The sequence below is a fragment of the Micromonospora sp. NPDC003944 genome, from assembly GCF_053605225.1.
The window spans coordinates 57290-114960 of the sequence record NZ_JBSGIV010000004.1 but is presented as its reverse complement, the minus strand read 5'-3'; the positions used below and the strand labels follow the sequence as shown (position 1 = coordinate 114960).

Genomic DNA, 57671 nt, shown 5'->3' with positions numbered 1-57671 from the left:
TGTGGATCTCGTCGATGAACAGGATGATGTCGCCGCGGGTGCGGATCTCCTTGAGCACCTTCTTGAGGCGCTCCTCGAAGTCACCGCGGTAGCGGGAGCCGGCGACGAGCGCGCCCAGGTCGAGCGTGTAGAGCTGCTTGTCCTTGAGGGTCTCGGGCACCTCGCCCTTGATGATCTTCTGGGACAGGCCCTCCACCACGGCGGTCTTACCGACGCCGGGCTCACCGATCAGGACGGGGTTGTTCTTGGTACGGCGGGAGAGCACCTGCATGACCCGCTCGATTTCCTTCTCGCGCCCGATGACCGGGTCGAGCTTGCCCTCGCGGGCGGCCTGAGTCAGGTTACGGCCGAACTGGTCCAGCACCAGGCTGGTCGACGGCGCGGCCTCACCCGCCGCGGCACCCGCGGCGGCGGGCTCCTTGCCCTGGTAGCCGGAGAGCAGCTGGATCACCTGCTGGCGGACCCGGTTGAGGTCGGCGCCGAGCTTGACCAGCACCTGGGCAGCGACGCCCTCGCCCTCACGGATCAGCCCGAGCAGGATGTGCTCCGTGCCGATGTAGTTGTGGCCGAGCTGCAGCGCCTCGCGCAGCGACAGCTCCAGCACCTTCTTGGCCCGCGGCGTGAACGGGATGTGCCCGCTCGGCGCCTGCTGACCCTGGCCGATGATCTCCTCGACCTGCTGGCGGACGCCCTCAAGGGAGATGCCGAGGCTCTCCAGGGCCTTTGCCGCGACGCCTTCACCTTCGTGGATCAGGCCCAGCAGGATGTGTTCCGTACCGATGTAGTTGTGGTTGAGCATCCGGGCCTCTTCTTGGGCCAGGACGACAACCCGTCGCGCTCGGTCGGTGAACCGCTCGAACATGCCCTCGTGCTCCTCACGTGCCGTGCGCCTTGATGGTCAAGATCTTGGCGGGGCCGGTGCACGAACGTCCGGGACGGGCGTCCGTGCCTCCTTACTCTATCGTCGCCGACCGACTCAGCTGAGGTCGTGTGTCTCTGCTCTGGGTCGGTTCCACGTCGTTTTGCACAACCGTCCGCGCTCAGGAGGTGTTCCGGTAGCCCTGTCGCTACGCGCAGAGCGAAATCCGACCGGCTCGACGGAAGCCCGATCCGGGGTCCGGAAGCGTTCCGGGAGCCTCCGGAGGGGCGTACCGGCGGTCGCGACGAACGCCGCGCCGGGCCCTGGGGGGAGGTTGTCCACAGGTTGTGGATAGCTGGTCCACTGGTTGTGGACAACGCCGGTCGTCCCGGAATCCTTCCCGGCCGGAAACGGACATTACGCCTCACCCGGGAGCGGTGACGACGGCACCTACCGCGGAACGGCGACGAAGCCCGTCAGCGGATGCGGCGACGCCGGCCCGGAGGGGTTCTCCGGCCCGGCGTCGGTGTCGCCTGCGGTGGCGGCTGGCCACCGAGCTGCTGAGGGATCAGCGCTTCGCGTGGAACTCGTCCACGATCTCCTGGGGGATACGACCGCGGTCCGAGATGTCCTTGCCGGCCTTCTTGGCCCACTCCCGGATCGCCTTGTTCTGTTCCCGATCGGCGGTCGCGCCACCCCGACCGCGGGCAGCCCGCCCACCGATCACCACGCCGCCCCGGCCGACCTTGGTGCCGGCGCCCACGTACGAGGCAAATGCATCACGCAATTTCGCGGCGTTGGCGCTCGACAGGTCGATCTCGTACTGAACGCCGTCGAGGGCGAACTTGACGGTCTCGTCCGCGTCCCCGCCGTCCAGGTCATCGACCAGCTTGTGAATGATTTGCTTGGCCACGTCCCACATTCCTTTCGAGCAGGGTGCTCCTGCTAACGAGAGCACAATAACCCCCGCGCCGCTCGCCGCGTCAATAGGATCCCGTTACGGCTCGGCGTGAGCCCGGGTGGGACTACTCCTGGCGGACCAACGGGAAGAGGATCGTTTCCCGAATTCCGAGGCCGGTCAGGGCCATCAAGAGGCGGTCGATTCCCATTCCCATACCGCCGGCCGGTGGCATTCCATACTCCATCGCCCGAAGAAAGTCCTCGTCGAGACGCATCGCCTCGTCGTCGCCGCGAGCCGCGAGCTGCGCCTGGGCCACCAGCCGCTCCCGCTGCACGATCGGGTCGACCAGCTCGGAGTACCCGGTGCCCAGCTCGAACCCGAGCACGTAGAGGTCCCACTTCTCGGCCAGACCCGGCTCGCTGCGGTGGGCCCGGGTGAGCGGGCTGGTCTCCTCCGGGTAGTCCCGCACGAAGGTGGGTGCCTCAAGGCCGGGAACGACAAGTTCCTCGAACAGTTCCTCGGCCAGCTTGCCCGGCCCCCACTTCGGGTCGACCGCCAATCCCACCTTGTCCGCGTACTCCACCAGACGGGTCCGGTCGGTGCGGACCGTGACCTCCTCGCCGAGCGCTTCGGAAAGCACGCCGAAGAGTGTCACCGACCGCCACTCACCACCCAGGTCGAACTCCCGCCCGTCGGCGTGGGTCACCACCATCGAACCGCCCACCGCGATCGCCGCCTGTTGCACGAGATTACGGGTCAGCTCGCCGATCGTGTCGTAGTCCCCGTACGCCTGGTACGTCTCCAGCATCGCGAACTCCGGCGAGTGCGAAGAGTCGACACCCTCATTACGGAAGTTGCGGTTGATCTCGAAGACGCGGTCGACGCCACCGACCACAGCGCGCTTGAGAAACAGTTCCGGCGCGATTCGCAGATACAGATCGGTGTTCAACGCATTGCTGTGGGTCACGAACGGTCGGGCTGTCGCACCGCCGTGCAGCAGTTGCAACATCGGCGTTTCCACCTCGATGAAGCCCTGCCCGTGCAGTGAATCGCGCAGACTGCGTACCGCGGCGGCCCGGGTGCGTACCATCTCCCGTGCCTGCGGTCGGACGATCAGGTCGACATAACGCTGCCGGACCCGCGCCTCCTCGGAGAGGGGCTTGTGGGCGACCGGCAGTGGACGCAGCGCCTTGGCGGTCATCTCCCACTGCTGGGCCAGCACCGACAGCTCACCCCGGCGGCTGGTGATCACCTCGCCGGTGACGCCGACGTGGTCGCCGAGGTCGACGAGTCGCTTCCACGCCTCCAGCCGCTCCGGCCCGACCCGGTCCAGGGATAGCATCGCCTGCAACTCGGTGCCGTCGCCGTCGCGCAGGGTCGCGAAGCAGAGCTTGCCCGTGTTGCGTACGAAGATCACCCGGCCGGTGACCGCGACCTGGTCGCCGGTCGCGGTGTCGGTCGGCAGGTCGGCGTAGCGCGCCCGGACCTGCGCCAGGGTGGTGGTGCGGGGGAAGCCGACCGGGTAGGGCTCGACACCCTCGGCGAGCATCCGGTCCCGCTTCTCCCGGCGGACCTTCATCTGCTCGGGAAGGTCGTCGGCGGGGTCCACTGGCACGGGGTTCTGCTCGGTCACGGCACGCTTCCTCGTCACGGAGATTCAGGGGGTCAGGGCCGAGCGTACTCAAGCGCGCCGGAGGCCGTTACGGGATAACCTGCCCGCCATGGTCGATCACACTCACGCCCTGTCGTTCGGTGCCGCCGCGAGCGAATATGACCGGTTGCGACCACGTTATCCGGAAGGTGCGGTCCGTTGGGCCCTCGACGGGCTGAGCGCAGCCCGGGTGGTCGACCTCGCGGCGGGCACCGGCATCCTGACCCGCGCCGTGCTGGCCCTGGGCCACGAGGTCGTACCCGTCGAACCCGATCCGGAGATGCGGGCCCAGCTCGCCGCGAGCACCCCGGGCACGACGGCGCTCGCGGGCAGCGCCGAGGCCGTGCCGCTGCCCGACTCGGCCACGGACGCGGTGCTTGCGGGGACGGCGTACCACTGGTTCGACCGGGAGCTGGCGCACGCCGAGGTCGCCCGGGTGCTCCGTCCCGGCGGCATCTTCGCCCCCATCTGGAACATCCGGGACGACAGCGTCGACTGGGTCGCCGAGTTGGGTCGTATCGCCCACTTCGGGGACAAGTCGGCGCGTCATGTCATCAGCGAGTACACCGACTTCGGCCCGGCGTTCGACGCCATCGAGCAGCGCGAGTTCGCGCACCGCACCACGCTGGCGCCGGATGAGCTACTCGGCATGGTCCGCACCCGCTCGTACTGGCTCACCGCCAGCAGCGAGGACCAACGGCGGGTCGAGCGGGAACTTGACGAACTCCTGAACAGCCACCCCGCCCTGGCCGGGCGGGACACCATCGAGCTGCCGTACCGCACGCTGGTGCTGCGCGCCCGGCGGCGCTGAGGCCCCGGGCGGCGGCCGGCGCTCGACGGCGGCCGGGTCAGAGGTTGCGCTCGTAGACCATCCGCAGGCCGATCAGCGTGATCATCGGCTCGTGGTGGGTGATGCTGCGACACTCGTTGATCACCAGGGAGGCGAGGCCGCCGGTGGCGATGACCGCGCGCACCTCGCCCAGCTCCTCGGTCATCCGCTCGACGATCCGGTCCACCTGCCCGGCGAAGCCGAAGTACAGGCCGGCCTGGAGGCACTCCACGGTGTTCTTGCCGATCACCGATCGGGGCTTGGTGGCCTCGACCTTGCGCAGCTGGGCGGCCCGGGCGGCCAGCGCGTCGAAGGAGATCTCGATGCCCGGGGCGAACGCACCGCCGAGGAACTCACCGCGCTCGCTGATCACGTCGAAGTTGGTGGTGGTGCCGAAGTCCACCACGATCGACGGCCCGCCGTAGAGGGTGTACGCGGCGAGGGTGTTCACCACCCGGTCGGAACCCACCTCCTTCGGGTTGTCGATCGCCAACTGCACCCCGGTCCGCACTCCCGGCTCGACCACGACGCTCGGCAGGTCGGCGTAGTACCGACTGAGCATGGTGCGCAGCGACCGCAGCGCGGCCGGCACCGTCGAGCAGGCGGCCACACCGGTGATCTCGACGTTGTCCCCGGCGAGCAGACCCCGGAACATCAGGCCCAGCTCGTCCGCCGTCGAACGGGCGTCGGTCTTGATCCGCCAGGAGTGCGCGAGCTTGTCGCCGTCGAAGGTCGCCAGCACGGTGTTGGTGTTTCCGATGTCGATGCAGAGCAGCACGCACGCAGCCTAGACAACTACTCCGTGCGCAGGTCCAGCGCGATGTCCAGGATCGGCGACGAGTGCGTCAACGCGCCCACCGAGAGGAAGTCCACGCCGGTGGCCGCGTACCGGCCGGCCACCTCCAGGGTCAGCCCGCCGGTCGCCTCCAGCTCCGCCCGGTCGCCCACCGCCGCCACCGCCTCGGCCAGCACCTCGGGCGTCATGTTGTCGCAGAGCAGGAAGTCCGCCCCGGCCTCCACCGCCTCCACCGCCTCGTCGACGGTGGTTACCTCGACCTGCACCGGCACCTCCGGGAACGCCTCCCGGACCCGCCGGTAGGCAGCCGTGATGCCGCCGGCCGCCAGCTTGTGGTTGTCCTTGATCATGGCCACGTCGTAGAGGCCCATCCGCTTGTTGGTGCCACCGCCGGCGCGCACCGCGTACTTCTCCAGCGCCCGCAGGCCCGGTGTCGTCTTGCGGGTGTCCAGCACCATCGCCTTCGTGCCGGCGAGGGCGTCCGCCCAGGCCCGGGTGTGGGTGGCCACCCCGGACATCCGGCAGAGCAGGTTGAGGGCCGTCCGCTCGGCAGTCAGCAGCAGCCGGGTCGGGCCGGTCACCGTGGCCAGCACGTCGCCGCGCGCCACCCGCTCGCCGTCGCGGGCCAGGACCGACACCTCGACGGTACGACCGAAGCCCGTCACCTCCCCCACCAGCTCGAACACGGCTGCGGCCACGGCCATCCCGGCCACCACCCCGTCCGCACGGGCCACCAGATCGGCGGTGTCGGTCTGCTCGGCCGGAATGGTTGCCACGCTTGTGACGTCGAGAAAGTCCGGGCCCAGGTCCTCGACCAACGCGCCCTCGATCACCCGCCGTACGTGCGCCGGATCCAGCCCGGCCGCCCGCAACACCGTCTCCGTCGACTCCGTCATGATTGCTCCTCCCACTGGTGCGTCACCCGGCCCTGCGCCCCGACCGCCCCGACCAGATGGCCCAACCACCGCTCGTCGGCCGTCGGGAAGTCCTCCCGCCAGTGGCAACCCCGGGTCTCACCGCGGGCGTACGCGGCGGCGACAAGCGTCGACGCCACGGTGAGCAGGTTCGTCGCCTCCCAGTCGGCGGTCCGCGGCCGACCCCGGGCGACGCCCAGCTCGGTAAGCGTCCCGGCCGTGTCGGCGAGCGTCGCCGCGGATCGGAGCACCCCGGCCCCCCGGGTCATCGCCCGTTGCAGGGTCGGCGTCACCTCCGCCGGCAACACCCAGCCCGCACCCCCACGCCAGGCTCCGGTGTCCGCCGGCTGGACCTGCTCGGGCAGGCCGGCAGCGATGTCCTCGGCGATCCGACGGGAGAAGACCAGACCCTCCAGCAGCGAGTTGCTGGCCAGCCGGTTCGCGCCGTGCACGCCCGTGCAGGCCACCTCGCCGCAGGCGTACAGGCCCGGAATGGAGGTGCGGCCCCGCAGGTCGGTCCGGACCCCGCCGGAGGCGTAGTGGGCGGCCGGTGCCACCGGGATCAGGTCGGTCGCCGGGTCCACGCCGATCGCCAGGCAGGACGCCACGATCGTGGGGAACCGACCGGCCAGGAAGTCGCCGCCCAGGTGCCGCGCGTCGAGGAAGACGTGGTCCGCGCCGGTGGCCAGCAGCACCCGGTGGATGCCCTTGGCCACCACGTCCCGGGGCGCCAGCTCAGCCAGCTCGTGCTGGCCCACCATGAACCTCTTGCCGTCCGCGTCCACCAGGTACGCGCCCTCACCCCGCAGCGCCTCCGAGACCAGCGGCTGCTGCGCGTGCCCGGCCCCCGGCACCCCTGCGCCGCTCGGAGTGATCAGGGCGGTCGGGTGGAACTGGACGAACTCCACGTCGGTCACCGCCGCGCCGGCGCGCATCGCCAACGCCACCCCGTCCCCGGTGGAGACCGCCGGGTTGGTGGTGGCCGAGAAGATCTGCCCCATGCCGCCGGTGGCGAGCACCACCGCACGGGCCAGCAACGCGCCGACGCCGTCCTCGCTGCCCTCACCCAACACGTGCAGGGTGATTCCGCAGGCCCTGCCGAGCCCGTCCGGGCCGTCGCCCGGCGCGCGCAGCAGGTCCAGCACGAGGGCGTGCTCGACCAGCCGGATCCACGGGTCGCGCTGCACAGCGGCGTGCAGTGCCCTCTGCACCTCCGCGCCGGTGGCGTCCCCGCCGGCGTGCACGATCCGGTCCGCCCGGTGACCGCCCTCGCGGGTCAGCATCAGCGAACCGTCCGGGTGTCGATCGAACTCGGCACCGATCCGGATCAGCTCACGGAGCCGGGTCGGGCCCTCCTCGACAAGCACCCGGACCGCCGCCGGGTCGCACAGCCCGACCCCGGCGACCTCGGTGTCCCGGGCATGCGCGGCCGGGGCGTCGGCCGGGTCGAGCACGGCGGCGATGCCACCCTGCGCCCACCGGGTCGAGCCGTCATCGATATTGACCTTGGTGACCACCGTGACGTGCAGACCCGCCTCACGCAGGTGCAGCGCCGCGGTCAACCCGGCCACGCCGGAACCCACCACGATCACGTCGGTGGTCTCCACCCAGCCGGGCGCGGGCGCGGCCAGCAGCGCGGGCAGGGCAGGCAGGTCGACGGTCGGAAGGTCCATCCCCCCAGTCAACCCGAACGATCCTCGCCCGGGGCGGCGGGGGCGGGACGAGTGTTTTGGGCGACCCCGTCCGGCGCCCGCCGAACCGCGTCGACAGTCAACCGGTGGTCACTTCGTCCGAACCGGCAGACCAGCCGGACCCGCGCCCTTCAGGGAGGCGGCCACAGTGCGGTCGCTGAGCCACAGGTAGCACCGGACCCCCCGATCGCCCACCTTCCAGCGCCCCGCTCCCGGCGGACGGACCACCACACCGCTGCGGAAGCGCAGTCTGGCGTCGTCCGGCACGCCCGCGTACCGGGCGAGGACGCTGCGACAACCCGTGTAGAGCGGCACCCAGTCCGCCTCCCGGGTCGGGTACGCCATCGCCGGTGCACGCCACACCCCGACGAACTCGGCGTCGTGCTGCTTGCCGCACTCCACCGGGGTCAGTGTCTGCACACCCCGACCGGCGCCACCCCGGGCCTGCTGGCAGCCGAGACGCAGCCCGGTGGTCCCCTTCAACGCGTCCCGCAGGCTGCCCGACCGGACCACCACTGTCGCCGCCGCCTCGACCGTGGTCAGCTCGGTGAGGTCGCACCTGAACCACCGGGAACCCGCAGCCCAGCCCGGCCCGTTCGGCAACGCCACGGACAGCCGCAGCCGACCCGACCGCCAGTCGTCACCGACGTAGCCGGTCGCCCGGGTGTCGCACTCGGCGAACGCTCCCTGCAACTCGGCCGAACCACCCGCCGGAGCTGTCGTCCGCTCGACCGGGAACGCGCCCACGTGCACGGTCTCCAGTCGGTGCGGGCCGGCGCAGTCCACCGGCTCGTAGCTCGCCAGGCTGACCAGATCGGTGAAGTCGGCGGCGTGGCACACCCCGGCCGCCGGGGTGAACGCCGACGGCGCCGGCAACGCCGCCCAGTCGTCGGTCAGATCGCCGTCCAGGCCCCCGGAACCGGCACAGCCCACCAGCAGCACTGCCGTCACGGCAGTGGCGAACAGGGTCGTCATGGCACGGCGCATCGCGGCCTCCCCCAGCCACCGACCGGCTTCCGCCAGCGTGCCCAGGGTAACCGGAAATGACCTTCCGGTAACAGACCGGAATCACGGTACGCGGGATCAGACTCCGGACACGGCCAGCGGGCTGGGTACCGGGTCCCCGGCCGTGCCGGGCGCCGCCGCGGCCGGGTCGGCACCCAACTCGATCACCCGGTTGTCGGCGTCGACGTGCACGACCCGCGGCCGGTAGGACCGGGCCTCGGCGTCGTCCATCTGCCCGTACGAGATCAGGATGACCAGGTCACCCGGGTGCACCAGGTGCGCGGCGGCACCGTTGATGCCGATCACGCCGCTGCCCCGCTCGCCCGGGATCACGTACGTCTCCAGCCGGGCGCCGTTGGTGATGTCCACGATCGCCACCTGCTCGCCGGGGAGCAGGTCGGCGGCGTCGAGCAGATCCTCGTCCACGGTCACCGAACCGACGTAGTGCAGGTCGGCCTGGGTCACCGTGGCTCGGTGGATCTTCGACTTGAGCATGGTCCGCAACATCGGAAGGGCCTTTCGTGGTGGAGGGTGGTGCGGCCGGGTCAGGGGCGCGGAGCGAGCTGGATCGCCGCATTGTCGATCAGACGGGTGGCGCCCACCCAGGCGGCGATCACCAGCCGGGCCGGCCCGGACACCGGCCCCGGCTCCAACTCGGGATCGGTGAGCACCAGATAGTCGAGGCGGGCACCCGGCGTACCCGCGCCGAACGCGGCGTGCGCGGCGGTCAGCACCGCCCCCGCGTCCAGGCCGTCGTCGGCGGCCCTCGCGCCGGCCCGCAGCGCGGCGGACAGACTCAACGCGGCGGCCCGCTCCGGCCCGCTCAGGTAGCGGTTACGGCTGGAGAGAGCCAGCCCGTCCGGCTCCCGGACGGTCGGTACGCCGACCACCTCGACCGGCACGTCCAGGTCGCGGGCCATCCGCCGGACCAGGGTGAGCTGCTGGTAGTCCTTCTCACCGAAGAACGCCAGGTCCGGCTGGGTGAGCTGGAGCAGCTTCAGCACCACGGTGAGTACGCCGTGGAAGAAGCCGGGGCGACTCGCCCCCTCCAACTCCCCGCCCAGTGGACCCGGGTCGAGGCGTACGCGAGGCTGCCCGTCCGGGTACATGTCCGCCACCGACGGGGCGAAGACCAGATCGGCGCCCGCCCGCCGGCACACCTCCAGGTCGGCGTCGAGCGTGCGCGGGTAGCGGTCGAAGTCCTCGTTCGGCCCGAACTGCAACGGGTTCACGAAGACCGTCACCAGCACGTGGTCGGCCTGCTCCCGGGCGGCGCGCAGCAGCGTCTCGTGCCCGGGGTGCAGGGCGCCCATGGTCATCACCACCCCGACCGTGCCCTTCAGCCCGGCGCGGGCCTCAGCCAACTCGGCGCGCGTGTGCACCACCTGGGTCATAGCCTTGCCTCGGTTCGCGACTGCGGGGCTCGCAAGATCGGCTCACTCCTCGCGCTCACGCCGCCACCTCCCGACTGCTGTCGGCAAGCACTCCGAGCAGCGACTGTGCGTCCACCGGCCGGAGCCGGCCGGTGGCGATCGCACGGTCGGCGGTACGACGGGCCAGCGCCAGGTACGCGGGCACGGACTCCGGTGCGGTGGCCGCCAACCGGGCCAGGTGCCGCTGCACCGTACCCGCGTCGCCCCGGGAGACCGGCCCGGTCAGGGCGTCGTCGCCGAGCCGCAGCGCGTTCTCCAGGGCGGCCCGCAGCAGGGGGGCGAGCACCTTCTCCGGTCGGGACACCCCGGCGTCACGCAACCTGTCGGTCGCCTCGTTGACCAGGGTCACCAGATGGTTCGCGCCGTGGGCCAGCGCGGCGTGGTAGAGCGGACGATCCGACTCGGCCACCCACTCCGGCACGCCACCCAGGTCGGCGACGAGCCGGGCGGCAAGCGGGCGCAACTCCGCCGGGGCGGTCACCCCGTACGAGATGCCGTCCAGCCGGGTCAGGTCGTCAGGCGTACCGGTGAAGGTCATCGCGGGGTGCAGAGCGAGCGGTCGCGCGCCGACGGCGGCGGCCGGACCCAGCACGGCCAGGCCGTGCGCTCCCGAGGTGTGCGCGACGATCTGACCCGGGTGCAGCGCACCCCGCTCCGCGAGGTCTGCCACCACACCGGCCAGGGTGTCGTCGGGCACCGCGATCAGCAGCAGGTCAGCGGCAGCCTTGGCCACCGCGGCGACCGGGCGGCGGGGCACCTCGGGCAGCAGCAGGGCGAGGCGGGCGCGGCTGGCTCCGGAGCCGCCGGAGACGGCCGCCACCCGGTGCCCGGCGGCGGCGAGCGCGGCGCCCAACACGGCGCCGACCCGACCGGCGCCAACGACACCGACGGTGAGCAGACGGGAGGTGGCGCGGGCGCCGGGAACGGCGCGATCCCACGGTGCGGCAGGCCCGGGTGGGGCGGCCGGACGCGGGCGCAACGGTGCGCTCATGACGACGATCCAGTCCTCGAGAAGGGGTACCGGTCGATCGCAAGTATGCGCCCGGCCCACCGAACCCGGACAAGCATGTGTGAAAACCTTCACCACCGGCCGAAGCCCCCGCGCCCCTCCCTTGATCAAGTGATGAAAAGTAGGCGCGGGAGTCGTTTCTCACCTACTTTTCATCACCTGATCACCGCGCGACGCGCACCGTGGACTCGGAGTTGACAAGTGTCGATCACCTGGCGGGACGCGATGAGCCGGGCCCTCTACGGGCCGGGCGGCTTCTTCGTCAGCGGCAGCGGCCCGGCCGAGCACTTCCGTACCAGCGTGCACGCCTCCCCGGCCTTCGCCACCGCACTGCTGCGGCTGCTCACGCAGATCGACGCGGCCCTCGGTCACCCGCCACGCCTGGACGTGGTCGACGTGGGGGCCGGGCGGGGTGAGCTGCTGCGGGCTCTCGCCGGGCTTGCGGTGGGGGTTCCTGTCCGTCCGTCGCTCGCCGAACGCGTGCGCTTCACAGCGGTCGAGTACGCACCCCGCCCGGAGAACGTGCCTGAAGAGATCAACTGGGTGTCCGAGATCCCAGACGAGATCACCGGACTGTTGATCGCCACCGAGTGGCTCGACAACATCCCCCTCGACGTGGCAGTGCACACCGAAGATCGCTGGCGCTACGTACTTGTCGACCCCACCAGCGGCGCGGAGACGATCGGCGAACCGGTCAGCCCCGAAGATCTTGACTGGCTCACCAGGTGGTGGCCCCACAGCTCGACAGGCACGAATCAGCGAGCGGAGATCGGCAGACCACGGGACGAGGCCTGGGCCGACGCGATACGACACGTCAGTCGAGGGCTGGCGGTGGCGGTCGACTACGGGCACCTGCGGGACGAACGGCCCGTCGACGGGACGTTGACCGGGTACCGGGGTGGGCGGCAGGTGCCTCCGGTGCCCGACGGGTCGAGTGATGTCACCGCGCACGTGGCCATGGACTCGGTCGCCTCCGCTGGTGCGGCTGTGGCGCGGTGCGCGTACTCCCTGGTCTTGCAGCGGGAGGCGCTGCGGGCGCTCGGGGCCGACGGCGGGCGACCACCGCTCAGCCTGGCCGGTACCGACCCGGTCGGCTACGTGCGGGCGCTGGCCGCCGCGTCGGCGGTGGCCGAGCTGACCGACGTGGGCGGGCTCGGCGGGCACCTGTGGTTGCGGCAGCCGGTAGGCATCTCGCTCGGGTCGGCCGTGGCACGATGACGGGCATGACCACCGACGCCGGGGCCCTCCGCGAACTGACCGTCGGCACCGGCGCCGGCCTGGTCGCCGGCACCCGTGACCAGCAGCTCGGCACCGACATGGTGCTGAACATCGGCCCGCAGCACCCCTCCACGCATGGTGTGCTGCGGTTGAAACTGGTGCTCGACGGCGAACGGGTGGTCTCCTGCGAACCGATCGTCGGTTACATGCACCGGGGGGCGGAGAAGCTCTTCGAGGTACGGGACTACCGGCAGATCATCGTGCTGGCGAACCGGCACGACTGGCTCTCGGCGTTCTCCAACGAGCTGGGCGTGGTGCTCGCCGTGGAACGCCTGATGGGCATGGAGGTGCCCGAGCGGGCCACCTGGCTGCGGATGGCGCTCGCGGAGCTGAACCGGGTGCTCAACCACCTGATGTTCCTCGGCTCGTACCCGTTGGAGATCGGGGCGATCACGCCGATCTTCTATGCCTTCCGGGAGCGGGAGACCATCCAGGCGGTGATGGAGGAGGTCTCCGGCGGCCGGATCCACTACATGTTCAACCGGGTGGGTGGCCTCAAGGAGGAGGTGCCGTACGGGTGGACCGGGCGGGCCCGGGCGGCGATCGGCGAGGTACGACGGCGGCTGCCCGACCTGGACCACCTGATCCGGCGCAACGAGATCTTCCTGGCCCGGACCGTGGGTGTGGGGGTGCTGTCCGCCGCTGACGCCGCCGCGTTCGGGGCGTCCGGGCCGGTGGCCCGCGCCTCCGGGCTCGACCTGGACCTGCGCCGCGACGACCCCTACCTGGCCTACGACGAGCTGGACGTGCCGGTGGTCACCAAGACCGCTGGCGACTGCCACGCCCGTTTCGAGGTGCTGCTCGACCAGGTGTACGCGTCACTGGACCTCGCCGAGCAGTGCCTGGACCGGGTGGACCGGCTGACCGGACCGATCAACACCCGGCTGCCGAAGGTGCTCAAGGCACCGGAGGGGCACACGTACGCCTGGACGGAGAACCCGCTCGGCATCAACGGCTACTACCTGGTGTCCCGGGGCGAGAAGACGCCGTGGCGGTTGAAGCTGCGCACCGCCTCGTACGCGAACGTGCAGGCGTTGGCCACCCTGCTCCCCGGCTGCCTGGTCCCGGACCTGATCGCGATCCTCGGCTCGATGTTCTTCGTGGTCGGCGACATCGACAAGTGACCTGGGCCGCCTGACCGGTCACCGCCAGCGGTCGGCGGGTGGAGCGCCGCCGGCACGCGGCACGTCGTCCTGGGGCGGGTAGCCGTAACTCTCGTCGACCCGCCGTCGGCCGACCCGCTCCGGCGCGGGTTCCGCCTGGTGGCCGCGCTGGCGCGGTGGACGCCACTCGTCCGGCACCGGCACACCACCCACCGGCAGCGCCGGCCTACCCTGCTCGGCCCGCCGGCCACCATCACGGTCGTGGCGCGGCTCCTCGTATCGGCCGGCGTCGTCGTAGCGGCCGGCGTCGTCGTAGCGGCCGGCGTCCTCGTATCGGCCGGCGTCCTCGTATCGGCCGGCGTCGTCGTATCGGCCGGCGTCGTCATAGCGGCCCGCGTCCTCGTATCGGCCGGCGTCGTCATAGCGGCCGGCGTCCTCGTGGCGGCGTGGCTCCTCGTGACGGACCGCGGCCCAGCGGTCGGCCACCCGGTACTCGGTGCCGGTGGCGTCGGCGTGCACCTCGGCCCGGCGTTCGCCCACCCGCATCTCACGGCCGTTCTCGTCGTCGCGGACGGCGGCCCACCGGTCACCGGCCCGCAGCTGCGACCAGTACTCGCCGGTGTCGTCGGCCCGCAGCGGCGGTCCGGGCTGCGGCGCTGCGGCGCTCGCCCGGTCGCGCTGCTCCGACCAGGCCCGATCATCCGGACCGTCCCAGGAGCCCGCCACCGGCCGCTCCGGTGTGCGGTGCGAACGGGCCGCCGGGGCGGATGCGTCAGGTTGGGCGTACGCGTCACGCCGATCGGTCCACTCCGGCTCGTCGCGGCGGCCCGCCCAGCCCGGCTCGTCGCCGTACCCGGCCCTGGAGCCGTCCTCCGGGGCGCTTCTCGCTCGTCCGGCCGGACGGGGTCGTTCGTCCGCGTCGCCGCCCCGGGTCCACTCCTGCGCGGGCGGGGTCCACTGACCGGCGTACCCGCCGCCGTAGCGCCCAGCCGACTCGGCCGCGCCGCCGTCCACCACCGTGTGCCGGGTGGTGACGTGCACGGTCTCGGTGTGCCGGACCACCCCTGGCCGGTGCGTCGGCTCGGGTCGGTCGTGCTCCCGAGGGCGGGGTGAGCCGTACGCGGTGGCGGCCTGCCGCTCGCCGCCGTACACCCCGGCTGGACGCTCGCCGCCGTACACCCCGGCACCTGCTGGCGGCGCGGGGGCCTCCCGTGCGTACGCCGGCTCGTCGTCGTCCGCGTGCTCGGAGCGCCCCCACCGGGGCGCGTCGTCGGGGCTGGACGGCCGGGCGCGGCCGGCCGGCGCGTCGCCCGGGACCGGAACCCGGCTTCGGGCCGCCGGGGTGTCGTCCACCTGCGGCTCGACTGCCGAGACCCGCGCCCGCCCGGTGCCTGCCGGCTCGGCTGCGGGTGCGGCACCGGCGAGGGCGGCACCTGTGGCGTCGAGGCGACGGCGCAGGGCGGCGATCGCCTCCTGGGCCCGTTGCGCCTGGTCGAGTGCCTGATTACCGCGCTGTGCGGCGGCCCCGATCTCGCCGCGCAACTCCCGGCGAAGACCGTCGATCTCGTTCAACAGCTCGTCGGCCCGCGCCGAGTCGCCCTCGCCGTCGGGCCGCAGCGCGATGGAGAGGCCGATCAGCACCACCGAGACGATGGCGAGCACCGCGGCGAAGCGCAGCGGACCGTTGCCGTCGGCCACCAACAGGATCAGCGCCGCCACCGGCGCGAGAGCGACGCCCGCCCAGAAGAGCATGGTCAGCAGTGCGGGTTGACGCCGGGCGTCAGAGGTGGCCGGGGCTGGCATGGATGTGCAGCCTACCCACGTAATCCGTCGGAGGGAACGGGGTCCCCGGGACGCGCGGACGCCCCCGCCCGGTCGAGGGCGGGGGCGTCGAGAGCGCGTGCGGTAGGGGTTCAGCTGGTGGCGAAGGCACCGTCCGAGGAGAAGATCAGGCCCACACTGATCGAGCCGTCGCGCAGCCCGCTCTTGGTCAGCGGCCCGCCCTGGTCCAGCGAGGAGAACTTGCCGACCGACAGCCCGTACGTCTTCTCCAGGCCCGGCTTGCAGAACGGACGCTGCTCGCACTCCGGCGGGCCACCAAGCACGGTCGCGCTACCGGAGCACTTCGCCGCCAGCTCGGAGAGGGTCCGCACGCCGTACTTGTCGGCGAAGGCCTGGGTCACCGCGAAGGCGTTCTGGTCCTGGGCGGCGGCCGGGGTGCCGAAGGTGATGCCCACCTTGTCGCCCTCGGCCTTGAGCGCGGTGACCGTCGTGTTGATGTCCGGCGACGAGATCGGCGGAGGAGTGCCGCCCTTGGCCTTGGTGTTGAGGAACTCGGCCATGGTCGCCGCGTACTCGGGGACGACCTGGATCTCGCCCTTCTCCAGCGCGGGCTCGTAGAGCTCCCGGTTGCCGATCTGCTGCACCTTGACCTGGTAGCCGGCGGAGCTGAGCACGATCCGGTACAACTCGCCGAGGATCTGGCTCTCGGCGAAGTTACCGGCGCCCACAGTGATGTCGCCGCCCGGCCCCTTGGCGATGCCCGCGGTGAGGTTGTTCGCGGACGCGAACTCCTCGGCCGCCACCTTCGGGGTCTTGCGGTCCTCGTTGACGGCCTTGTTGAGCTGGATCAGTTTCGGGGTGTCGAGCGCGGCGGAGACCTTGTCGAGTGCCGCGATCAGCTGCGGGTTGGCCGCCTTGCTGTTGACCGCGGGAATGACGTTGTCGGAGTTCTGGAGCTTCTTGTCGTCCTGCAGAGCGATGAGCTGCTGGCCGGCGACCGGGGCGCACCCGGCGCCGGAGGCGCTGGTCGCGGGTGCGTCGGTGCCGGACGAGCCGGCGTCCCCGCAGCCGGTGAGGAGTGCTGCCCCGGCGACGGCGCTTACCGCCCCGATCGCCAGACGTGTACGTGCGCGCATGTGCCCGCCTTCCGTGTCCCGGCGCGACCCGTCCCGGGCCGGCCGCGTGTCCGACGGGCGATCCTGACTGTCGGCCGCCCGCGAATATCCACCCAACATGCTCCGCAGCCGACCGACAACCTGGGATGGACTTCGTCACCTCATCGTCACCGACCGGACGGGCGGGGGTCGGCGGCTCGACGCAGGCTCACCCGGACGGGTCAGGCGCTCCCGGTGGCATCTGCGGCCCGGGGCCGCCCCGAGCGTTGCCGGCCGCGCCGCAGTGGTTTGGGGGTGACCAGCCGTTCGACACCGCCGAGGACCACCTCGGCGAGCAGGGCCAGCCCGGCCACCAGCACACCGCCGGCGACGATCTGCCCCCCGCCGGCCGCGATACCGATGCCGAAGCCGGTCCGGATGATCTGGCCGAGGCCGCCGCCGTTGACGAAGGACGCCAGCGCCGCGGTCGCGATCACCTGCACCGCCGCGGTGCGGAAACCGGCCGCCAGATAGGGCACCGCGAGTGGCAGCTCCACCCGGCGTAGCAGCTGCCCGCCGGACAGACCCATCCCCCGGGCCGCGTCGCGGGCCTCCGGGTCCACCTGCCGCACCCCGGTGTACGCGTTCGCCAGCAGCGGCGGCACCGCGAAGACGGCAAGTGCCACCACGACCGGGGTCTTACCGAAGCCGCTGGCGAAGACCACCGGCAGGATTGTCAACAGCGCCAGGGTGGGGATGGCAAGCGTGGCGTTGGAGACCAGCACCACGAGGCCGCCGCCTCGACCGAGGTGCCCCAGCCAGAGCCCGAGCGGCCAGGCCACCAGGCAACCGAGCGCCACCGCGAGGGCCGAGATCGTCAGGTGCTCGCCGAGCCGGTCCAGCATGCCGCCCGGGTTGGTCCAGTTCAGCGGGTCGTTGATCCAGGTGATCGCCTGACCGATCGGGTTCGCCGCGACGGTCACCGTGCCCTCCGGGTGGACCAGGGGGTCACCAGTCGGGCGACCAGGATGAGCAGCAGGTCGAGCACGACCGCGAGTGCCACGCAGAGCAGGGCGGCGGTCATGATCTCGGCCTTGTAGAGGTTGTTCTGGAAGCCCGCGAAGATCAACTGCCCGAGCCCGCCGTGCCCGACCAGCACCCCGACCGTGACCAACGCCACAGTCGAGACGGTCGCCAGCCGTACGCCGGTCACGATGCCCGGCAGCGCCAGCGGCAGGTCGATCCGGAACAGCCGGCGCCACCTGCCGTAACCCATGCCCTCGGCGGCCTCGCGAACCTCCGGAGGCACCTGGTTGAGGCCGGCCACCACGTTGCGCACGATCAGCAGCAGCGCGTAGAGGACCAGCCCGACGAGCACCGTGGTCGTCCCGGTGCCCAGGTAGGGGGCGATGAACGCGAAGAGCGCCAACGACGGAATGGTGTAGACCACCCCGCTGACGGCGAGAATCGGGCCGGCGAGCGGACGGACCCAGTACGCCAGCACGGACAACGGCAGGGCGATCAGCACCGCGATCAACACCGCTCGCCCGGTGAGGGAGGCGTGTTCACGCACCGCGGCGAGGATCGTGTCAGAGTTGTCCCGCACGTACTGCCAGGAGAACCAGGGGTTACCCGGGTCGGCCCGGTAGCTCAGGCGGAAGGACATACGTGGACGTTACCCCGGAGGCTGCCGACGTGGCCCAATCCCCTCGCGCGGCGTCGATCTCCCTGACCGGCATCCAGAAGCGCTACCCGAACGGCACCGAGGCCGTCCGGGACCTCAGCCTGGACGTCCGGGCCGGCGAGCTGGTGGTGCTGATCGGCCCGTCCGGCTGCGGCAAGTCGACAGTGCTGCGGATGATCAACCGTCTGATCGAACCGACCGCCGGTCGCATCACGCTCGGCGACGAGGACGTCACCGACGTCGACCCGGTGCGACTGCGCCGCCGCATCGGGTACGTCATCCAGAACGTCGGTCTCTTTCCACACCAGACGGTACGGGCCAACGTGGCCACCGTGCCGGGCCTGCTGCGCTGGCCCAAGGGCCAGACCCGAGCCCGGGTCGACGAGCTGCTCGATCTGGTCGGGCTGGACCCGGCCGAGTTCGGCGGTCGCTACCCGCACGAGCTGTCGGGTGGCCAGCGGCAGCGGGTCGGGGTGGCCCGCGCGCTCGCCGCCGACCCGGTGGTGCTGTTGATGGACGAGCCGTTCTCGGCTGTCGACCCGATCGTCCGGGCCCGCCTCCAGGAGGAGTTCCTCCGCCTCCAGGCCGAGGTGCGCAAGACGATCGTGCTGGTCACCCACGACCTCGACGAGGCGGTCCGGCTCGGCGACCGGATCGCGGTGCTCTCCGAGGGTGGGCACCTGGAGCAGTACGACACACCGGCCGCGCTGCTCGGCGCACCCGCCACCCCCTTCGTACGCGAGTTCGTCGGCGCCGACCGGGGCATCCGCCGGCTGGCGGTCACCCCACTGGACCGCGAGGCGCTGGAGCCGGTGCCCGAGGACGCCACGGCGGACCTGCCCACGGTCGCGGTGGACGGCACCGCGTACGACGCGCTGGCGGTCCTGCTCACCTCGGGCCGGGACCGGCTCCTCGTGACCGATGCCGGCCGGCCGGTGGGCGCGCTCAGCCGACAGCGTCTCCTCGACCTGGGCCGCCCGACCAGCTGACCCCACCCCGGGGCCAGGCTCGACCGGCTCGGGTCAGGCTCGACCGCCCAGGCTGGCGATGCCGATGATCCAGCCGGTGAGGAAGCCGTAACCGGCACCGGCGCTGGCGTCCTGGAGGGCGCCCAGCAGCGACGGTGCCGGGCCGAGCAGCGCCGCCAGCACGGCGGCGAGGCCGCCGGCAAGCACGTACGCGGCCCAGCCCGAGAAGAACTGGCTGACCGGGCCGGGCACCCGCGCGACCTGGGCGGCGGGCAACAGGTAGAGCAGGGCCACCGCGAGGACCACAAGCAGCACGGCCCGCAGGTCGGCGGCGAACAACCCGCCAGCCTGCCCGTCCGCGTCGAGCCGCCAGGCCGGCCACGCCAGCAGGCGCGCGTAGAAGGCGCCGGCCGACCCCGGGTCGGTCAGGGTGGCGGCCCAGCCGGTGTACGCCGGACTGCCACCGATGCCGACAAGCAGCAGGACGGCGAGAGCGCCGGTGCCGGCGGCCGTGCCGTAGCGGCTGACCGGGCCGGAGCGGTGCAGGAACGACGTGATCCGCCCAGGCCCCGAGCCGGTGGCGCGGGTGGACCTGGGCTGCCCCGAGCGGCTCAGTGCTTCATCAGGTAGTCGATGAAGGCGGCCCGCAGCAGCGGCGCCGACTCCTCGTAGCCGTGGCCGGTCAGCTCCCGCCACAGCGCGTTGGCCTCGTCGATCGTCGGGCCGATCGAGTTAGGGGCGCCGTCCAGCACGGTGGCCTCGTCCGCGTTCGGCAGGTGCCGCAGCACCGACCAGTAGAACCCCACGTCCCGCCGCTCCCGGGCCAGGGCGAACGCCCGCTCCCGCAGCTCCTCGGTGGACAGCGCGTCGAGCTCCTGGAACGAGGTTCCGCCGGGGGTGGCGGCAGGTGTGTCGGTCATGTCGCCGAGCCTAACGGTCGAGATCAGCTCCGGCTCGGCGGACGCGACGGGCTCACCGCTCGTCGGTGTCCCACCGCCGTGGGCCGTCCTCCCACCGGGGGTCCCGCCACGGGTCGACGGGTTGCGGCGCGGCCTGGGTCGGCACGGTGGGAGGCCAGTTGTCGACCGGCTGTGGCTGCGGCATGGTCCAGCCCGAGCTGATCGTGCCGTCGCTTACCGGTTCGAGCCGCTCGGGGCCTCCCGGTCGGGGCCGCCCGAGCGTCTCGACAAGCCGGGTCGCCAGCAGCCCGACGCCGAGTGCGGCACCGCCGACCACCCAGTTGCTCAGCGTCCACCCGCGCTCCGGCGCGTACGCCTGGAAGACGGTGACCAGGCCGACCGCCAGCACCATGCCGAACACGCCACCCCGGCGGCCGTACGCGCTGGTGCCGGCGAGCAGCGCCACGCCGATCGCCAGCACCGTCCAGTCCAGCCCCGTGGTGGGCGCCACCGGCCCGGGGTCGTTCGCGGCGAGCAGCACACCGGCGAGAGCGGCCAGCACCGTGGAGACGACGAGCGCGACGGCCGTCACCACGGCGGCCACCGCGCCTCGCCGACGGGCCGGATCGGCGATCGGTCGGTACCGGCCGACGAGCCGGCGGATCGCCCGGATCGCGCCGAACAACCCGCCGAGGACGGCCACCGCGGCGAAGCCGGCGAAGAGGTACCCGGCGCTGCTGGACGGGTCGTAGTCGCCCTGCACCAGCACGGGGGCCGACCGGCGTTCGATGTACACCACGACCGCGGCGGCGCCGGCCAGGCTGGCGGCCCAGCCCGGCACGTGCAGCACCACCACGACCAGCGCCAGCACGAGCCCGCCCACCGCGGCGACCGCCACGGCCGGGCCGATCGACGCCGGCAGGCCCCGGTCACCCTGCTCCGCGTAGTGCAGGGCCGCCGCCACCGCGACCGGGCCGACGGCCAGGTTCGGTGCGGCCGTACGCAGGCTCAGCCCGGCGGCCAGGGCGAGCAGCCCCAGCCCGACCGCGTCGATCAGCAGCGTGCGCAGGTTGCCGTCGCGCACGGCGGCCGGGTCCTCCTGCCAGAGCAACCAGCTCACGGCCGCCAACCCGGCCAGCAGCAGCAGCTCCCACCCCAGGTGTACGCCGATCCGGTCCCGGCCGGGCTCACCGTGGGTGGGGTCGTCGAAGACGTTCTCAAGTACGGCGGCCGGCACCCCCGACGAGGGTTCGGGCGACCGATCCCGGCCCGCTTCTTCGTACCCCATGACGCCGCCTCCCCAGTGGCCGGCCGTCCCCAGTCCGGCGCGCGGACGGACCCTGGGCGGCCCTTGCTCCCCGATCGCAGGCACCGTACCCGCGCCCGCAGCCGGGCGTAACCCCCTGATCAGCGCTGGCCGGGGCGGCTCTCCCGTGGGTCCTGCTCGCGCTCGTCGTCCGGGCGTTCCGGCACGCGGCAGGAACGTTCGAGCCAGAGGGCCGCGCCGACCAGGGCCAGCGAGGCGAGCAGGCCCCCACCGGCGGCCGGTCGGTCGTCGAGCGCGGCGCGGGTGGTCTCCACGAAGAGCCAGCCGGTGAGCCCCGCGTAGAAGCCCGCGAAGATCGCTGCGGCAAGTGCCGACGCCTTGGCCAGCACCACGAAGCGGGCGACCATCAGCGGATTGACCGGGTCCCGGCCCGGCTTGCGCTCGATCCGACCTCGAGTGTTGATCGCGGCGTACGCCTCCAGCACGGCGAGGCCGGCCAGCGTCACCACCGGCAGCCAGGGCAGCCGGGGAATGCCGCTGTAGTAGAGGCTGCTGATCAACAGCCAGGCAGTCGCCGCCGCAGCCAGGCCGGCCACGACCAGGGTCGAGATGCGGGTGGGCCCCATCCGGGACCGATCCGGGCCCGACCCGCGGGGTGGGGGCTTCGCCTGCGTCACGCCGGCCGGTTCCGCTCGGTCATGCCGTCGACTCTAACGCCAACTCCGGCCGGGGAAGCAGTTGCAACGCGTCCTCCGCCGCAGGGCCGGTGGTCAGCAGGTCGGTCAGCCAGCCGTGACCGGGCAGTCGACCGTACGGCTGGATGTCGATCCACGGACGCAGCACGAAGGCGCGCAGGTGCGCCCGGGGGTGCGGCAGGGTCAGCTCCTCCTCGTCGCTGAGCACCGGCTCGTCGTCGTCACCCCAAACCATGATCACGTCCACGTCGAGGGTGCGCGGCCCGAACCGCCGCCGCGGGTCACGGACCCGGCCGGCCGCGCGCTCCGCGTCGCGGGCCCGCTCCAGCCAGTCGCGTGGGGTCGCGCTCTCGTCCTGGGCGAGCACCACCGCATTGAGGTACGCGGGCTGCTCCGTGTCGCCCCACGGTGGAGTCTCGTACACCCCGGAGAGCACGAGCACCGCGTCGCCGAGCGTGGCGACTGCCGTACGCAGGTGCTCCAGGCGGTCACCCAGGTTGCTGCCGAGCGAGAGGAGGGCCCGGGTCACCTGGCACGCGTCCGGGTCATGGTGACGGCCACGTCGGTGAAGGTGTGCGGCACCGGCGCCTCCGGCTTGTGCACGGTGATCGTCGCGGCGTCGACCCGTTCGTCGGAGAGGCAGACCGCGAGGAGCCGGTCGGCCAGGGTCTCGATCAGGTTGACGGGCTCGCCGGTCACCACCGCCACCAGGCTCTCGGCCAGCTCGCCGTAGTGCACGGTGGCGGTGACGTCATCGGTGGCGGCGGCCGGGCCGAGGTCGAGTTCGAGGACGGCGTCGACCACGAAGTCCTGCCCCTGTGCCCGTTCGAAGTCGTACACCCCGTGTCGGCCGCGCGCCCGCAGCCCGGTCAGCTGGATCCGGTCCGTCGTCATCGTCGTACCTCATGCTCGTGATCGTGGTGCGCACGCCGCTTGTCGCGCGCCGGTGCGGCCAGGCGGGGGCTGCCGGTCGCGGCCCAGACGGCGAGTGCGTCGGCGGTGGCCCGCACGTCGTGCACGCGTACGCCCCAGGCGCCCGCGGCGACGGCGAGCACGCTTGTGGCCACGGTGGCCGCCTCCCGCTGGGCGGTCGGTCGCGGCACGCCGTCCGGGCCGGCGAGCAACCCGCCGAGGTACGACTTACGGCTGGCGCCGAAGAGCAGCGGGTAGCCGAGGTCCAGCAGCTCCGGCAGGCGGGCGCTGAGTTCCCAGTTGTGCGCGGCCGTCTTGGCGAAACCGAGGCCGGGGTCGACGACGAGGCGGTCGGCGGCGACCCCGGCGGCCAGCGCCGCGTCGATCCGTTGGGCCAGCTCGGCCCGGACGTCGACCACCACGTCGGTGTATGTGGCCAACTCGCGCATCGCTCGGGAGTGCCCCCGCCAGTGCATCAGCACCCAGGGGCAGTGCGCGTCGCGGACCACGCGGGCCATGTCCGGATCGGCCAGGCCACCGGAGACGTCGTTGACCACCGCCGCGCCGGCGGCCAGGGCCGCCTCCGCGACACGTGCGCGACTGGTGTCGACGCTTACCGCCACGCCGGCCGCGGTCAGCTCGCGGATGACCGGCAACACCCGCTCGGCCTCGGTCGCGGCGTCGATCCGGTCTGCTCCCGGACGGGTCGACTCGCCACCGATGTCGACCAGATGCGCGCCGGCGTCACGCAGACGGACGCCGTGTCCGACGGCAGCGTCCAGGTCGGCGTACCGTCCGCCGTCGGAGAAGGAGTCCGGTGTGACGTTGAGGACGCCCATCACCACCGGGCCCGAGGCCCGCACCAGATCGGTCACGGCTAGACGGTACCGGTCGCGGCGGCGCTGCCGGGCGACCCGGGTCGGCTCCGCGCCACCACCCCTGACGTGCCAGTTAGAACAGGTGTACGATCGGTCATTCGGGCAGCACCGGGCAGGCCCTTCGCGGCTTGTCGCAATCCGGGGCGGCCCGTACGCTTTGGAATTGGCCAGCATCGAGATGGCGAAGCATGGAGGGAGGGCCGAAGCGGGGGAAAACCGCCCAAACCTCGCCACGCTCTGTGGTGAGTAACGAACACAGGGTCAAGAACGCTGCGCCCTGTGGAGCACTTTTCCCGCCAGGTTCGCCTATTGCACCGCCGCGGCATCGCCGGCCGCGTTATGGGGAGGTTCCAGTGATCGCCTTCGAGCTCATGGAGACGGCGTCGTCCGGCGTCGCCCACGCGCTCTCCACCCTGGCGTCGGCTCCGCTCGCCGAGCCGGCACCGAAGGGGATCGACACCAACGGTGTCGTCACCTTCTTCGCCAGCAAGATCGCGCCGATCCTGCTCGCCGTCCTCGGCGTCATCTTCATCGGCCGTGCCAGCCGAGGCGAGATCTCCAAGGTGCTGACCAGCTCCGCGATCGCCATCGTCGGCCTCGCTTTCATCGCCGGGGCGGCAACACTCTTCTTCGTCGGCGATTACCTGATCGACCTGATCTTCGAATAGGCGCGTTCACCAGATGCGGCTGCGCACCGACGACGACATCTACCGGGCCCGCCTGGTCTACCTCGGGCCGCCCGGCTACACCCTTCCGGTCCACCTGCCCTACGCCCAGTACGGGCTCTTCATGCTGCTGGTCCCCCTCTACATGTTCATCCACTGGCTGTTCACGTTGACGGTCGAGCTCTTCCCAGCCTGGGAGATCGCGCTCGCCATCGTGACCACGTCGTTCATCTTCCGGCACGTCGACCCCGATCGGCCGGCGCGGGTGGTCATCCGCACCGCGCTGACCGACTGGCGACGCACCCGGGAGCCGGCCGTCGAGCAGCGCGATCCGCGCCTGGTCGGCAGCCGGATCAGGATTCGGGAGGAGCTGGCATGACCGGACGTATGTCGAACGGTTCGGCGCAGGGCGCGGGCACGGTTCAACCGACGGTCGTCGAGGCGCTCGCATGAGCCGCTCCTCCACGCCGGGTTCCCCGGCCGGCCGCCCGGGCGTGCCGGCCGGTCACCGAGCGCACTCGTTCGACTACACCGAGGACGAGGACGAGGTCGCCCTCGACCCCGCCCTGGTGACGTCGCCCGGCCACGGCGCCGTCGGCGTGTTCCAGGCGCCTCGACCGGTTTCCCGGCGGACGCCACCTGCCGAGCCCACCGCCGTGTCGGCCGGCGAGAACGCCGACATCGACTCCCCCTTCCTGGACCTCTTCGGTGGCGGTGGTCGCCCCGGCACCGCACGAGCCGTCACCGCCGGCCCGAGCACCCGCGAGCAGCCGGGCATCCCGCATCAGCCGCAGGCCGCCAGCCCGGCACCGGCCCGACCGACCCCCGAGCTGGAGCCCCCGTGGACACCCGCCGACCAGCCAGGCGGCAGTGGCCGACCCGTCGAGCCACGACACGGCGGCGGCCACCCGGCCAGCGAGTCCCGGGTGCCGCACCAGGCCGGCGATCGACGGCCCCTGCTGCGTCCGTCCGATGAGCCCGACCCGTCCGCGACCGCCGGCCCCACCCGCCGGCCCGCCAGCACCGCGCCGGGTGGCCGCCCCTCAGCGACGCCCGCGGCCCGACCGGCGCCGCAAACACAGCCCCAGCCCACGGCCACCGCCAGCCGGTCCACGGCTCCGCCGGAGCAGCCGGCGATGATCACATCTACGGATCGGCCAGCTCTCGAGCGCACGGCGCGGCGGGCCACCGACCCGGAGCGACCCCGGAGCACCGGCAACGCGGCCACCGGCAAGGAGGTCGCCGCACCCCGGCAACGCACGACGAGTCGACCGGACCGGCCGATCAAGCCGACCCGGGTTCGGGCCCCGAAGATCAAGTTCGGCGATCGGGATCCGTCGGTCGAGTTGGCCATCACCGAGATCGCCGGCCACCTGACCTTCACACCGAACACCGTCACGGCCTGGTATTGGCTGCCCGAGGTCCGCTGGGCGTTCCGGCCGGACGCCGAGCGCGAGGCGCTGCTGTCGGCAATCTCCGAGCAGTACGCCGGACTGGCCGGCTTCCGACTGCACCTGCGCCGCACCACCCGGCCGTTCCCCGCCGACGAGTGGGCGCGCACCATCGACACCCACACCTCCGCGCCGCTGCCCGACGTGCCCGGCACCACCGGCTGGGCCGATCACCTGGTCGCCGCCCAACGACACCTGATGGCGGTCAACCACGCCGAGGGGCAGACGTACCTGGGTGTCACCTTCGCCCGCCGTTCCCTCGGCGACTCGCTCACCGAACGGCTGCTGCGCACCTTCGGTCGGGGCACCGCCGACGGCGAACGCCGCAAGCTGGGCCGTACCGTCGAACAGTTCGACGAGGTGCTCGGCGCGTTCGGCATGCGCGGGCGGCGGGTCACCGCCCAGGAGCTTGAGTGGCTGCTCTATCGCTCGGTGGCGCTGTGCATGTCGCCGCCGAGCACCCTCTCCCCCGTCACCGACGGGCGCTGGGAACGCGGCGACCTGCTCGCCATGACCGAGCAGGTCGAGCGCTACCGCACTCCGTACGGCTCGACGGTCAAGCTGGTCAACCGGATGACCGGTGAGGAGCGGCACGTGGCCGTGCTCGCCGTCGGTCGGATGGAGCCACTGGAGATCCCGGAGCGACACGAACCCTGGCTGCACTTCCACGAGCGGCTGCCCTGGCCGATGGAGATCTCCACCCGCGTCGACATCCTCGGCTCGAACGACTCCTTCCGCAATCTCGAACACCGGCTGCGGATGATCCGGTCGCAACAGCTCGACTACGCCGAACACGGCATCGACGCGCCTCCCGAGCTGGAACGACTGGCCAAGCGCGCGCTGGTGATCGGTGACGAGATGACCACCGGTCTGCCGGTCGACTCGGCCCGCGCGCACGGCTGGCACCGGATCGCGGTCGGCGGCCGGACCAGGGAGGAGTGTCTGGAGCGGGCCCGCCGGCTCATCCAGCTCTACTCCCGGGAGCTGCGCATCTCGCTACAGCACCCGAAGAACCAGGACTGGCTGGCCCGCGAGTTCATCCCCGGTGAGCCGATCGCCAACACCGGCTACGTCCGTCGCATGCCGGTGCCGTTGCTCGCCGCCGCGCTCCCCCAGGCCGCATCGAACGTGGGCGACCGGCGGGGCGACCTGATCGGCCGGACCGCCGGCACCTGCCGCCGCCCGGTCTTCCTCGACCTGCACTTCCCCATGGAGGTCCGGGAACGCTCCGGGCTCGCGGTCTTCGTCGCCGAACCGGGCGGTGGCAAGTCGACCCTGCTCGGCGCCCTGGGCTACCTGGCCGCCCGCCGAGGTGTCCAGGTGACCCTGCTCGACCCGTCCGGCCCGCTGGCCCGCCTCTGCGCGATGCCCGAGCTGCGGCCGTACTCCCGGGTGTTGAACCTGACCGGCTCTGAGCACGGCACCCTGGCGCCCTACTCGCTCATCCCCACGCCGCTGCGCTCCGAGTTCGGCAGCGGGGCCGCCGGCGACCGGGAGTTCGAGATCGCGGTCTCCAACGCCCGGGCCGAGCGGCGGATGCTGGTCCAGGACATCTGCATGATGCTCGTTCCACCGCAGGTGGCCAGGGAGGCGTCCACCGCCACCCTCTTCCGGCACGCCGTACGCCAGGTCCCCGCCGAGGAGACCTCAACCCTGGACGACGTGGTCAGCTGCCTCGGGCGGCTCGACGACGACGCCGGCAAGGAACTGGCCAACCTGCTGCTGGACACCGCCGAGATGCCACTGGCCATGCTCTTCTTCGGCAGACCGCCGGAAGGGCTGCTCGGTGCCGACGCGGCACTCACCGTGATCACCATGGCCGGGCTGCGGTTGCCCGACCTCAAGATCGAACGCGAGTACTGGTCCGCCGAAGAGGCACTGGCCCTGCCGATGCTGCACACCGCGCACCGGCTCGCCGTCCGGCGCTGCTACGGCGGCTCGATGTCGTCCCGCAAGCTCGTCGGCCTCGACGAGGCGCACTTCATGGAAGGCTGGCGCTCCGGGCGCTCCTTCCTGGTACGACTCGCCCGCGACTCCCGCAAGTGGAACCTCGCCGCGCTCGTCGCATCCCAGAACCCCCGCGACATCCTCGGTCTCGACGTACAGAACCTCGTCTCCACCGTCTTCGTCGGCCGCATCGCCGAGGACACCGAGATCGCCTCCGAAGCACTCCGGCTGCTGCGGGTGCCGGTCAACGACGGGTACGAGGCCACGCTCGCCTCGCTCTCCGCCGCCGACACCAACTCAGCCTCCCGCCTCGGCTTCCGCGAGTTCGTCATGCGCGACGTCGATGGCCGGGTGCAGAAGGTCCGAGTCGACGTCTCGTACGTCGAAGGGCTGCTGGACCACCTCGACACGACGCCCGCCGCGATCGCCGCGGCAGCCGGAGTCCTGCCGAGCATCCCCCTGCCGGATCTGGAGGCGTGACATGGCTAGGGCCTGGGCAAGGACCGTCTCGTTCCTGCTCGCCCTTGGCGTACTGGCCGGGGCCACCCTCACCTGGCCGCTGATCGGTGCAGAGGCCGCAGCCGCCGCACCGCCAGCCGCCCAGGCCCGCGCCGACCTCTGCACGACCGCCGAATGGCAAGCCGACTTCCGCGCCTGCGTAGCAAAGCTGAAGCAGGTCAGTAGAGCGGAAATAGATTGCCGAAAGCCACCTGTACCGTCGGCCCCAGATTCTGGCCTGGCTGGTTGGTTCGCATCTCGTCCGGATTCGTCGAAGCTGCCGGGGCCAAAAGGCATCTACAGCGACTACGGCTACGGCGGTTACGGTTACAACACCTATGACGTCGACGGCGGGTGCGCCTCCACCATCCTCCATCCGGACTACAAGTTCACGACCACGGTCGCCAACGGCGAGCTGATGATCGCCACGGCTGTCGTAGGCGCCTCGAACGCCCTGCGGGAGCGAGCCTGGGATCCCCGCTCTATGTGGGATTGGGCCGACCCACTGGTGGAGAAGGCCACCAAGGCGGTTTACCAGAAGGTCTTCAGCGTCTTCGGGATAGTGACGCTCTGCGTGGTGGGCCTCTACCTGCTCTGGCGCTCCCGCCAGTCGGACATGAGCAATGCGATGACGACGGCAGGGTGGGCACTACTGGTGATGGTGGCAGTCACCGCGTTGGCAGCCTGGCCGGTCAAGTCGGCGAACATCGCCGACGGCACCCTGATCACGTCACTTGGTGTCGTGCACGACGCTATAGGTCCGGCTTCCAAGGACACCCCACCGGACCTGTGCGACGATCCGGATCCTAAGGCCTGCAAGGACAACCGGCCGCCGGCTGTCCGGGCCAGTGACACCGCCACAGAGGCGATGCTCTACCGCAACTGGTTACGTGGAGTGCTCGGCTCCGCGGATAGCGAGACCGCCCGCAAGTACGGCCCTGCCCTCTACGACGCTAAGTCGTTCTCCTGGGAGGAAGCCGAGAAGCTGCGGGCAAACCCGGCCACCCGGCCAGGAACGATTGAGGCCAAGCAGCAGCAGTGGATGACGGTTGCGGAGCAGATCAAGACCGAGGACCCGGAGGCGTACGAGTTCCTGACGGGCACCCGAGACATGGACCGTATCGGCTCTGGTTTCATCGCTGTTCTCGCGGCAGTGCTCTTCGCAATGTTCGACCTCACCGCTTCGGTACTGGTACTGCTTGGGTTCCTGATCTTCCGGTGGGCAGTTATCGCTGCACCGATTCTCGGCACGATTGGTCTCCTTCGTCCGGCTAGCGCCGGGCTGCGCCGGCTGGCCAATGCCGTGGTCGCCGCCGTGTTCAACATCGCCATCTTCGGCACCGGGGCCGCGATCTATCTGTTCGCCGTCGACCTGATCATGAGCACCCCCGCCCTACCGGGTTGGCTTCAGGTGGTGCTGGTCTGGCTCTGCGGGGTGGTCGGATGGCTGCTGCTGCGGCCGTACCGGCGGATCACCCAACTCGGCGGCAAGGACAGCAGCGAAGCAGTCAGCTCGGCGGGGTCCTGGCACCGCCGGTTCTTCCGCGACATGCGGACCGCCGCTCGGCTGGACGTGGCCGAGCCGGGCGGCACCGCCGAACCGATAGGCGGACGTCGACGGTCACCCGATGCCGAGCAGACGCGGCTACGTCCGGAGGCGCGGCGGGAGGATCCGGTCCCGGTGTCAGCCGCCGCTGCCGAGAGCAGGCGAGACGCGGTACGCCCCGACGGTCGAGAGCGACCCGACGAGGCACCGGCAGAGGAGAGCAAGGGTCGCAGCCGCCCGGTCGCTCCGCAGCCCCGACGTCGAGCGCCGGCGACCTGGACCGAGCCGGATGTACCGGCTGAGAACCCGTCGTTCGTGGTCTACCGCCCGGGATCCACCGAGCGAGCACCGGATCGCACCGGACCTCGGGTGCGCTCCGAGGCGAGGTGACGGTCATGCGACGGGCGTTGGAGTTCCTCTTCACCCGGGCGCTGCGGTCCCGGCTGGGCATTGCGCTAGCGATCGGGGTGGTGGTCGTCGGCGTGCTCGGGGCCGCCCGGCTGGTGTCCAGCCCGGTCGACTCCGCCGACGGGTTGAGCAGCCGTCCGGATGGACCGATCATCACCGTGGACCCGACGGCCGGCGACGACGGTCTACTCAACAGCGCGGCCCCGCCGTCACCCGTGACGTCGCCAGGCGCCCGCACGCCGGAACAGACGGCGGACCGCTTCGCGAAGGCCTGGCTGGGCCGCTCGGGGATGACCACTGAAGAGTGGCAGGCTGGCCTACGGCCACTCATCACGCCGGCGCTCAGGGAGAAGTTGAGCGGTGCCGAGCCCGCGAGCGTGCCCGCCGAGAAGGTCACCGGTCCGGCAGCCATGCGAGAGCGGACCGAAACGTTCGTCGAGTTGCTACTTCCCCTTGATGCCGGTGGGCTCCGGCTGGAGCTGGTCACCTCCGACGATGGTTGGCTGGTCGACGTTCTGGACTGGGAGCGGCCATGAACGACATTGGTAGCGCCCGAACCCGCCGCCGGCCTCTCCGGCTCGGTGTGATCGCTTCGGTGGTCACCGGGGTGCTGCTCCTGCTCTGCTGTACCGGCGGGACTGCGGCGTTCTTCCTCACCGGGCTCGGCGGCGACGACGCCGAGAACGGCGACGCCATGGCAAGCATGGAGTGCGGGCCGGTCCGAGCGGTGAACATCGCAGGCAAGCTGCCGCGGTTCACCGAGTACGGCGACACCCAGGTTCGCAATGCCGCGATCATCATCAAGGTCGGCCAGGACATGCGCGTGCCCTCCCGGGGCTGGGTGGTCGCGCTCGCCACCGCGATGCAGGAGTCCGCCCTGCGCAACCTGGCGAACAGTGGGGTGTCCGAGTCCCTGGCCCTGCCGCACGAGGGCGTTGGCGCGGACCACGACTCACTGGGCCTGTTCCAGCAGCGGCCGGGGTGGGGCACCGTCGCCGAACGGTTGACCCCCGCCTATGCGGCCCGCAAGTTCTACGAGAAGCTCGTCAAGGTAGAGAGCTGGGAGGGCCGTCCGCTCACCGTGGTCGCGCAGCGGGTTCAGATCAGCGCATACCCGGACGCGTACGCCAAACACGAAGAGATGGCCAGCCGGCTCGTGGACGCATTGGCCGGTGGCGCCGCTCGCACCGTCGAGATCAACGGTAAGGCGGTGTGCAACGCGGCCGAGCGCGGCAAGATCGCCGCCTCCGGTTGGACCGCGCCGATCCCCGGCGGAGTCGGCTCCGGCTTTCGCACCGCCAGCCGGCCCAGCCACAACGGGGTCGACATCGGCGCGGCCAAGGGCACCGAGATCCGCGCCGCAGCCACCGGTCGAGTACTGGTCTCGACCTGCGACGAGGACCACCGCGGCCGACAGGACTGCAACGTGGACGGGTTCCCCGGCAAGGGGGGCTGCGGCTGGTTCGTCGATCTCCTGCACGCCGGGGGCTACATCACCCGGTACTGCCACATGGTGGTGCAGCCCTTCGTCAAGAAAGATCAGATCGTCACGGCCGGTCAGGTGATCGGGAAGGTCGGCAGCAGTGGCAACTCTTCCGGCCCACACCTGCACTTCGAGGTACACCTGCGCAGCAACCGCAGCGCCTCAGGCGCGGTGAACCCGGTCCCCTTCATGCGCGAGCGGGGTGCCCCGCTGCGCGCCGCCGAGTGAGGGCACCACGGGTATGACCGGACCGATGCCCGACCCGTTCGCCGACCATCCCGACTGGGCACCGCAGCCGCCGCGGCCGCTGGCCATCGTTCCCGCGACCGAGCGGGTCGAACTACGCGGACAGCGGGTGCTGGTCGGGCTGCCAGGAATGGGTTGGCGCGGCGACCTGCGCGCGGACGACCGGGTGGTGCAGAGCGCCCGGACCTACGTGCCGGTGATCCCCGAGCACGAGTGGTACCGGGCGGAGGCCGAACAGGTCGAGGTGTTCGCACCGCTGGTCCCGGTCGAACGGGTGTGGGTGGAAACCGTCGGCAGCCGACCGCAAGCGGACAGCGTTCACACGGGCATCCGATTGGTGTCGCTGGACGGTCCCGCACACCCCGCCCCGACACCGGTCTTTGAAGCGGACGCGGTAACCGGGCGGCGGGTGGTGCACGTCGAGGGCGGGCTGGAGCACCGCGACCTTCGAGCGGTCACCGAGACCTACTCGGGTGCCGAAGGCGACATCTGCGTGCGAATCACACCGGAGGTCGAGTGGTACCGCTGGGCCTGGCGTGGCCAGTCCCCCACCACACTGGAGGTGCCGGTTCACCTCTTGTGGATTGAGTAACGTCAGCTAGCCTGCATGCCGCCACATACCCGCCAACCGTCGTCATCCTCGATGACGGTGAACGTCCAATCCTCTCGGCGACTGCTCCGGACCACGCCCTCGGCGGACCCGGAAATGGTCAGCGTGGTGCTGACCGACTCTCCGTCAGCAGAGGGCGTGCGGATCAGTGCGCCCCAACTGATTCGCACAGTGACCCCGAACGCGGCCTCTCTCTGCTCAATTTCATCTCTCAGGTCCCGAACAACCTGCAGGTCTGCCAGGCTCTCGCATGTGAAGAGGCCAGCTCTTGTGTCATTGCGATCCACGAGGAACGCGCGCAGATAGTTGTCCACGACCACATCAGGAGCACTGCGGTCGGGCGTCGAGGCGCGGTTGTACCAGACGTAGGCCGTTGAAACCCCGCCGAGGCAGAGCAGGGCCAGCACGCCAGCGACGACCGTGAGCACCGTCCGCATCCGACGGCGGGGCGGCTGCGGTGCCGGCGTGGCCGGGGCGGGCGGCAGCTGCTCGGACGGTGTCCGCTGGGCCGGTACGCGGGAGACCTGGGAACCGGCGGGGGGCTGCACTGATTCCACCTCCTGAAGTTATCGGCTGGACGCTCCGGAGCCAATGCCTCAGATCCAGCGGATCGTGACGGACCCCTCTCCGCTGGTGAGATCCACGACAACACCGGCGCAGCGCCGGGGCACCTCCCGGGGGTGCGCCCTCGGCTGGGATACCGTCTCTGCTTGGGGAGGGGTTGCCAACCTCGGGCAGAGGGGGTGGACGCGGTGGCCGGTCCGAAGGCTCGCACGAACCGCGCCGCAGCCCTGCATCGTCGGGCTACGGCCGTCGCGACCGCAGCTGCCGGGATCCTGGACGAGACGCGGCCGGCTCCGGCTGACCAGCGCCGTCAGTACGAGGTGGCCGATCGGCTCCGGACGGCTGCCGCGATGGTGGCTCCGGGTTGGTCTGGCGCGGCACTGGACTCGCTCACCGTGGACTCGCCGGCGGGTGATGGTCCGCCGCTGTTCGTTCGGGTCGGCACTGCGGCGCCGTTGGATGACGCTCGCTTCCCCGCGCTGGTGCCTCTGGTCGGCACCGGTCACCTCAGCGTGGACGCTGACGCTCGGGAGCTTCGGGTGGCGGGGTTGCTCCGGGCCGTACTCCTGCGGTTGTTGGGTGCGGCACCGGCGGGTTCGCTGCTGGTTCGCGCGGTGGATGCCACCGGGGCGGCGTTGACGCCGTTCGGGGCCCTCGCGGACGCTGGTCTGCTGCCGCCGCCAGCGGTGGACGTGGCGGGTCTGCGTGCGGTGTTGACCGAGGCGGAGCAGTGGGTCACACCGGGTGCGAGCGGGCGGCGGCGGCGGCACGATCGGACGTTGTTGCTGGTGGTGGCCGCGTTGCCGGAGTCGACCAGCTCGACCGACCTGGCGCGGATCGAGGCGTTGGCCGAGCAGGGGCCGGCCGCTGCTCTGCACCTGGTGGTGGCGGGTTGGCCTCCGGCCGGCCCGTACTCGGCCCGGGCACCGCTGCCGCGCACCACGCCGCTGGCGCTGCGTAATTCGTACGCGCTGCTCGGTGACCCGCCGGGGGCGTCGTTCGCCGGGCCGGGCGCTGACCCGCCGGGCGGTCTGAACTCGCCGGTCTTCGTCGAGTCGGATCCGCCGGCGGAGCTTGTCGATACGGTCTGTCGGCGGCTCGCCGAGCAGGTGGAGGCGGGTTCCCGGTTGGCGTTGGGTGCTCTGCTTCCGCCGACTGGTGAGCGGCTGTGGGAGTCGGACTCGGCCGACGGGTTGACCACGACGGTCGGCGATGCCGGGGGCCGGTCGGTGCCGTTGGGCTTCACCGAGTTGACCCCGCACTGGCTGGTGAGTGGCCGGTCCGCAGCGGGCCGTGCGGCGTTCCTGACCACCGCGCTGCTCGGCCTGGCCGCCCGGTACAGCCCGGACGATCTGGCGTTCTACCTGGCGGATCTCGGCGACGGCGAGTCCTTCGTGGAGTTTTTGCAGACCGAGCGGGACCGGTCGTGGGTTCCGCAGGTGCGCGCGGCCGCGATGGCAGCGGACCGGGAGTACGTGCGGGATCTGCTCGAGGAGTTGACGGCCGAGGTTCAGCGGCGTGCCGAGGCGGGCGCGCGGGCCGGCGGGCAACGCTTCGCGGAGTTGCGTCAGCACCAGCCGCTGCCACGGATCGTCTGTGTGGTGGACAATGTGCCGCTGCTCTTCGCTGAGCGGGACCGGCTGGCCACCGAGGTGGCGGCGAGTCTGGATGGTCTGGCCCGCGCCGGTCGGGCGTACGGCGTGCACCTGGTGTTGGCCGGCGCGGGCGAGCTGGGGTTGAGCACCCGTGCCGATGCCGGTCATCGGGATTCGGTGCTCGGGCAGTTTCCGGTTCGGGTGGCGCTGCCGGGAGGCAGTCCGGTGCTGGAACCGACGAACGACTCGGCGGCCGGTCTGCCGGTGGGCAGCGCGGTGGTGAACACGGCTGGCGGGCTGGGCGGCCCTCGGGGTGCGATCCGGGGTCACGAACGGTTGATCCGCCACCCGGACCCGCAGGACCATCCGGAGGTCGTGGCGGAGCTGCGGCACGAGTTGTGGGAGGCCCGACCGTCCGGGTCGGTGCCGCCGGTGGTCTTCGCGGGTTGGGCCCGGCCACTGCTCGGCAACGATCCGCGCCACCGGGCGGCCATGACGGGGCAGGCGCACGGGCCGGCCGCTCTGCTGGGCCGGGCGGTGGGCGTGGCCCGCTCGACTGTCGCCGTGCCGTTGGGGCCGGCCGCTGGACGCAACCTCGCGGTGCTGGGCTCGGGCACCGCCGCGGGCGGGCTGTTGGCGACGGCGGCGCGGAGCACTGCGGCTCACCACCCACCGGGCGGCGCCCGCTTCCTGGTGGCGGCACCGGACCCGGGTGCCCGGGCGTTGGCGGAGGCGTTGACGGCCGAGTTGGCGACCCGGCATTCGGCCGAGATGATGGATCTGCCCACGCTGCTCGCGGACGAGGCCGACGAACTGCCGACGTATCTGGTGGTGTTCGGGCTGGACCGGCCGGGTCCTCGGGAGCTGCCGGTGGACCGACTGCGGTCACTCCTGCGGGACGGGCCTCCGGCGGGGAGACACCTGTTGGGCTGGTGGCGGGCGGTGCCGCCGTTCGCCGCGTTGTTCGAGCCGGCGGGCGAGGTCGACAAGCTGGCCGCGGTGGCGGTGCTCGACGTGCCGGTCGCGCAGCTCACCGCGGTCTTCGGTCGGCCGGTCGAGTGGCAGACGCGCCCCGACCGGGCGGTGCTCTGGGACGGCCCGGACGAGCGGGGCACAGTCCTGGTGCCGTTCGCCGACGAGGCCGGCTGATCGGGTGGCGCGCGTGGAGGGTGTCGAGGTGAGTCCGAACGCGACGGCGACCGGGCCGGGGCGGCAGCGGGCCGCTGCGGCGACCGGGGACGCCAACCTGCCGTCGGCCGGGCCCGGCGCGGCCTGGGTGGAGTATCTTGCGGCCGCCCGCCAGTTGGACGGGGTACGCCGTAGCGCGTCCGCCGCCGCCGGTGAGCAGGCCCGGTCGGCGGAGGCCGCCCGGGAGGAGCTGACGGTGGTCCGTACCGGGTTGGCGAGTCAGCAGGAACGGCTGCGTGAGTTGGGCGTACCGGCGATCTCCCTGGTGCCGTCGCCACCGGAGCTGACCGAGGCGGCCCGGTCGATGGCGGGTGGTCCGGCGGCCGTGCTGGCGGCGTTGCGGGCCGGGCGAGGCTGGGCCGAGGCCGCCGACGCAGCGCTGGCGGCACGCCGCGGGTTTCGGCCGGGGTCCTGGCCCGCGCGACCCCGCAACCTCCTGGTGTACGGGCCGTTCGCGCTGCTGGTGCCGTTGATCCAGGTCGTGGTTCTGGCGACGACGGGGGTGGGACCGGCAAGTGTGGCGGCGCTGATCTGCGGGCTACCGATGCCGGCGGTCGCGTTCGTGGCCGGCTGGATCGGGATCGGGCGGTTGTTCCGGGTCGGCCCCGCCGAGCGGTTGGAGCGTACGGTGCGCTTCGGCGCGTTGGTGTGTCTGGTGCCGGCGGTGCTGGCCACGGCCGGCCTGCTGCTGGCCCTGCTGGCGGGCTGATCAGCGGGGGATGATCAGCGCCATCGCCTCGGCCCGCGACTTGGAGTCCGTCTGCAGGATGCCGCGTACGGCCGACGTGATGGTCTTGGCACCGGACTTCTGGATGCCGCGCATCGCCATGCACATGTGCTCGCACTCGAGCACGACGACGACGCCGCGTGGTGCGAGTTTGCTCATCAGCAGGTCGGCGACCTGGGAGGTGAGCCGCTCCTGCACCTGCGGCCGGCGGGCGAAGACCTCGACGAGTCGGGCCAGCTTCGACAGGCCGGTGATCCGCCCGTCGGGGCCCGGGATGTAGCCGATGTGCGCGCTGCCCCGGAAGGGCAGCAGGTGATGCTCACAGAGGCTCATCACGTCGATGTCCCGGACGATGACCAGCTCTTCGTGGTTGGCCTCGAAGGTGGTGCTGAGCACCTGGGCCGGGTCGACCCGAAGGCCGGCGAAGAGCTCGGCGTACGCGCGGGCGACCCGGGCCGGGGTCTGCTGGAGCCCGTCGCGGTCCGGGTCCTCGCCGACCGCGATCAGGATCTCGCGGACGGCCTTCTCGATCCGGCCGAGGTCGACGGCGTCCTCGACGGGGCGGCCGGTCAGCTTGCCGCTGATCAGCCGCGCGGCGACGTAGTCCAGCTCGTCGTCGCCGTCGGGTTCGGTCGCGGAGACGGCCAGCTCCCGGTGCGGGGAGCTGGCCGTCGGGTCGTTGCTCAGTGCGTGCCGTCCGAGTTGTTGGACGATGCCCCGCCACCGACCGACGCCTGCGCGCCGTCAGCCTGGGCCTGCGCCTTGAGCTTGTCCTTCTCCGCAGGGGTGAGCACGGGCGGCTCGGTGGACGGCTGGCGCTTGCCGAAGCCGTTGTACGGCGCCAGCGGCGGACGCTTGACCACCCGGGAGCAGATCCGCGCCATGTCGGCCGTGGAGAGGGTCTCCTTCTCCATCAGCTCGAGCACGATGTTGTCCAGGACGTCCCGGTATTCCACCAGGATCTCCCAGGCCTCGTCGTGCGCCAGCTCGACCAGGGCCCGCATCTCGCCGTCGATCTCGGCGGCCACCGAGTCCGAGTAGTCCCGCTCGTGGCCCATGTTGCGGCCGAGGAACGGCTCGTCCCCGCTGGTGCCGTACTTGATCGCGCCGAGCTTGGAGCTCATGCCGTACTGGGTGATCATCGCGCGGGCCAGTTGGGTGGCCTTCTCGATGTCGTTGCCGGCACCGGTGGTCGGCTCGTGGAAGACCAGCTCCTCGGCGGCCCGACCGCCGAGCGCGTACGCCAGGGTGTCGATCATTTCTGCGCGGGTCTGGGTGTACTTGTCTTCGGTCGGGAGCACCAGGGTGTGGCCCAGCGAGCGACCACGGGACAGGATCGTCACCTTGTGCACCGGCGCGGCGTGCGGCAGCGCCCAGGCGACGAGCGCGTGCCCACCCTCGTGGTACGCGGTGATCTTCTTTTCCTGGTCGCTCATCACGCGGGTCCGTCGCTGCGGACCGGCGATGACCCGGTCGATCGACTCTTCGAGCGAGTCGTTGGAGATCGCCCGCTGCTCCTTACGGGCGGTCAGCAGGGCCGACTCGTTGATCACGTTGGCCAGGTCGGCGCCGCTGAAGCCCGGGGTACGCCGTGCCACCGAGTCGAGGTCGACGTCGGGGGTGAACGGCTTGCCCTTGGCGTGCACCCGCAGGATGGCCTTGCGGCCCTCCATGTCGGGGGCGTCCACCGGGATCTGCCGGTCGAACCGGCCCGGGCGCAGCAGCGCCGGGTCGAGGATGTCCGGCCGGTTGGTGGCGGCGATCAGGATGACCCCGCCCTTGGTGTCGAAGCCGTCCATCTCGACGAGCAGCTGGTTGAGCGTCTGCTCCCGCTCGTCGTGGCCGCCGCCCATGCCGGCGCCACGGTGCCGGCCGACGGCGTCGATCTCGTCGACGAAGACGATCGCCGGGGCGTTCGTCTTGGCCTGCTCGAACAGGTCGCGGACCCGGCTGGCGCCGACACCGACGAACATCTCCACGAAGTCGGAGCCGGAGATGGAGTAGAAGGGCACGCCGGCCTCGCCGGCGACCGCGCGGGCCAGCAGCGTCTTGCCGGTGCCGGGCGGGCCGAACAGCAGCACGCCCTTCGGGATCTTGGCGCCCAGGGCCTGGTACTTCGCCGGGTTCTGCAGGAAGTCCTTGATCTCGTGCAGCTCCTCGACGGCCTCCTCGGCACCCGCGACGTCCGCGAAGGTCGTCTTCGGGGTGTCCTTGGTGATCATCTTGGCCTTGGACTTGCCGAAGTTGAGCACCCGGGAGCCGCCGCCCTGCATCTGCGACATGAAGAACAGCAGCAGAAGCACGAGCAGCGCGATCGGCAGCAGGTTGACAAGCAGGCTCACCCAGATGCTGTCCGAGGAGACCTTGGTGTCGGCCGGGCCGGTCACCCGGTTGGCCGCCTTGGCGTCCAGCACCTCGTTCCAGATCTGGTCGCCAGCCTGGTACGGGAACTGGGCCTCGATCTTGTTGGTCTCGGTCTTGCCGAACTTGGTCTTCTGGGCCAGGTCAAGTTGGAGCGTCTGCTCCTTGTCCTGGAAGACCGCCTTGTTGATCTTGGCGGTGTGCAGCTGATCGAGCGCAACGGAAGTGTCCACCCGGTGGTAGCTGGGACCACTGGTGAACAGTTGACTGAGCACAACGGCGCCGAGGATGACCAGGATGATCCAGACCACCGGTCGGCGGAAGAAACGCGTACGTTCCATACTGTTGTCGAGCGCCGGGGCGCCCGCATCCTCCTGATCGACGTCCTGACCGTCTGATGGTGTCGCCGCGGTGAGCGGCGGCCGGAGCCGCCGTGCGGGCCGGCCTCGACCCCGAGGCGCGAAAACTGCCGCGCCGCGGTCATTCGACGGTACACCGTGTACGCGAGGAGTGAGCTTGCGAGCCCCGCAGTCATACACAATCACAGCGGTGTACGCGAGGAGTGAGCTTGCGAGCCCCGCAGTCGTGCACCTTCGAAAGACCGGGTACGCCAACAGCGAACCTGCGAGCCCGCACACTCGGCGCGCCTTCGACATCGACGACACGCACCATGGGCAGGCCCACCAGCCCCGCAGCCAACGTACGGCGAGCCCGGGTGGAAGCCGGCGTGGCGGGGAGTCCGGCTCGGCCACCCGAGCGCCGGTCACGCGATCGAGGGGTTCGAGCGCGGAGTAACCTCCGGGCCACCGTGGTACACGGTAACCGCATCAGCTGAGAGCGCGCTGAACGTCGGCTTGATGAATGCCGATGCGAGTCGGGCTCATGCCGGGCGATGGGCCAGCCCGGGTTCGGGCCCGTCGTCAGGAGCGGGCGTAGACCTCGGGCTTGAGCACCCCGACGTACGGCAGCTCCCGGTAGCGCTCACCGAAGTCGAGGCCGTACCCGACCACGAACTCGGTGGGGATGTCGAAGCCGACGTACTTCACTCCGACCGGCACCTTCACCGCGTCCGGCTTGCGGAACAGGGCGACCACCTCGACGCTCGCCGCCGAGCGCGACTCGAGGTAGCGCAGCAGCCAGGAGAGCGTGAGCCCGGAGTCGACGATGTCCTCGACGACGACCACGTGCCGACCGGCGATGTCGCGGTCCAGGTCCTTCAGGATGCGGACGACCCCGGAGGAGGTCGTGCCCTGGCCGTAGGACGAGATGGCCATGAAGTCGAGCTCCGCCGGCGGGCCGTTACGGCCCAGCGCCCGGGCGAAGTCGGCCATGAACATCACCGCGCCCTTGAGTACGCACACCAGCAGCAGCCCGTCGCCCACGTGGGCGTAGTCGGCGGAGACCTGCTTGGCCAGCTCCGCCGTCTTCTCGCGGATCTGCGCCTCAGAAATGATCACGTGGTCGATGTCGGCGTCGTACCAGGAGCCGTCAGCCATGACTCCTAGCCTGCCGTACGTCGGATGGCCTCCGTCGGCGGGGCCGCACCTTTTGGCGCGGTCCCGCCGAGGATTTTCTGGGCAAACAACGCTTAACACATCAGTTGGTGCGGGACCGCCAGCGACGACCACCGTCGCTTGGCTTCCAGTCGGCCGAATCGTGGCTGTCGGCGGTGAGCCCGGCGGCCGAGGCGGCGACAAGCAGGACGAGGAACAGGAGGAAGAGCAGGAACTCCATGGCGGCGCTCACTTTCGCATGGTTGCTGTCGGTTTCGCCGCCGGTGCGCACCGGACTGAGACAAGTCTGCGCCCACTCGAACCGACCGGACAGTGGCAGGAATGCCATTGGTCATCGATTTCCTGCCACCTGTCGGGTTACCCTCGTCACATGCTGCGTTCGGTTGCCGTACTCGCCCTCGATCAGGTCGCGCCCTTCGAGCTCGGCGTGCTCGCCGAGGTGTTCGGCACCGACCGCACGGCTGACGACTTCCCCGCCTACCGCTTCCAGGTGTGCAGCCCGGACGGCGCTCCGGTGCGTACCTCGTCCGGCTTCCACCTCACCCCACACGCGGACCTCGGCCCGGTCGACGAGGCCGACCTGGTGGCCATCCCCGCGCACAGCCAGGGCACAAGCGTCCCCGGGCCGGTGCTGGACGCGCTACGCCGGGCCGACGCCCGCGGCGCGCACCTCTTCAGCGTCTGCTCCGGAGCCTTCCTGCTCGGCGAGGCCGGGCTCCTCGACGACCGCGAGTGCACGACCCACTGGCGGTACGTGGACGAGCTGCAACGGCGACACCCGCGCGCCCGGGTGCGCTGCAACTCGCTCTACGTCCAGGACGGTCGGCTGCTCACCAGCGCCGGCACGGCGGCCGGCATCGACGCGTGCCTGCACCTGATCCGCCAGGAGCACGGTTCGGCCACCGCGACCCGGCTGGCCCGGCGGATGGTGGTCCCGCCGCATCGCGACGGCGGCCAGTCCCAGTACGTGGAGGCGCCCATCCCAAGGGCGCCCGAGGCCCCGACCCTGGAGCCGGTGCTGGAGTGGCTGATGGGCCACCTGGACCGGTCGATCACCGTGGAGGAGTTGGCGGCCCGCGCCGGCATGGCGCCCCGCACGTTCGCCCGCCGGTTCCGCGCCGAGACCGGCACCACCCCGCACGACTGGCTCACCAACCAGCGGGTGCTGCTCGCCCGGCGGCTGCTTGAGGAGACCCCGTTGAGCGTGGAGGCGGTCGCCGACCAGTCCGGCTTCGGCGACGCCGCCGCGTTGCGCCACCACTTCACCCGCCGGGTCGGCGCCACCCCGCACAGCTACCGGACCACCTTCCGGGACCGGGCACACAGCGGCTGAGCCAGGGTCTCAGCCGACGACGACGGGGGCCAGCCGGTCGGCCCGGCGAAGCACCCGGATGCCGCCGGGCAGGTCGGTCGGGCCCTGACCGTGCCAATCCGTCACCAGGGCGTCCAGAGCAGCGACGTGCCGGTGCGACAGGGCACCGGGCAGCGCGCCCAGCTCGCGGGCCCAGGAGTGCAACACCCGGCCGCGTACGGCGGGGGCCAGGCCGAGCAGCGCCGGCACGGACAGCGCGTCGTCGGGGCGCCGGGCCGCCGCCAGCGCCGTCCCGGCCAACTCGTCGAGCGCGGCGTTGTCGGCGGCCACCAGCCGGGCGGTACGCGCCAGGTTGTCCACCACACCCGGGCCGAGCGCCCGCACCAGCGCCGGCAGCAGGTCGGCCCGCACCCGCGACCGGGCGTACGACGGGTCGGTGTTGTGCGGGTCCTGCCACGGAGTCAGACCGAGCGCGACGCAGGCGGCGCGTGTCTGCTCCCGACCGATCTCCAGCAGCGGGCGCAGCAGCGGCACCCCGCCCAGATCCCGCCGGGCGGGCATCCCGGCCAGCCCTCGGGGGCCGGCGCCCCGGGCGAGCGCGAGCAGCACCGTCTCCGCCTGGTCGTCGCGGGTGTGCCCGGTGAGCACCGCGACGGCGTTCTGCTGCCGCGCCACCTCGGTCAGCGCCTGGTAGCGGGCCTCGCGGGCAGCGGCCTCCGGCCCGCCGGGACGCCCGGCTACCTCCACCCGGACCACCGTCGCCGACGCGAACCCGACCTCCCGCCCCCAGGCGGCCACCGCCTCGGCACGCTCGGCGGAACCGTCCTGCAGGCCGTGGTCGACGCTGACGAGCGCCGCGGTGCGGCCCAGCCGGGGCGCCACGAACACGGTGGCCGCCGCGAGCGCGAGCGAGTCGGCGCCCCCCGAACAGCCGACCAGCACCGGACCGCCGGACGGCAGGCCGGTCAGGGCGCGGCGGACCGCCACCCGGACGGCGGCCACCGGCGGAGCGAGCGCGGCCACCGGCGGGTGGTCAGCCAGCGGCCGGGATGGTGCCGGCCGAGCCGTGCACCCGGGCGACCCAGGCGTCCGGGTCGCCCAGCTCCGAGAGTCGAGGCAGGGTCAGCGGCGAGTTGAAGATCGAGTTGAAGCCGTCCATGCCGACGCGTTCCACCACCCCGTGCACGAACTTGCGCCCCTCGGCGTACTGGCGCATCTTGACGTCCACGCCGAGCAGCCGGCGGATCGCCTTCTCCAGCGGGTTGCCCGCCTCCCGGCGTCGGTTGAACGACGCCCGGATCCGCTCCACGCTCGGGATCACCTGCGGGCCGACGCCGTCCATCACGAACTCGGCGTGCCCCTCCAGCAGGGTCATCAACGCGGTGAGCCGGTCCAGGACGGCCCGCTGCGCCGGGGTCTGCACGATGTCCAGCACGCTGGTGCGGCTGTCCTGGTCACGGACCGCCTCGGACAACGTGGCCACACCACGCCGCAACCGCTCGACGAGGTGCTCGCTGCCGCTGGACGAGGCGTCGACGAACGCCTGCACCTCGCTGAGGAAGTAGGCCCGCATCCACGGCACGGCCGTGAACTGGGTGCGGTGGGTGACCTCGTGCAGACACACCCAGAGCCGGAAGTCCCGAGGATCGGCGCCGAGCTTGCGCTCCACCTCGACGATGTTCGGCGCGACCAGCAGCAACTGGCCCGGCTCAGCCGAGAAGACCTCGTACTGCCCGAGCACCCGCCCGGAGAGGTAGGCCAGCACCGTGCCGGCCTGCACTCCGGTCAGGCGGGAACCGATCGCCTCGGTCAACGCGCCCGGTTGCTTGTCGCCGGAGAGCCGACTCATCAGTGGGGTGATCACCTCACGGAGGCCGGCGATGTTCGTCGCGGCCCAGTCACGGCGATCGACCACCCGCACCGGTGGGTGCGACACCTGCGCCCGCAGGCCCGTGTAGTCGGCCACGTGCCCGGCCGCCTCGTCGGTCAGCCGGCGCAGGTCGCCGACCACGTCGGTGGCTTCGGCGTACGACACGCGGGGGCCAGACTTGCTCAACGCCCCCGCGGTAGCGGCGGCCAGATCCCAGTCCACGAACTGCGCCATGAACCCACCGTACCCGCGCCGCGACACCCCGGCCCCGGGTCGCGCCCTCGATCGACGCCGATGGCGTTCGCGGCACCCGGCCCGGCGACGGTCAGCCGCAGCCGCAGCCGGCAAGCGCGGCGGCGATCCGGTCCAGCGCCGGCTGGGCGGTCTCCCGGTCACCCGGCACCTTGTCGGTGAGCACCGCGAAGGCCAACAGCCGGCCGTCGGCGGTGGTGACCAGGCCCGCGATGGAGTGCACGCCGGTCAGGGTGCCGGTCTTGGCCCGGACGCTGCCCGCGCCCGCAGCGGTGCCCGCGGCGTTGCGGTAGCGCTCGTTCAGGGTCCCGGACCAACCGCCCACCGGCAGACCACCGAAGACGCCGGCCAACTCCGGGTGGTCCGGACTGGCGGCCAACCGGACCAGGTCGGTCAGCAGCGACGGGCTGATCCGGTTACGGCGGGACAGACCGCTGCCGTCGGAGACGCTGATCTCGTCGGCGGGAAGGCCCAACTCGGCCACCTCGGCGTCCATGGCGGCGGCGCCACCGTCGAACGAGGCGGGCTGGTTGCGGGCGAGCGCGACCTGTCGGGCGAGCGCCTCGGCCACCAGGTTGTCGCTCTCGCTGATCATGACGTCGACGAGCCGGATCAGCGGCGGAGACTGCACCACACCCAGCTCGGTGCCCGGTGCCGGGTTGGCGCCGGCCGCCGCCGGAGCCGGAGCCGTGCCCCGCTTCACGGTGTCGGTCGGCACCCCGAGCAACCGGGCGAACGCCTTGCCGGCGGCGATGTCCGGCTCGGCGAACCGCGGGGCGGACCCGTGTTCGACGCCTGGGTCCGTACGCGCGCCGTCGGTCATCAACGCGGTCACCGCGCCGCCCGACCCCCCGGTGGGGATGTCGTCGTCCCAGCCAGGGCCGTAGACCGGGCCGGAGTAGAGCGAGCCGTCGACGGTGACACTCGTCGGGGGTGTGCCGCCGAGCGCGGTACGCACCTGCGCGGCAAGCTCGTCGAGGCGCGCCGCACCCGGGTAGTAGCCCTTCTTGTTGATCGAGAGGGTCGGGTCGCCGCCACCGACGATCACCACCTCACCGGCCTTCGCGCCGGCCACCGCACGGGTGGGAATCCGGTAGCCGGGCCCCCGGGCCGCAAGCACGGTCACGCCGGTCGCCAGCTTGGTCACCGAGGCGGGGACCGTGCCGTCGTCCGCCCCCTTGGCGAACAGCGTCTGACCGGTGATCACGTCGGCGACCGAGACGTTCACCCGGTCACCAAGGGTGGCGACACCGACAAGTGGGTCGAGCACGGCGCGAACCCCGTCCGGGGTGGGCACCGGAGCGTTCGAGTCGGGGCCGGCAAGCACGTCCGCCGGGGCGGGATCCGGGGTCACGCCGGCCGCCTTCGGCCCGGACCCGGCGTCGTCGCCAAGCCACCCGGCGACCGGGCCGGGACGGGTGACCACGACTCCGATGCTGGCGAGCACCAGCAGGAGCACGGCCGCCAGCACCACCGGCAGCCGTCTCCGGCGGCCGGGCGCAGCGGGTGCGGCGGGTGCGGGTTCCGCGCCTGCCGGCAACGCGGAGATCGGCGGGCCCAACGGAGGGACCCCGCCGGGGCCGGGGGCGGCCGACCCGGGATCGAACGACGGGCTGAGCGGCGCGGGGCTGACCGGGACCGTGGCACTGCCGCGCGGCGGGCCGCTCACCGGCCGCTCACCGCCGGTTGTCGGGAAGTGACCAGTGTTCGGTGTGGGCGACGCCGGGCCGGCCGGTGGGCGCCAGGGCAGCGGCGGGGGCCGCTCGGGCACCGTCTCCGCCGCCGGGTTCGGTGGCTCGGGAGCCCGTGGGAGGTGGGCCTCCGGCACCGGGACCCGCCCCTTGGCGCTGCCGGAGCCGGATCGTCCGGTACCGTGCGCGGAGCCCCCGTCCGGGCGGTAGTGTGAATCTTCCCTCCCCACGACCCCCTCCTCCCCCAGCGAAAATCGGCTTGGGTGACACTACTTCGGTCCGAAGACTATGCGGCGGCCGGAGTCGGCGGGTGGGCATTCACCTGTCCGGGGGGCCGCCATTGGTTCCGTTAGCCAGCGTGGGCAGACGAGGGAGCGTGCAGATGGATTTCGACGTGACGGTTGAGATCCCCAAAGGTCACCGGAACAAGTACGAGGTGGACCACGCGACCGGCCGGATCCGGCTGGACCGCACCCTCTTCACGTCCACCCAGTACCCGGCCGACTACGGGTTCATCGAGGGCACGCTGGGCGAGGACGGCGACCCGCTGGACGCCCTCGTGCTGGTCCCCGAGCCGACCTTCCCGGGCTGCCTGATCCGCTGCCGCACCATCGGCATGTTCCGGATGACCGACGAGAAGGGCGGGGACGACAAGGTCCTCTGCGTGCCCTACGAGGACCCCCGCCAGGAGCACCTGCGCGACATCCACCACCTGGGCGAGTTCGACCGCCTGGAGATCCAGCACTTCTTCGAGGTGTACAAGGACCTGGAGCCCGGCAAGTCGGTGGAGGGCGCGACCTGGGTCGGCCGCACCGAGGCCGAGGCCGAGATCCACGCCTCCTACCAGCGGGCCAGGGACGCCGAGGCGCGCGGCGAATCCACCCACTGACGACAGCTGACGCACCGGGCCCGAGGGTCGCTCAACCGAGCAACCCTCGGGCCCGGTCGTACAGGTCGAGCACCGCGCAGGCGATCGGCACCACGGCGACCACCAGGGCCGTGTCGGTGAGGTCCGCGACCCTCCCGAGGTACGGCGAGACCGGCCGGCGGGCGTACCCGGTACCGCCGGCGACCGCCACCAGGGCCAGCGCCGCCCCGCCCAGGACCAGCACCAACCGACCGGCCTCGTCGGCCCGGCCGACCAAGATCGCACCAAGCACCGCGTAGCCGGCCAGCCCGGCGAGGACGGTCGGCACCCGGTGTCGCAGCGCCACGAACAGCCGCGAGCGCAGCAGCAGCACGGCCGACGTGACCGCCACCAGCACCCGACCGGCTGTGCCACCGGCGACCACGAGGACGACGGCGGTGGCCACCGCCAGCAGGGCGTGGCCGATGAGCATGCCGGTGAGCATCTCCTCGGTGCGGATCACCGCCGCGTACACCCGGCCCCGGTCGGGCAGATCCCGGGCCCGCTCCGGCTCCTCCACCGGAGTCGAGGCCGGCAGGGTGACCGGCGGCAGGGGCAGCTTGCCCAGCCGGATGGCCAGCAGCGGGATCACGCCGACGGCGAAGACCAGCGCACTGAGCACCACCGCCGCCGTACCGGCGGTGGTCATCAGCAGCCCACCGAGCGCCGCGCCCGCGCCGATCAGGCCGACCGTCACACCGGCCACGAAGACCCGCAGCCGGCTGGCCACCCCGAGAAGCCCGATCAACGCCACAAGCAGCAGCGCGACCGAGCCGGCCAGCAGTTCGGGAGCGCCCACCCAGCGCGCCGGCCCGAACGGCCCGACCGGGTCGCCGGAGCCGACTGCCAGGGCACCGGCCGTGAACGCGTAGGGCAGCGCGTAGCCGCCGAGCGTCGCACCCGCGGTGCCGTCGCCGTTGGCGCGGGAGGCCACCGTGCCGGCCACGGTGAGCACCACCGCCACCACGGCGGCCGTCAGCCAACCGGCGCGGTGGGTCGGCCCCCCGGCGAACAGCGCGAGCAGTCCGACCGCAAGCGGTACGGCGGCACCGGCCAGACCGGCCGCCCGGGTGGCGGTGGGCGACCAGGCACCGCCACGGCGGCGAGCACCGTCGGCGATCGCCTCGATGACGTCGTCGTACTCCAACTCGGGCCAGTGCGCCCGGGCCGGCACGAGGTGCAGCACCTCACCGTCGCGGACCCCCTGCGGCAGCAGCGCCTGCGCCGTCACCAGCAACGCCCCGTCGGTACGGCGGAGCACCCAACCGCCGTGCTGCTCGCCGTCGTCGGCCAGCCCGACCCCGGCGTGCCGGAGCACGTCGGGCAGTAGCTCGGCCAGGGGCACCTGCTCCGGCAGGGCGACGTCCACCCGTCGTTGCGGCGCGCTGATCGTGACGCGTGCCAGCCCGGTAGTCATCGACTTGTCTCCATATCGAGGGGGATCGGAGGCTGCGCGGACGACAGGACTTTACCTACCATGAGCCAGGCTCGGGTCACCCAGCGCAGTCAGGAGGCCGAGTGTCCACAGTCGTCATCAAACGCCCACCGCGCCGACCAGCACCGGAGATCCCCGCCGGTGAGCTGTCGGTCGAGGCACCGCCGGAGATCCCCGCGGTGACCGGCGGGCGGTGGCAGCAGATGCTCATGCTGCTGCCCATGCTCGGCGGCACGGTGGCGATGGCGATGATGTTCGGCCGGGGCGGCGGCGCCTACTCGTACGTGGTGGGCGGAATGTTCGGGCTCTCCTCGTTGGCGATGCTCGTGACGTCCTGGGGCAGCGCCTCCGGCACCCCGAAGAAGTCCGAGATGATGGCCGCCCGCAGGGAGTACCTGCGCCACCTGGCCACGCTGCGACGGCGGGTCCGGCGGACCGCGAGCCAGCAACGAGCCGGGCTCTACTACCGGCACCCGGATCCGGGCCGGCTCTGGTCGACGGTGGACAGCCACCGGGTCTGGGAGCGCCGTCCCACCGACCCGGATTTCGGCGTGGTGCGGGTCGCTGTCGGGCCGCAGACCCTGGCCACTCCACTCGTCCCACCGGTGACCCGACCGCTTGAGGAACTGGAGCCGATGACGGCGGGCGCGCTCCGCCGCTTCCTGGACGCGTACTCCGTGGTGCCGGACCTGCCGGTGGCGCTGTCGCTGCGCAGCTTCGCCCGGGTGCACGTGCGTCCCGCCGGCCGCGGCCGGTCGACCACGGCGACCACCGGCGGACCACCCACCGGCGACCCGGCGGCGCAGGCGCTGACCCGGGCCGTGCTGACCCAGCTGGCGGTGTTCCACGCCCCCGACGAGCTGCTCGTCGCGGTCTGCGCCGGGCCGGAACGCCGCGCCTGCTGGGAGTGGGTGAAGTGGCTCCCGCACGCCCACCACCCCGGCCGCACCGACGCGCTCGGTCCGGTACGGCTGGTCACCAGCTCCGCGGCCGAGTTGGAGTCGCTGCTGGCCGACGTGCTGGCCACCCGGTCCCGATTCAGCCCCTCCGGCCCGGCCACCGACGGTCCGCACGTGGTGGTGGTGCTCGACGGCGGCGACCTGACCGGCGCCAGCGACCTGACCGGCGACGGCGGCATCGACGCGGTCACCGTGCTGGATCTGGACACCCCGCCGCCCCGACTGCTGGACCGGTACGCGCTGCTGCTGGAGTTGCACGGCCAGCGGCTGCACTCGTTGTCGTCCGACGGGCACGCCGAGGTGGGCACCGCCGACCAACTGGACCTGGCCGACGCCGAGGCGGTGGCCCGACGGTTGGCGCCGTTGCGGCTCGCCGGCACGGCCCGGGGGCCGGACGCCCCGTTCCAGGCCGACCTGGGCCTCCCCGAGCTGCTCGGTCTCGGCGACCCGGAGAGCTTCACCGCAGAACAGGGCTGGCTGCCGCGCTCGGCTCGGGACCGACTGCGGGTGCCGATCGGGGTGGGCACGGACGGCGGCGCCATCGAGCTGGACCTCAAGGAGTCCGCCCAGGACGGCATGGGCCCGCACGGCCTGCTCATCGGGGCGACCGGCTCCGGCAAGTCCGAGCTGCTCCGCACGCTGGTGCTGGGGCTGGCCGCCACGCACAGCTCGGAGCAGCTCAACTTCGTACTCGTCGACTTCAAGGGCGGCGCCACCTTCACCTCGTTCGACCGGCTGCCCCACACCGCGGCCGTGATCACCAACCTGGCCGACGCGTTGCCGCTCGTCGACCGCATGGTGGACGCGATCAACGGGGAGCTGGTCCGTCGCCAGGAGTTGCTGCGGCGGGCCGGCAACTTCGCGAGCGTGCGCGACTACGAGCGGGCTCGGGCGGCCGGGAGCCCGCTGGCCCCGCTGCCGTCGTTGCTGCTGATCTGCGACGAGTTCTCCGAACTCCTCTCCGCCAAGCCGGACTTCATCGACCTGTTCGTGCAGATCGGCCGGCTGGGCCGGTCGCTCGGCGTGCACCTGCTGCTCGCCAGTCAACGCCTCGAGGAGGGCCGGCTGCGCGGGTTGGACACCCACCTCTCGTACCGGATCGGGTTGCGCACCTTCTCCGCGCTGGAGTCCCGGACGGTGCTCGGTGTGGCGGACGCGCACGAGCTGCCCCGTTCGCCGGGCCACGGCTACCTGCGCGCCGGCACCGACCCGCTGGCCCGTTTCAAGGCCGCGTACGTCTCCGGTGCAGTCCGGCGCCGGGCCGCGCCAGGCGGCGTCGCCGCCGACGGGGACGCGCGGCTGCTCACCTTCACCACCCACGTCGTGCCGGTGCCCGAGCCGGCGGCCCCGGTCGTGCCCGTCGTGGCCGAGGAGGAGGGCGGCGGGACGCTTCTCGACCTGCTGGTGGACCGGCTGGTCGGGCAGGGCCCACCGGCACACCAGGTCTGGCTCCCGCCGCTCGGTCAACCGCCGGCGCTGGACGAGCTGCTCGGGCCGGTCGAGGTGCACCCGACCCGCGGGCTCACCGTGGGCAACCCGGAGCTGCACGGCGCACTCGGAGTGCCGATGGCGGTCGTGGACAAACCGTTGGAGCAACGCCGGGACCTGCTCTGGCTGGCGCTGGACGGTGCCGCCGGGCACGTCGCGGTGGTCGGGGCGCCGCAGAGCGGCAAGTCCACAGCCCTACGCACGCTGATCTGCGCGCTTGCGCTCACCCACACACCGGCCGAGGTGCAGGTCTACTGCCTCGACTTCGGAGGTGGCGGGCTTGCCGCGCTGCGCGACCTGCCGCACGTGGGCGGGGTGACCGGCCGCGCCGACCCGACCGCGGTACGACGGACCGTCGGCGAGATGACCACCCTGCTCGTCGACCGGGAGCGCCGCTTCGCGGAGTCGGGTGTGGAGTCGATGTCCGCGTACCGGCAGCGGCGGGCGGCGGCGGCGGGGGCGAACGGTCAGCCGGGCGCCGACCCGTACGGCGACGTGTTCCTGGTGATCGACGGGTGGAGCACCATCCGCGGTGAGTACGACGACCTGGAGCCACTCGTCACCGACCTGGCCACCCGGGGTCTGTCGTACGGGGTGCACGTGGTCGCCACCGCGCTGCGCTGGCTGGACTTCCGGCCGGCGATCCGGGACCTGTTCGGCTCGCGGCTGGAGCTGCGCCTCGGTGACCCGGCCGACTCGCTCGTGGCCCGGCGGGCGGCCGCGAACGTGCCGGAGCGCTCCGGTCGTGGGGTGACCGCGGAGGGCCTGCACTTCCTCACCGCGCTGCCGCAGCTCGGTGCCGCCAACGGGGACACCGCCGATCTGGTCAAGCGAGCCGCCGACGGGTGGCCGGGTCTTCCGGCGCCCCGGGTGCGGCTGCTCCCGCCGGTGCTGCCGTACGCCGACCTGGACCTCGCATCGACGACCGGGCTGCGGCTGCCGATCGGCATCGCTGAGGCGGACCTGCGCCCGGTGCTGCTCGACTTCGGCACCGAGCCGCACTTCGTGGTCTTCGGGGACTCGGAGTGCGGCAAGTCGTCGTTCCTGCGCGCGCTTGCCACGTCGATCATCACCCGGTTCACTCCCGAACAGGCTCGGGTGATCCTCGTCGACTACCGGCGCAGCCTGCTCGGCACCATCGAGACGCCACACCTGATCGGGTACGGCACCGCGGCGGCACACACCGCCGACCTGGTCGAGTCGGCCGCCGGCTACCTGGAGCGGCGGGCCCCTGGGCCGGAGGTCACCCCGCAACAGCTGCGCGACAGGTCCTGGTGGTCCGGGCCGGAGCTGTTCGTGCTCGTGGACGACTACGACCTGGTGGCGGCGGGGCCGGCGAACCCGTTGCGGGCGCTCGAGGAGCACCTGCCGCACGCGCGGGACATCGGGCTGCACCTGGTCCTGGCCCGCCGGTCCGGTGGGGCGGGCCGGGCGCAGTACGAGCCAATCGTGCAGCGCCTGCGGGAGCTGTCCACCGCCGGCCTGGTGATGGCGGGCAGCCCCGAGGAGGGCGCACTTGTCGGGCCTGTGCGGCCCGGACCGCTGCCGCCCGGGCGTGGTCGGCTGGTAACCCGGCGGGAGGGCGTACGCCTCGTTCAGTTGGCGCAATTACCGCCGCAGTGACCTGACTCGCCGGTTCTTCCCGTGACGGGTGGGGAAACCGGTAATCTCCGATCGTCATGGTTCCGTCGGGATGAATGGCTGAGGATGTGACTGGGGTGCGGTACAGCGGTCCGTCAGCGGCCCGACGAGCGACCGGCCGGGCGCTGCTCGGCGTGGCCGCGGCGCTCGCCGTCGTGGCCCCGACCGCGGCGGCCGTGCCCGTCGCCGCGCCCACGTACGGCGGACAGCTCGCCGGCGCGCCGATGGCGTTCGCCCCCGGCGACACCATCGCCCGCACCGATCAGGTCCGCGACGAGCAGTGGCAGCTCGACGAGTTGCAGGCCGAGACGGCGTGGCGAAGCTCGACCGGCCGGGGTGTGACCGTCGCGGTCGTCGACTCGGGGGTGGACGGCAACCACCCCGACCTCGTCGGCCAGGTGCTGGCCGGCAAGGACCTGGTGGCCCCCGGCGGCGCTCCGGGCCCGGACCCGGTGGGCCACGGCACCACGGTCGCCGGCCTCATCGCCGGGCGCAAGGACGACAAGCGGGGCGTGGTCGGCCTGGCGCCGGACGCCCGGATCCTGCCGGTCCGCGTGCTGGACGAGGAGAACCGCTACGACGACGCCCTGATCGTCGCCCAGGGGGTGCGCTGGGCTGTCGACAACGGCGCCCGCGTGATCAACCTGTCGCTCGGCGGCAGCGGCGACAGCCCGGCCCTGGCCGCCGCCCTGGACTACGCGTTCGTCCGGGACGTGGTCGTGGTCGCCTGCACCGGCAACCTGGCCACCTCCACCAACTCCAAGGTCTGGTACCCGGCTCGCGAGCCGGGAGTGCTCGCCGTCGCCGGTCTCGAACGCGGCAGCGACAACCTGTGGTCCGGGTCGATCACCGGTCGGGCCACGGTGCTCACCGCTCCCGCAAGCGGGCTGGTCGGGGCCAAGCCACCAAGCGGGTACTGGCGGGTGCAGGGCACCAGCTTCGCCGCGCCGCTGGTGGCCGCGACCGCCGCGCTGGTCCGGTCCCGTTATCCGCAGATGCCCGCGGGCGAGGTGGTCAACCGCCTGTTGGCCACCGCCCGGGACCTGGGCCCCACCGGGCGGGACGACCGCTTCGGGTACGGCGTGGTCGACCCGGTGGCCGCGTTGACCGCTCAGGTGCCGCCGGTGACGGTCAACCCGCTCGACGACCAGACGTCGCCGGGGGTGACCGGTTTCGGTCCGGCGCCCGGCTCGATCGACGACGATCCGGTGGCCGGTGCCGGTAGCGACCCGCTCGGTCTCGCCGCGTCCGGTCAGCAGAGTCGGTGGACGGCTCGGGCAGCCGGCGGCCAGGACACGTCCGCGCCGGAGCAACTGTGGACCACGGTCGTGCTCCTCGTCGCCCTGCTCGGCGGCGCGGCCCTGGTGGTCCGCCGGCTCCGCCAGCGGCCGCGTTGACCACGACCGGCCGGCAGGCCTGACCGACCACCCGGCCGGGTAGAACGGACCCATGAGTACGCACCGGCCGCCCACCCTCGCCCCCGCCGGCCAGCCGTCCTGGCGGCACCGCCGATTCGACCCGGACCACGCGCTGGGCCTACGGCTCACCCTGGCCGCGGCGGCGGCGTTCCTGGTGCTGGTGCCGTTTGCGCTGCTCACACTGCTGGTGCTCGGTGCCTGGGCGCCGCTGCACCGGCTGGACACGGCGGTCACCGACGCGCTGCACGGCTACGCGCAGGAGCATCCGGCCTGGGTCACGCTGATGCGGGTCTGGACCGAGGTGTTCGCACCGATGCCGCTGCGCGCCATCGCCCTGCTCCTGGTGGTCTGGCTGTTGCGCCGGGGAGCCCGCCGGCTGGCCCTCTGGGCGGCCACCACCATGGTCGTCGGCGGTCTGGTCGGTCCGCTGCTCAAGCTGCTTGTCGGCCGGGACCGGCCGGAGCTGCTTGACCCGGTGGCCCGGGCCGCCGGCTACTCGTTCCCCTCCGGGCACGCGCTGAACGCCACCCTGGCCGCCGGGGTGCTGCTGCTGGTGCTCCTGCCGTACGCCGGGCGGGGGGCGGCGCGGGCCGCGCTCTGGGTCGCGGTGGTGCTGCTCACCGTGGTGACCGGGCTGAGCAGAGTGGCGCTCGGCGTGCACTTCACGAGCGACGTCGTGGGCGGCTGGCTGCTCGGGGTGGCGGTGGTAGCGGCCACCACCGCCGCGTTCACAAGTTGGCGGGCACACAGCGGCCTCCGGCCGGTCCGGCCGACCCGGGACGGCGTCGCTCCCGAGGTCGAGCAGCATCCGGGTGCTGCCTGAGGAGTGACGACGAGGCCGGCCGGGTACTGGCCGACCCATGTCCGAGACCGTGGTCCAGATCGTCCGGCGGGTGCTGCTGCCGGTGTCCCTCCTGCTGGGGCTCATGGTGCTGCTCGGGGTGCTGGTCACCCGGGTGTTCGCCAAAACCTGGCCGTTCACCGTGGAGGATGCGGTGAACCGGGAGCTGGCCGCCGACCGCACCGGCGGGTGGAACAACGTCTCGCTGGTGTTCAGCACGCTGGCCAGCACCCAGATGATCGTCGTGGTCACCGTGCTCGTGGCGTTGGCGCTACGGCTCTGGCTGAAGCGCTGGCGGGAACCGCTGTTCCTGTGCGCGGCGGTGACCGCCCAGGCGCTGGTCTTCCTGCTGACCACGATGGCGATCGACCGTCGGCGGCCGGCGGTGGAGCACATGGACGTCTCGCCACCCACGTCGAGCTTCCCGTCCGGGCACACCTCGGCGGCGGTGGCGCTCTACGTGGGCATCGCCGTGCTGATGGCGCTGCGCGCACGCAGCACCGGGGCGAAGGTCGCCTGGTGGACGCTGCTGCTGATGGTGCCGCTGGGGGTGGCCCTGACCCGGATGTACCGGGGCATGCACCACCCGAGCGACGTGGTCGCGTCCTTCCTCAACGGCGGCACCTGCGTCGCGATCATGGCCCGTGCCGTGCTCGACCGCGGGCTGCGGTGGGGGCGCGCGAAGCTGCCGACCGTGGGGCGTTCCACCCTGCCGGCGCGCGGCTGAGCTGACCCTGCGGCGACGCTCAGGTGCACTCGCCGGTGCCGACCTGCCGGTTGCGTTCGGCTCCGGCCAACGCCACCGGGCGGGCCTCGGCAGCGGTCACCGCGAAGCCCGTGTTCGGGTCGTCGGAGGCCGCCGCGAAGATCACGCCGAGCACCAGACCGTTGGCGGATAGCAACGGGCCGCCCGAGTTGCCGCTGCGCACCAGAGCCCGAATCGTGTAGATCTCCCGGGTCACCTCGTTGGCGGAGTAGATGTCCGGACCCTTGATCCGGTCGACGTCCCGAACCCGCGCCGACTGCGCGTTGTAGGGGCCGTCGAGCGGGAAGCCGAGCACGATCGCGTCGGAACCGCTGCCCGCGTTGCCGGCGGCGAACCGCAGGGACGGCCCGGGCAGCCCGGGCACGAGCAGCACCGCCAGATCCCGACTCGGGTCGTAGACCACCACCTTGCCGTCGTACCGCTCACCGCCCAACTCGACCGCGACCGAGCGGGTGCCGGCCACGACGTGCGCGTTTGTCATCACCCGGTCGTCCGCGTACACGAAGCCGGAGCCCTCGATCCGGCGTGAGCAGCTCGGAGCGGAGCCGAGCACCTTGACGACCGACTGCTGGCCACTGACCACCACCTGCGAGCCGGCCAGGGCCGGGTCCGGTGGGTCGACCTGCCGGGCCCGGGTGGGCGCGAGGTCACCGAAGACGTCCGGGAACCCGTCGGTGTCGACGGTGTCCTCCAACGCCGTGGACAACTGGTGGGCCCGCTCCGGCAGGATCTGGTTGACCACCGTGATCAACGCGCTGTTGCGGACCGACGCGGCGAGCCAGGGCACCGAGGACGAGCCGAGCGGCACGGCGACCAGCCAGGCGAGCAGGAGCACCGCGAACAGCGAGACGAACGCCCCGCCGACGTCGTCGACCCGCTTGCCGACGTCGCTGGTGATCGTCTTGCGCAGGTGCGAGCCGAGCCAACCGGCGAGTGCCTGCCCGACCACCGCCAGCCCGAAGATGGCCACCAGCGAGATCAACACGCGGGTGCCGGCGTCCACGAACTGTCTGGCGAACAGCGGCCCGAGCTGGAGCCCCAGCAGCAGACCCAGGAAGAAGCCGGACAACGACGTGACGCCGATGACGAAACCCTGGCGGTATCCGCTGATCGCGAACACGAGCATGAGCAGCAGCAGGACGAGATCCACGACGGACACGGGTCAAGCGTACGGGCAGTGTGCCCGCCGGATGACCATCGCTTGCGGATGGTGACCGTGCGGTCAGCGTAGGGCGTTCTCGTCGGCCTCGTCCGTGCCGGCGGACGGGGCCGGCGTCGCCCCGGTCGGCGGCAGCTCCACCACCCGGTCACGCGACCACGGACGGGCCCAGCCGCCCATCTCGAGCAGGGTGGCGAGCACCCCGGCGGTGAAGCCCCAGACGAGCATCCCGCGCGCCGAGAACGCCGGCCCGATCCAGCCGCTGGGGTGGCGGACCCGCAGCCGGTTGGCCGGGTCGACAAGCTCGCTCACCGGCAGGCGGGCGACGTGGGCCACCTCGGCCGGCTCCCGCGGGTGCACCGGGTGCGGGTCGTGCCACCAGGCCAGCACCGGCGTGACCACGAAGTCGCTGACCGGGATCCACAGCTTCGGCAGCTCGGCCAGCACGGTCACGCTCGCCGGGTCGAGGCCCACCTCCTCGTTCGCCTCCCGCAGGGCGGTGGCGCGGACGTCGACGTCCTCCGGGTCGGCCGCGCCACCGGGAAAGGCCGGCTGGCCGGCGTGGTTGCGCAGGGTGGCGGCACGTTGCAGGACCAGCACGTCCGGGCCCAGACCGGGCTGCTCGCCGAGCAGCACCAGCACCGCGCTCTCCCGGCCGCCCTCGGCCGGGGTGGTCAGCCGGGTGAAGTCCTCGGCGCGGGCGGTGCCCAGCCGGGTCAGCAGCGGCTCGATCCACTCGGGTGGCCGACCGGTCACGCCGGCACCGCCAGGCCGAGGTGCTGGCGGACCAGCTTGGCGAGCGTGGCGTCGTCGAGAGCGCCGCTGGCTTCGATGTGCCGGACCCGGCCGTTGGCGTCGACGAAGAGGGTCATGGGAAAGAAACTGCGCCTCAGCTCGCGTTGCAGCGCCTCACCCTGGTCGACGAGCATCGGGAACCGGATGCCGAAGTCCTCACCCATGGCCTGGGCGCCGCTGCGGCTGTCCCGGCTGTTGACCCCGACGACCTGGAGCTGACCGGCGGCCCGCTCGCTGAGGCGCTGGAAGGCGGGCAACTCCTTGCGGCACGGCGGGCACCAGGAAGCCCACACGTTGATGACCGCCGGCCCCGCCACCGCCCGCAACTCGACGGGGGCACCGCCGGTGAAGCACGAGAGCGACAGCTCCGGCAGCGCCTGCCCGCCAGCAGCGCCGGCCGTCGGGCCGGACGTGCCGGAGGACGACGTGCCGGAGCCGGACGACGCGGGCGTTGCCGTGCCGGAGCCGGACGGAATGGACGTGGGCGTGCCGCCGGGCGACGCGGACGTTGCCGTCGGCGGCGTGGTCAGCGTGGCGCAGTCGCGGAACGGCGACGGGCGCTCGGCGGCGGCCGGTCGGGGGGCCGGTGCGTCGTCGGCCGGACCGGTGGTGCAGCCGGCGGCGGCCAGCAGCAGCAGCGGCAGGACGGCAAGCGTGAGGCGGCGGTTCACGGCACCTCCGCAGCG

General features: G+C 72.2%; 53 protein-coding genes (2 of these 53 running past the window's edge). 19 read left to right on the top strand and 34 right to left on the bottom strand.

The genetic code is table 11. From position 1 onward, the window contains the following. The 3 genes from ACWER9_RS03465 to lysS all read right to left on the bottom strand — a co-directional run. Positions 1 to 862, bottom strand: partial view of an ATP-dependent Clp protease ATP-binding subunit gene (locus tag ACWER9_RS03465; protein ID WP_452300267.1) — the start only. Its footprint begins 1682 nt before the window's first position; the window shows 862 of its 2544 coding nt (coding positions 1-862); the start codon lies at positions 860 to 862; its stop codon lies beyond the left edge, outside the window. A gap of 565 nt (positions 863 to 1427) precedes the next feature. Continuing rightward, complete coding sequence (locus ACWER9_RS03460) at positions 1428 to 1772, bottom strand: histone-like nucleoid-structuring protein Lsr2 (protein WP_036392792.1); 345 nt, start codon at positions 1770 to 1772, stop codon at positions 1428 to 1430. A gap of 112 nt (positions 1773 to 1884) precedes the next feature. Beyond that, positions 1885 to 3393 (bottom strand): lysine--tRNA ligase, encoded by a 1509-nt coding sequence (lysS, locus tag ACWER9_RS03455; protein WP_452300266.1) that lies wholly within the window; start codon positions 3391 to 3393, stop codon positions 1885 to 1887. An 88-nt stretch (positions 3394 to 3481) separates the two neighbouring features. On the opposite strand from lysS, the gene ACWER9_RS03450 reads away from it, so the two are divergent. After that, positions 3482 to 4222, top strand: a complete 741-nt coding sequence (locus tag ACWER9_RS03450; protein WP_452300265.1) for a class I SAM-dependent methyltransferase — start codon at positions 3482 to 3484, stop codon at positions 4220 to 4222. Positions 4223 to 4259: 37 nt separating this feature from the next. Here ACWER9_RS03450 and ACWER9_RS03445 read toward each other — a convergent pair whose 3' ends face one another. The 7 genes from ACWER9_RS03445 to ACWER9_RS03415 all read right to left on the bottom strand — a co-directional run bounded on the left by ACWER9_RS03445 (position 4260) and on the right by ACWER9_RS03415 (position 11070). Then, positions 4260 to 5018, bottom strand: coding sequence for a type III pantothenate kinase (locus tag ACWER9_RS03445; RefSeq protein ID WP_452300264.1), 759 nt, complete (start codon positions 5016 to 5018; stop codon positions 4260 to 4262). 17 nt (positions 5019 to 5035) lie between these two features. Next, on the bottom strand, positions 5036 to 5932 hold the full coding sequence (nadC, locus tag ACWER9_RS03440; RefSeq protein WP_452300263.1) for a carboxylating nicotinate-nucleotide diphosphorylase: 897 nt from the start codon (positions 5930 to 5932) through the stop codon (positions 5036 to 5038). Beyond that, positions 5929 to 7623, bottom strand: coding sequence for an L-aspartate oxidase (locus ACWER9_RS03435; RefSeq protein ID WP_452300262.1), 1695 nt, complete (start codon positions 7621 to 7623; stop codon positions 5929 to 5931). Before ACWER9_RS03435 ends, nadC begins: the two co-directional genes overlap by 4 nt. 108 nt (positions 7624 to 7731) lie before the next feature. Beyond that, entirely contained in the window at positions 7732 to 8628 is an 897-nt protein-coding gene (locus ACWER9_RS03430; protein WP_452300261.1) for a septum formation family protein, read from the bottom strand. Positions 8629 to 8724: 96 nt separating this feature from the next. Beyond that, the gene (gene panD, locus ACWER9_RS03425; RefSeq protein ID WP_354994570.1) at positions 8725 to 9153 is read right to left on the bottom strand and encodes an aspartate 1-decarboxylase; all 429 of its coding nucleotides are present in this window, start codon (positions 9151 to 9153) and stop codon (positions 8725 to 8727) included. 38 nt (positions 9154 to 9191) lie between these two features. After that, entirely contained in the window at positions 9192 to 10040 is an 849-nt protein-coding gene (gene panC, locus ACWER9_RS03420) for a pantoate--beta-alanine ligase (RefSeq protein ID WP_452300260.1), read from the bottom strand. Positions 10041 to 10095: 55 nt separating this feature from the next. Further along, positions 10096 to 11070: a Rossmann-like and DUF2520 domain-containing protein gene (locus ACWER9_RS03415; protein ID WP_452300259.1), complete on the bottom strand. Its 975-nt coding sequence runs from the start codon at positions 11068 to 11070 to the stop codon at positions 10096 to 10098. Between the two features lie 219 nt (positions 11071 to 11289). Between ACWER9_RS03415 and ACWER9_RS03410 the strand changes: the two genes are divergently transcribed. Beyond that, complete coding sequence (locus tag ACWER9_RS03410; protein WP_452300258.1) at positions 11290 to 12306, top strand: SAM-dependent methyltransferase; 1017 nt, start codon at positions 11290 to 11292, stop codon at positions 12304 to 12306. Beyond that, positions 12303 to 13490, top strand: a complete 1188-nt coding sequence (locus ACWER9_RS03405) for an NADH-quinone oxidoreductase subunit D (RefSeq protein WP_452300257.1) — start codon at positions 12303 to 12305, stop codon at positions 13488 to 13490. Before ACWER9_RS03410 ends, ACWER9_RS03405 begins: the two co-directional genes overlap by 4 nt. Positions 13491 to 13508: 18 nt before the next feature. Here the strand turns inward: ACWER9_RS03405 and ACWER9_RS03400 are convergent, their stop codons facing one another. From ACWER9_RS03400 to ACWER9_RS03385, 4 genes are all read right to left on the bottom strand, one after another. After that, positions 13509 to 15272, bottom strand: coding sequence for a hypothetical protein (locus tag ACWER9_RS03400; RefSeq protein ID WP_452300256.1), 1764 nt, complete (start codon positions 15270 to 15272; stop codon positions 13509 to 13511). Between the two features lie 110 nt (positions 15273 to 15382). Then, positions 15383 to 16387, bottom strand: coding sequence for a glycine betaine ABC transporter substrate-binding protein (locus ACWER9_RS03395; RefSeq protein ID WP_452300255.1), 1005 nt, complete (start codon positions 16385 to 16387; stop codon positions 15383 to 15385). A gap of 200 nt (positions 16388 to 16587) precedes the next feature. Next, positions 16588 to 17328, bottom strand: coding sequence for an ABC transporter permease (locus ACWER9_RS03390; protein WP_452300254.1), 741 nt, complete (start codon positions 17326 to 17328; stop codon positions 16588 to 16590). After that, entirely contained in the window at positions 17325 to 18011 is a 687-nt protein-coding gene (locus ACWER9_RS03385; RefSeq protein WP_357354264.1) for an ABC transporter permease, read from the bottom strand. The genes ACWER9_RS03390 and ACWER9_RS03385 overlap by 4 nt, the downstream gene beginning before the upstream one ends. A 2-nt stretch (positions 18012 to 18013) precedes the next feature. Here ACWER9_RS03385 and ACWER9_RS03380 point away from each other — a divergent pair, with 2 nt between their 5' ends. Further along, positions 18014 to 19018 (top strand): ABC transporter ATP-binding protein, encoded by a 1005-nt coding sequence (locus tag ACWER9_RS03380; RefSeq protein ID WP_452300253.1) that lies wholly within the window; start codon positions 18014 to 18016, stop codon positions 19016 to 19018. A 33-nt stretch (positions 19019 to 19051) separates the two neighbouring features. Here ACWER9_RS03380 and ACWER9_RS03375 read toward each other — a convergent pair whose 3' ends face one another. From ACWER9_RS03375 to folP, 7 genes are all read right to left on the bottom strand, one after another. Continuing rightward, positions 19052 to 19693 carry a hypothetical protein gene (locus tag ACWER9_RS03375; RefSeq protein ID WP_452300252.1) on the bottom strand — a complete coding sequence of 214 codons (642 nt, stop codon included), beginning with the start codon at positions 19691 to 19693 and terminating at the stop codon, positions 19052 to 19054. Then, complete coding sequence (locus ACWER9_RS03370) at positions 19609 to 19917, bottom strand: hypothetical protein (protein ID WP_357354270.1); 309 nt, start codon at positions 19915 to 19917, stop codon at positions 19609 to 19611. The genes ACWER9_RS03375 and ACWER9_RS03370 overlap by 85 nt, the downstream gene beginning before the upstream one ends. 52 nt (positions 19918 to 19969) lie before the next feature. Beyond that, a complete protein-coding gene (locus ACWER9_RS03365) occupies positions 19970 to 21184 on the bottom strand; it encodes an ABC transporter permease (RefSeq protein WP_452300251.1) in 1215 nt (404 codons plus the stop codon). Between the two features lie 119 nt (positions 21185 to 21303). Continuing rightward, positions 21304 to 21789, bottom strand: coding sequence for a DUF3180 domain-containing protein (locus ACWER9_RS03360; RefSeq protein WP_452300250.1), 486 nt, complete (start codon positions 21787 to 21789; stop codon positions 21304 to 21306). Positions 21790 to 21859: 70 nt separating this feature from the next. After that, positions 21860 to 22387 carry a 2-amino-4-hydroxy-6-hydroxymethyldihydropteridine diphosphokinase gene (folK, locus tag ACWER9_RS03355; protein ID WP_452300249.1) on the bottom strand — a complete coding sequence of 176 codons (528 nt, stop codon included), beginning with the start codon at positions 22385 to 22387 and terminating at the stop codon, positions 21860 to 21862. After that, entirely contained in the window at positions 22384 to 22752 is a 369-nt protein-coding gene (folB, locus tag ACWER9_RS03350) for a dihydroneopterin aldolase (RefSeq protein ID WP_452300248.1), read from the bottom strand. The genes folK and folB overlap by 4 nt, the downstream gene beginning before the upstream one ends. Further along, the gene (gene folP / locus ACWER9_RS03345; protein WP_452300247.1) at positions 22749 to 23645 is read right to left on the bottom strand and encodes a dihydropteroate synthase; all 897 of its coding nucleotides are present in this window, start codon (positions 23643 to 23645) and stop codon (positions 22749 to 22751) included. Before folP ends, folB begins: the two co-directional genes overlap by 4 nt. Positions 23646 to 24001: 356 nt before the next feature. On the opposite strand from folP, the gene ACWER9_RS03340 reads away from it, so the two are divergent. The 7 genes from ACWER9_RS03340 (at position 24002) to ACWER9_RS03310 (ending at position 32484) form a co-directional block, all read left to right on the top strand. Further along, positions 24002 to 24316 carry a hypothetical protein gene (locus ACWER9_RS03340; protein WP_053654780.1) on the top strand — a complete coding sequence of 105 codons (315 nt, stop codon included), beginning with the start codon at positions 24002 to 24004 and terminating at the stop codon, positions 24314 to 24316. 13 nt (positions 24317 to 24329) lie between these two features. Then, positions 24330 to 24692: a hypothetical protein gene (locus ACWER9_RS03335; RefSeq protein WP_053654782.1), complete on the top strand. Its 363-nt coding sequence runs from the start codon at positions 24330 to 24332 to the stop codon at positions 24690 to 24692. Between the two features lie 70 nt (positions 24693 to 24762). Beyond that, positions 24763 to 28191, top strand: a complete 3429-nt coding sequence (locus tag ACWER9_RS03330) for an ATP-binding protein (RefSeq protein WP_452300246.1) — start codon at positions 24763 to 24765, stop codon at positions 28189 to 28191. 1 nt (position 28192) lies between these two features. Then, complete coding sequence (locus ACWER9_RS03325; protein WP_452300245.1) at positions 28193 to 30145, top strand: MFS transporter; 1953 nt, start codon at positions 28193 to 28195, stop codon at positions 30143 to 30145. After that, positions 30142 to 30699, top strand: a complete 558-nt coding sequence (locus ACWER9_RS03320; RefSeq protein ID WP_452300244.1) for a hypothetical protein — start codon at positions 30142 to 30144, stop codon at positions 30697 to 30699. The genes ACWER9_RS03325 and ACWER9_RS03320 overlap by 4 nt, the downstream gene beginning before the upstream one ends. Next, positions 30696 to 31874, top strand: a complete 1179-nt coding sequence (locus ACWER9_RS03315) for a M23 family metallopeptidase (protein ID WP_452300243.1) — start codon at positions 30696 to 30698, stop codon at positions 31872 to 31874. Before ACWER9_RS03320 ends, ACWER9_RS03315 begins: the two co-directional genes overlap by 4 nt. Before the next feature lie 13 nt (positions 31875 to 31887). Further along, positions 31888 to 32484: a hypothetical protein gene (locus ACWER9_RS03310; RefSeq protein ID WP_452300242.1), complete on the top strand. Its 597-nt coding sequence runs from the start codon at positions 31888 to 31890 to the stop codon at positions 32482 to 32484. Positions 32485 to 32486: 2 nt separating this feature from the next. Here the strand turns inward: ACWER9_RS03310 and ACWER9_RS03305 are convergent, their stop codons facing one another. Continuing rightward, complete coding sequence (locus tag ACWER9_RS03305) at positions 32487 to 33050, bottom strand: hypothetical protein (protein WP_452300297.1); 564 nt, start codon at positions 33048 to 33050, stop codon at positions 32487 to 32489. A gap of 195 nt (positions 33051 to 33245) precedes the next feature. On the opposite strand from ACWER9_RS03305, the gene ACWER9_RS03300 reads away from it, so the two are divergent. Together ACWER9_RS03300 and ACWER9_RS03295 are read left to right on the top strand one after the other, a co-directional pair. Next, a complete protein-coding gene (locus ACWER9_RS03300; RefSeq protein WP_452300241.1) occupies positions 33246 to 35810 on the top strand; it encodes an FtsK/SpoIIIE domain-containing protein in 2565 nt (854 codons plus the stop codon). 28 nt (positions 35811 to 35838) lie between these two features. Further along, complete coding sequence (locus ACWER9_RS03295; protein WP_452300240.1) at positions 35839 to 36558, top strand: hypothetical protein; 720 nt, start codon at positions 35839 to 35841, stop codon at positions 36556 to 36558. Here the strand turns inward: ACWER9_RS03295 and folE are convergent, their stop codons facing one another. From folE to ACWER9_RS03275, 4 genes are all read right to left on the bottom strand, one after another. After that, the gene (folE, locus tag ACWER9_RS03290; protein WP_030328001.1) at positions 36559 to 37224 is read right to left on the bottom strand and encodes a GTP cyclohydrolase I FolE; all 666 of its coding nucleotides are present in this window, start codon (positions 37222 to 37224) and stop codon (positions 36559 to 36561) included. A gap of 35 nt (positions 37225 to 37259) precedes the next feature. Beyond that, the gene (ftsH, locus tag ACWER9_RS03285; protein WP_452300239.1) at positions 37260 to 39278 is read right to left on the bottom strand and encodes an ATP-dependent zinc metalloprotease FtsH; all 2019 of its coding nucleotides are present in this window, start codon (positions 39276 to 39278) and stop codon (positions 37260 to 37262) included. 579 nt (positions 39279 to 39857) lie between these two features. Beyond that, positions 39858 to 40433, bottom strand: coding sequence for a hypoxanthine phosphoribosyltransferase (gene hpt, locus ACWER9_RS03280; protein ID WP_124775502.1), 576 nt, complete (start codon positions 40431 to 40433; stop codon positions 39858 to 39860). A gap of 100 nt (positions 40434 to 40533) precedes the next feature. Continuing rightward, a complete protein-coding gene (locus ACWER9_RS03275) occupies positions 40534 to 40683 on the bottom strand; it encodes a hypothetical protein (protein WP_452300300.1) in 150 nt (49 codons plus the stop codon). A gap of 138 nt (positions 40684 to 40821) precedes the next feature. Between ACWER9_RS03275 and ACWER9_RS03270 the strand changes: the two genes are divergently transcribed. Beyond that, positions 40822 to 41784 (top strand): GlxA family transcriptional regulator, encoded by a 963-nt coding sequence (locus ACWER9_RS03270; RefSeq protein WP_452300238.1) that lies wholly within the window; start codon positions 40822 to 40824, stop codon positions 41782 to 41784. A 9-nt stretch (positions 41785 to 41793) separates the two neighbouring features. Here the strand turns inward: ACWER9_RS03270 and tilS are convergent, their stop codons facing one another. The 3 genes from tilS to dacB form a co-directional block, all read right to left on the bottom strand. Further along, a complete protein-coding gene (gene tilS, locus ACWER9_RS03265) occupies positions 41794 to 42786 on the bottom strand; it encodes a tRNA lysidine(34) synthetase TilS (RefSeq protein ID WP_452300237.1) in 993 nt (330 codons plus the stop codon). Positions 42787 to 42796: 10 nt separating this feature from the next. After that, complete coding sequence (locus tag ACWER9_RS03260; RefSeq protein ID WP_452300236.1) at positions 42797 to 43867, bottom strand: zinc-dependent metalloprotease; 1071 nt, start codon at positions 43865 to 43867, stop codon at positions 42797 to 42799. Positions 43868 to 43958: 91 nt separating this feature from the next. Next, a complete protein-coding gene (gene dacB, locus ACWER9_RS03255) occupies positions 43959 to 45425 on the bottom strand; it encodes a D-alanyl-D-alanine carboxypeptidase/D-alanyl-D-alanine endopeptidase (RefSeq protein ID WP_452300296.1) in 1467 nt (488 codons plus the stop codon). A gap of 533 nt (positions 45426 to 45958) precedes the next feature. Between dacB and ACWER9_RS03250 the strand changes: the two genes are divergently transcribed. After that, positions 45959 to 46465, top strand: coding sequence for an inorganic diphosphatase (locus ACWER9_RS03250; protein WP_121656698.1), 507 nt, complete (start codon positions 45959 to 45961; stop codon positions 46463 to 46465). 31 nt (positions 46466 to 46496) lie between these two features. Here ACWER9_RS03250 and eccD read toward each other — a convergent pair whose 3' ends face one another. After that, positions 46497 to 47900 (bottom strand): type VII secretion integral membrane protein EccD, encoded by a 1404-nt coding sequence (gene eccD, locus ACWER9_RS03245; protein WP_452300235.1) that lies wholly within the window; start codon positions 47898 to 47900, stop codon positions 46497 to 46499. A 101-nt stretch (positions 47901 to 48001) separates the two neighbouring features. Here eccD and eccCa point away from each other — a divergent pair, with 101 nt between their 5' ends. The 4 genes from eccCa (at position 48002) to ACWER9_RS03225 (ending at position 54992) form a co-directional block, all read left to right on the top strand. Then, complete coding sequence (eccCa, locus tag ACWER9_RS03240) at positions 48002 to 51988, top strand: type VII secretion protein EccCa (protein WP_452300234.1); 3987 nt, start codon at positions 48002 to 48004, stop codon at positions 51986 to 51988. A 74-nt stretch (positions 51989 to 52062) separates the two neighbouring features. Further along, positions 52063 to 53403: a type VII secretion-associated serine protease mycosin gene (gene mycP, locus ACWER9_RS03235; protein ID WP_452300233.1), complete on the top strand. Its 1341-nt coding sequence runs from the start codon at positions 52063 to 52065 to the stop codon at positions 53401 to 53403. 52 nt (positions 53404 to 53455) lie between these two features. Then, complete coding sequence (locus ACWER9_RS03230) at positions 53456 to 54247, top strand: phosphatase PAP2 family protein (protein ID WP_452300232.1); 792 nt, start codon at positions 53456 to 53458, stop codon at positions 54245 to 54247. 37 nt (positions 54248 to 54284) lie between these two features. Further along, the gene (locus ACWER9_RS03225) at positions 54285 to 54992 is read left to right on the top strand and encodes a phosphatase PAP2 family protein (RefSeq protein ID WP_452300231.1); all 708 of its coding nucleotides are present in this window, start codon (positions 54285 to 54287) and stop codon (positions 54990 to 54992) included. Positions 54993 to 55011: 19 nt separating this feature from the next. Here ACWER9_RS03225 and ACWER9_RS03220 read toward each other — a convergent pair whose 3' ends face one another. From ACWER9_RS03220 to nth, 4 genes are all read right to left on the bottom strand, one after another. After that, entirely contained in the window at positions 55012 to 56190 is a 1179-nt protein-coding gene (locus ACWER9_RS03220) for a MarP family serine protease (protein ID WP_452300230.1), read from the bottom strand. 63 nt (positions 56191 to 56253) lie between these two features. Then, complete coding sequence (locus ACWER9_RS03215) at positions 56254 to 56946, bottom strand: NUDIX hydrolase (RefSeq protein WP_452300229.1); 693 nt, start codon at positions 56944 to 56946, stop codon at positions 56254 to 56256. After that, positions 56943 to 57656, bottom strand: a complete 714-nt coding sequence (locus tag ACWER9_RS03210) for a TlpA family protein disulfide reductase (protein WP_452300228.1) — start codon at positions 57654 to 57656, stop codon at positions 56943 to 56945. The genes ACWER9_RS03215 and ACWER9_RS03210 overlap by 4 nt, the downstream gene beginning before the upstream one ends. Then, positions 57653 to 57671: the end of an endonuclease III gene (gene nth, locus ACWER9_RS03205; protein ID WP_452300227.1), read on the bottom strand. The gene runs 770 nt beyond the window's last position; 19 of the gene's 789 nt are visible here — the last part of the coding sequence; its start codon lies beyond the right edge, outside the window; its stop codon occupies positions 57653 to 57655. The genes ACWER9_RS03210 and nth overlap by 4 nt, the downstream gene beginning before the upstream one ends.

Coding starts and splice junctions, on each gene's coding strand:
- nadC (WP_452300263.1), bottom strand. CDS start 5,932: ATGACGGAGTCGACGGAGACGGTGTTGCGGGCGGCCGGGCTGGATCCG.
- ACWER9_RS03435 (WP_452300262.1), bottom strand. CDS start 7,623: ATGGACCTTCCGACCGTCGACCTGCCTGCCCTGCCCGCGCTGCTGGCC.
- ftsH (WP_452300239.1), bottom strand. CDS start 39,278: ATGGAACGTACGCGTTTCTTCCGCCGACCGGTGGTCTGGATCATCCTG.
- ACWER9_RS03310 (WP_452300242.1), top strand. CDS start 31,888: ATGACCGGACCGATGCCCGACCCGTTCGCCGACCATCCCGACTGGGCA.
- ACWER9_RS03450 (WP_452300265.1), top strand. CDS start 3,482: ATGGTCGATCACACTCACGCCCTGTCGTTCGGTGCCGCCGCGAGCGAA.
- ACWER9_RS03415 (WP_452300259.1), bottom strand. CDS start 11,070: ATGAGCGCACCGTTGCGCCCGCGTCCGGCCGCCCCACCCGGGCCTGCC.
- ACWER9_RS03335 (WP_053654782.1), top strand. CDS start 24,330: ATGCGGCTGCGCACCGACGACGACATCTACCGGGCCCGCCTGGTCTAC.
- folB (WP_452300248.1), bottom strand. CDS start 22,752: ATGACGACGGACCGGATCCAGCTGACCGGGCTGCGGGCGCGCGGCCGA.
- eccD (WP_452300235.1), bottom strand. CDS start 47,900: ATGACTACCGGGCTGGCACGCGTCACGATCAGCGCGCCGCAACGACGG.
- ACWER9_RS03370 (WP_357354270.1), bottom strand. CDS start 19,917: ATGACCGACACACCTGCCGCCACCCCCGGCGGAACCTCGTTCCAGGAG.
- ACWER9_RS03405 (WP_452300257.1), top strand. CDS start 12,303: ATGACGGGCATGACCACCGACGCCGGGGCCCTCCGCGAACTGACCGTC.
- panD (WP_354994570.1), bottom strand. CDS start 9,153: ATGTTGCGGACCATGCTCAAGTCGAAGATCCACCGAGCCACGGTGACC.
- mycP (WP_452300233.1), top strand. CDS start 52,063: ATGGCTGAGGATGTGACTGGGGTGCGGTACAGCGGTCCGTCAGCGGCC.
- ACWER9_RS03230 (WP_452300232.1), top strand. CDS start 53,456: ATGAGTACGCACCGGCCGCCCACCCTCGCCCCCGCCGGCCAGCCGTCC.
- ACWER9_RS03250 (WP_121656698.1), top strand. CDS start 45,959: ATGGATTTCGACGTGACGGTTGAGATCCCCAAAGGTCACCGGAACAAG.
- ACWER9_RS03330 (WP_452300246.1), top strand. CDS start 24,763: ATGAGCCGCTCCTCCACGCCGGGTTCCCCGGCCGGCCGCCCGGGCGTG.
- hpt (WP_124775502.1), bottom strand. CDS start 40,433: ATGGCTGACGGCTCCTGGTACGACGCCGACATCGACCACGTGATCATT.
- panC (WP_452300260.1), bottom strand. CDS start 10,040: ATGACCCAGGTGGTGCACACGCGCGCCGAGTTGGCTGAGGCCCGCGCC.
- ACWER9_RS03395 (WP_452300255.1), bottom strand. CDS start 16,387: ATGCGCGCACGTACACGTCTGGCGATCGGGGCGGTAAGCGCCGTCGCC.
- ACWER9_RS03430 (WP_452300261.1), bottom strand. CDS start 8,628: ATGCGCCGTGCCATGACGACCCTGTTCGCCACTGCCGTGACGGCAGTG.
- ACWER9_RS03400 (WP_452300256.1), bottom strand. CDS start 15,272: ATGCCAGCCCCGGCCACCTCTGACGCCCGGCGTCAACCCGCACTGCTG.
- ACWER9_RS03225 (WP_452300231.1), top strand. CDS start 54,285: ATGTCCGAGACCGTGGTCCAGATCGTCCGGCGGGTGCTGCTGCCGGTG.
- ACWER9_RS03315 (WP_452300243.1), top strand. CDS start 30,696: ATGAACGACATTGGTAGCGCCCGAACCCGCCGCCGGCCTCTCCGGCTC.
- ACWER9_RS03385 (WP_357354264.1), bottom strand. CDS start 18,011: ATGTCCTTCCGCCTGAGCTACCGGGCCGACCCGGGTAACCCCTGGTTC.
- ACWER9_RS03260 (WP_452300236.1), bottom strand. CDS start 43,867: ATGGCGCAGTTCGTGGACTGGGATCTGGCCGCCGCTACCGCGGGGGCG.
- ACWER9_RS03365 (WP_452300251.1), bottom strand. CDS start 21,184: ATGGGGTACGAAGAAGCGGGCCGGGATCGGTCGCCCGAACCCTCGTCG.
- ACWER9_RS03270 (WP_452300238.1), top strand. CDS start 40,822: ATGCTGCGTTCGGTTGCCGTACTCGCCCTCGATCAGGTCGCGCCCTTC.
- ACWER9_RS03360 (WP_452300250.1), bottom strand. CDS start 21,789: ATGGGGCCCACCCGCATCTCGACCCTGGTCGTGGCCGGCCTGGCTGCG.
- ACWER9_RS03325 (WP_452300245.1), top strand. CDS start 28,193: ATGGCTAGGGCCTGGGCAAGGACCGTCTCGTTCCTGCTCGCCCTTGGC.